General features: G+C 38.3%; 71 protein-coding genes, 1 tRNA gene and 1 riboswitch (2 of these 73 cut by a window edge). Of the genes, 56 read left to right on the forward strand and 16 right to left on the reverse strand.

Annotated features, from left to right (window positions below):
• The 7 genes from BK139_RS03210 to spoVIF form a co-directional block, all read left to right on the forward strand.
• Positions 1-267 carry the 3' portion of a DUF1360 domain-containing protein gene (locus BK139_RS03210; protein ID WP_076256722.1) on the forward strand. 87 nt of this gene lie to the left of the window's left edge, so the window shows 267 of its 354 coding nt (coding positions 88-354); its start codon lies off the left edge, out of view; the stop codon is at positions 265-267.
• Between the two features lie 343 nt (positions 268-610).
• Complete coding sequence (locus BK139_RS03215; RefSeq protein WP_076256724.1) at positions 611-1,084, forward strand: YhcN/YlaJ family sporulation lipoprotein; 474 nt, start codon at positions 611-613, stop codon at positions 1,082-1,084.
• 15 nt (positions 1,085-1,099) lie between these two features.
• A complete protein-coding gene (gene spoVAC / locus BK139_RS03220) occupies positions 1,100-1,573 on the forward strand; it encodes a stage V sporulation protein AC (RefSeq protein WP_076256726.1) in 474 nt (157 codons plus the stop codon).
• Entirely contained in the window at positions 1,573-2,589 is a 1,017-nt protein-coding gene (spoVAD, locus tag BK139_RS03225; protein ID WP_076256727.1) for a stage V sporulation protein AD, read from the forward strand. The genes spoVAC and spoVAD overlap by 1 nt, the downstream gene beginning before the upstream one ends.
• Positions 2,590-2,602: 13 nt before the next feature.
• Entirely contained in the window at positions 2,603-2,959 is a 357-nt protein-coding gene (spoVAE, locus tag BK139_RS03230; protein ID WP_035327302.1) for a stage V sporulation protein AE, read from the forward strand.
• Between the two features lie 161 nt (positions 2,960-3,120).
• Complete coding sequence (locus BK139_RS03235; RefSeq protein ID WP_019381501.1) at positions 3,121-3,234, forward strand: YjcZ family sporulation protein; 114 nt, start codon at positions 3,121-3,123, stop codon at positions 3,232-3,234.
• 152 nt (positions 3,235-3,386) lie between these two features.
• Positions 3,387-3,641, forward strand: a complete 255-nt coding sequence (gene spoVIF / locus BK139_RS03240) for a sporulation-specific transcription regulator SpoVIF (protein ID WP_076256981.1) — start codon at positions 3,387-3,389, stop codon at positions 3,639-3,641.
• Between the two features lie 38 nt (positions 3,642-3,679).
• Here spoVIF and BK139_RS03245 read toward each other — a convergent pair whose 3' ends face one another.
• Positions 3,680-5,998, reverse strand: coding sequence for a UvrD-helicase domain-containing protein (locus tag BK139_RS03245; protein WP_076256729.1), 2,319 nt, complete (start codon positions 5,996-5,998; stop codon positions 3,680-3,682).
• A gap of 203 nt (positions 5,999-6,201) precedes the next feature.
• Between BK139_RS03245 and BK139_RS03250 the strand changes: the two genes are divergently transcribed.
• Positions 6,202-6,486, forward strand: coding sequence for a hypothetical protein (locus BK139_RS03250; protein ID WP_076256731.1), 285 nt, complete (start codon positions 6,202-6,204; stop codon positions 6,484-6,486).
• A gap of 31 nt (positions 6,487-6,517) precedes the next feature.
• Here BK139_RS03250 and BK139_RS03255 read toward each other — a convergent pair whose 3' ends face one another.
• The 4 genes from BK139_RS03255 to BK139_RS03270 all read right to left on the reverse strand — a co-directional run bounded on the left by BK139_RS03255 (position 6,518) and on the right by BK139_RS03270 (position 9,199).
• Entirely contained in the window at positions 6,518-7,192 is a 675-nt protein-coding gene (locus BK139_RS03255; RefSeq protein ID WP_076256732.1) for a DUF421 domain-containing protein, read from the reverse strand.
• Between the two features lie 149 nt (positions 7,193-7,341).
• Entirely contained in the window at positions 7,342-7,764 is a 423-nt protein-coding gene (locus BK139_RS03260) for a GNAT family N-acetyltransferase (protein ID WP_076256734.1), read from the reverse strand.
• Positions 7,765-7,768: 4 nt separating this feature from the next.
• Complete coding sequence (locus BK139_RS03265) at positions 7,769-8,287, reverse strand: YjcG family protein (protein ID WP_076256736.1); 519 nt, start codon at positions 8,285-8,287, stop codon at positions 7,769-7,771.
• Between the two features lie 189 nt (positions 8,288-8,476).
• Complete coding sequence (locus BK139_RS03270) at positions 8,477-9,199, reverse strand: alpha/beta hydrolase (protein ID WP_175609050.1); 723 nt, start codon at positions 9,197-9,199, stop codon at positions 8,477-8,479.
• Between the two features lie 229 nt (positions 9,200-9,428).
• Here BK139_RS03270 and BK139_RS03275 point away from each other — a divergent pair, with 229 nt between their 5' ends.
• From BK139_RS03275 to BK139_RS03285, 3 genes are all read left to right on the forward strand, one after another.
• Entirely contained in the window at positions 9,429-10,421 is a 993-nt protein-coding gene (locus BK139_RS03275; RefSeq protein WP_076256740.1) for a TAXI family TRAP transporter solute-binding subunit, read from the forward strand.
• 137 nt (positions 10,422-10,558) lie between these two features.
• Positions 10,559-11,089, forward strand: coding sequence for a DUF1850 domain-containing protein (locus tag BK139_RS03280; RefSeq protein WP_076256742.1), 531 nt, complete (start codon positions 10,559-10,561; stop codon positions 11,087-11,089).
• Positions 11,079-13,037 carry a TRAP transporter permease gene (locus BK139_RS03285; protein WP_076256743.1) on the forward strand — a complete coding sequence of 653 codons (1,959 nt, stop codon included), beginning with the start codon at positions 11,079-11,081 and terminating at the stop codon, positions 13,035-13,037. Before BK139_RS03280 ends, BK139_RS03285 begins: the two co-directional genes overlap by 11 nt.
• A gap of 122 nt (positions 13,038-13,159) precedes the next feature.
• Here the strand turns inward: BK139_RS03285 and BK139_RS03290 are convergent, their stop codons facing one another.
• From BK139_RS03290 to BK139_RS03305, 4 genes are all read right to left on the reverse strand, one after another.
• Positions 13,160-13,750, reverse strand: coding sequence for a hypothetical protein (locus BK139_RS03290; protein WP_076256745.1), 591 nt, complete (start codon positions 13,748-13,750; stop codon positions 13,160-13,162).
• A 157-nt stretch (positions 13,751-13,907) separates the two neighbouring features.
• Positions 13,908-14,126 carry a hypothetical protein gene (locus BK139_RS03295; protein WP_048009084.1) on the reverse strand — a complete coding sequence of 73 codons (219 nt, stop codon included), beginning with the start codon at positions 14,124-14,126 and terminating at the stop codon, positions 13,908-13,910.
• Positions 14,127-14,235: 109 nt separating this feature from the next.
• Complete coding sequence (locus tag BK139_RS03300) at positions 14,236-14,850, reverse strand: YczE/YyaS/YitT family protein (protein WP_076256747.1); 615 nt, start codon at positions 14,848-14,850, stop codon at positions 14,236-14,238.
• Between the two features lie 127 nt (positions 14,851-14,977).
• Positions 14,978-15,742, reverse strand: coding sequence for a SurA N-terminal domain-containing protein (locus tag BK139_RS03305; protein WP_076256749.1), 765 nt, complete (start codon positions 15,740-15,742; stop codon positions 14,978-14,980).
• Between the two features lie 247 nt (positions 15,743-15,989).
• Between BK139_RS03305 and BK139_RS03310 the strand changes: the two genes are divergently transcribed.
• Positions 15,990-16,062 (forward strand) — tRNA-Val (locus BK139_RS03310).
• A gap of 98 nt (positions 16,063-16,160) precedes the next feature.
• On the opposite strand, the gene BK139_RS03315 is transcribed toward BK139_RS03310, so the two are convergent.
• The gene (locus BK139_RS03315; RefSeq protein WP_076256751.1) at positions 16,161-17,360 is read right to left on the reverse strand and encodes a tyrosine-type recombinase/integrase; all 1,200 of its coding nucleotides are present in this window, start codon (positions 17,358-17,360) and stop codon (positions 16,161-16,163) included.
• A gap of 183 nt (positions 17,361-17,543) precedes the next feature.
• On the opposite strand from BK139_RS03315, the gene BK139_RS03320 reads away from it, so the two are divergent.
• Entirely contained in the window at positions 17,544-18,116 is a 573-nt protein-coding gene (locus tag BK139_RS03320; protein WP_076256753.1) for a sce7726 family protein, read from the forward strand.
• Here the strand turns inward: BK139_RS03320 and BK139_RS03325 are convergent.
• The 4 genes from BK139_RS03325 to BK139_RS03340 all read right to left on the reverse strand — a co-directional run bounded on the left by BK139_RS03325 (position 18,085) and on the right by BK139_RS03340 (position 20,798).
• Positions 18,085-19,086, reverse strand: a complete 1,002-nt coding sequence (locus BK139_RS03325) for a beta family protein (RefSeq protein WP_076256755.1) — start codon at positions 19,084-19,086, stop codon at positions 18,085-18,087. The two genes, BK139_RS03320 and BK139_RS03325, sit on opposite strands and share 32 nt — an antisense overlap.
• 168 nt (positions 19,087-19,254) lie before the next feature.
• Complete coding sequence (locus tag BK139_RS03330; protein WP_076256757.1) at positions 19,255-19,791, reverse strand: hypothetical protein; 537 nt, start codon at positions 19,789-19,791, stop codon at positions 19,255-19,257.
• Positions 19,792-19,909: 118 nt separating this feature from the next.
• Positions 19,910-20,350, reverse strand: coding sequence for an ImmA/IrrE family metallo-endopeptidase (locus BK139_RS03335; protein WP_076256759.1), 441 nt, complete (start codon positions 20,348-20,350; stop codon positions 19,910-19,912).
• Between the two features lie 4 nt (positions 20,351-20,354).
• Positions 20,355-20,798, reverse strand: a complete 444-nt coding sequence (locus BK139_RS03340) for a helix-turn-helix domain-containing protein (RefSeq protein WP_076256761.1) — start codon at positions 20,796-20,798, stop codon at positions 20,355-20,357.
• Between the two features lie 171 nt (positions 20,799-20,969).
• On the opposite strand from BK139_RS03340, the gene BK139_RS03345 reads away from it, so the two are divergent.
• The 14 genes from BK139_RS03345 to BK139_RS03410 all read left to right on the forward strand — a co-directional run bounded on the left by BK139_RS03345 (position 20,970) and on the right by BK139_RS03410 (position 31,012).
• Positions 20,970-21,227, forward strand: coding sequence for a helix-turn-helix domain-containing protein (locus BK139_RS03345; protein ID WP_083675288.1), 258 nt, complete (start codon positions 20,970-20,972; stop codon positions 21,225-21,227).
• An 80-nt stretch (positions 21,228-21,307) separates the two neighbouring features.
• Entirely contained in the window at positions 21,308-21,496 is a 189-nt protein-coding gene (locus tag BK139_RS03350; RefSeq protein ID WP_026041684.1) for a helix-turn-helix domain-containing protein, read from the forward strand.
• Positions 21,497-22,198, forward strand: coding sequence for an ORF6N domain-containing protein (locus tag BK139_RS03355; RefSeq protein ID WP_076256763.1), 702 nt, complete (start codon positions 21,497-21,499; stop codon positions 22,196-22,198). It abuts the gene before it with no gap.
• 143 nt (positions 22,199-22,341) lie between these two features.
• A complete protein-coding gene (locus BK139_RS03360; protein WP_009330644.1) occupies positions 22,342-22,605 on the forward strand; it encodes a helix-turn-helix domain-containing protein in 264 nt (87 codons plus the stop codon).
• A 390-nt stretch (positions 22,606-22,995) separates the two neighbouring features.
• Complete coding sequence (locus BK139_RS03365) at positions 22,996-23,199, forward strand: YqaI family protein (RefSeq protein WP_076256765.1); 204 nt, start codon at positions 22,996-22,998, stop codon at positions 23,197-23,199.
• Between the two features lie 133 nt (positions 23,200-23,332).
• Positions 23,333-24,244 carry a YqaJ viral recombinase family nuclease gene (locus BK139_RS03370; protein WP_175609053.1) on the forward strand — a complete coding sequence of 304 codons (912 nt, stop codon included), beginning with the start codon at positions 23,333-23,335 and terminating at the stop codon, positions 24,242-24,244.
• Positions 24,244-25,173 (forward strand): recombinase RecT, encoded by a 930-nt coding sequence (locus BK139_RS03375; protein ID WP_076256769.1) that lies wholly within the window; start codon positions 24,244-24,246, stop codon positions 25,171-25,173. Before BK139_RS03370 ends, BK139_RS03375 begins: the two co-directional genes overlap by 1 nt.
• Positions 25,174-25,329: 156 nt before the next feature.
• On the forward strand, positions 25,330-25,818 hold the full coding sequence (locus BK139_RS03380; protein WP_076256771.1) for an HNH endonuclease: 489 nt from the start codon (positions 25,330-25,332) through the stop codon (positions 25,816-25,818).
• 8 nt (positions 25,819-25,826) lie between these two features.
• Positions 25,827-26,786 carry an HTH domain-containing protein gene (locus tag BK139_RS03385; RefSeq protein ID WP_076256773.1) on the forward strand — a complete coding sequence of 320 codons (960 nt, stop codon included), beginning with the start codon at positions 25,827-25,829 and terminating at the stop codon, positions 26,784-26,786.
• A gap of 4 nt (positions 26,787-26,790) precedes the next feature.
• Positions 26,791-26,985 (forward strand): hypothetical protein, encoded by a 195-nt coding sequence (locus BK139_RS03390; protein ID WP_076256775.1) that lies wholly within the window; start codon positions 26,791-26,793, stop codon positions 26,983-26,985.
• 530 nt (positions 26,986-27,515) lie between these two features.
• Positions 27,516-27,603: riboswitch (cyclic di-GMP riboswitch) on the reverse strand.
• 111 nt (positions 27,604-27,714) lie between these two features.
• Positions 27,715-27,951: a hypothetical protein gene (locus BK139_RS03395; protein WP_076256985.1), complete on the forward strand. Its 237-nt coding sequence runs from the start codon at positions 27,715-27,717 to the stop codon at positions 27,949-27,951.
• Positions 27,952-28,054: 103 nt separating this feature from the next.
• Positions 28,055-29,542: a phospholipase D-like domain-containing protein gene (locus tag BK139_RS03400; protein WP_076256777.1), complete on the forward strand. Its 1,488-nt coding sequence runs from the start codon at positions 28,055-28,057 to the stop codon at positions 29,540-29,542.
• Between the two features lie 224 nt (positions 29,543-29,766).
• Positions 29,767-30,150 (forward strand): CBO0543 family protein, encoded by a 384-nt coding sequence (locus BK139_RS03405; protein ID WP_286147815.1) that lies wholly within the window; start codon positions 29,767-29,769, stop codon positions 30,148-30,150.
• A 178-nt stretch (positions 30,151-30,328) separates the two neighbouring features.
• Positions 30,329-31,012, forward strand: a complete 684-nt coding sequence (locus BK139_RS03410; protein ID WP_019381529.1) for a DUF421 domain-containing protein — start codon at positions 30,329-30,331, stop codon at positions 31,010-31,012.
• A 123-nt stretch (positions 31,013-31,135) separates the two neighbouring features.
• On the opposite strand, the gene BK139_RS03415 is transcribed toward BK139_RS03410, so the two are convergent.
• Complete coding sequence (locus tag BK139_RS03415; protein WP_019381530.1) at positions 31,136-31,294, reverse strand: aspartyl-phosphate phosphatase Spo0E family protein; 159 nt, start codon at positions 31,292-31,294, stop codon at positions 31,136-31,138.
• A gap of 172 nt (positions 31,295-31,466) precedes the next feature.
• On the opposite strand from BK139_RS03415, the gene BK139_RS03420 reads away from it, so the two are divergent.
• The 26 genes from BK139_RS03420 (at position 31,467) to BK139_RS03545 (ending at position 52,118) form a co-directional block, all read left to right on the forward strand.
• Complete coding sequence (locus BK139_RS03420; protein WP_019381531.1) at positions 31,467-31,649, forward strand: DUF3954 domain-containing protein; 183 nt, start codon at positions 31,467-31,469, stop codon at positions 31,647-31,649.
• 344 nt (positions 31,650-31,993) lie between these two features.
• The gene (locus tag BK139_RS03425) at positions 31,994-32,461 is read left to right on the forward strand and encodes a helix-turn-helix transcriptional regulator (RefSeq protein WP_076256778.1); all 468 of its coding nucleotides are present in this window, start codon (positions 31,994-31,996) and stop codon (positions 32,459-32,461) included.
• Positions 32,462-32,593: 132 nt separating this feature from the next.
• Positions 32,594-32,806, forward strand: coding sequence for a hypothetical protein (locus tag BK139_RS03430; RefSeq protein WP_076256780.1), 213 nt, complete (start codon positions 32,594-32,596; stop codon positions 32,804-32,806).
• Positions 32,807-32,891: 85 nt separating this feature from the next.
• On the forward strand, positions 32,892-33,626 hold the full coding sequence (terS, locus tag BK139_RS03435; RefSeq protein WP_076256781.1) for a phage terminase small subunit: 735 nt from the start codon (positions 32,892-32,894) through the stop codon (positions 33,624-33,626).
• Positions 33,607-34,908 (forward strand): PBSX family phage terminase large subunit, encoded by a 1,302-nt coding sequence (locus BK139_RS03440; protein WP_076256783.1) that lies wholly within the window; start codon positions 33,607-33,609, stop codon positions 34,906-34,908. Before terS ends, BK139_RS03440 begins: the two co-directional genes overlap by 20 nt.
• A 14-nt stretch (positions 34,909-34,922) precedes the next feature.
• Positions 34,923-36,425, forward strand: a complete 1,503-nt coding sequence (locus tag BK139_RS03445; protein WP_076256784.1) for a phage portal protein — start codon at positions 34,923-34,925, stop codon at positions 36,423-36,425.
• Positions 36,425-37,525 carry a phage minor capsid protein gene (locus tag BK139_RS03450; protein WP_076256786.1) on the forward strand — a complete coding sequence of 367 codons (1,101 nt, stop codon included), beginning with the start codon at positions 36,425-36,427 and terminating at the stop codon, positions 37,523-37,525. Before BK139_RS03445 ends, BK139_RS03450 begins: the two co-directional genes overlap by 1 nt.
• Before the next feature lie 99 nt (positions 37,526-37,624).
• Complete coding sequence (locus tag BK139_RS03455) at positions 37,625-38,203, forward strand: phage scaffolding protein (protein ID WP_076256788.1); 579 nt, start codon at positions 37,625-37,627, stop codon at positions 38,201-38,203.
• A 19-nt stretch (positions 38,204-38,222) separates the two neighbouring features.
• Positions 38,223-39,203 (forward strand): major capsid protein, encoded by a 981-nt coding sequence (locus BK139_RS03460; protein ID WP_076256789.1) that lies wholly within the window; start codon positions 38,223-38,225, stop codon positions 39,201-39,203.
• A 17-nt stretch (positions 39,204-39,220) separates the two neighbouring features.
• Entirely contained in the window at positions 39,221-39,421 is a 201-nt protein-coding gene (locus tag BK139_RS03465; RefSeq protein WP_076256791.1) for a hypothetical protein, read from the forward strand.
• A 2-nt stretch (positions 39,422-39,423) separates the two neighbouring features.
• Positions 39,424-39,798, forward strand: coding sequence for a head-tail connector protein (locus BK139_RS03470; protein WP_076256793.1), 375 nt, complete (start codon positions 39,424-39,426; stop codon positions 39,796-39,798).
• A complete protein-coding gene (locus BK139_RS03475; protein ID WP_076256794.1) occupies positions 39,792-40,130 on the forward strand; it encodes a putative minor capsid protein in 339 nt (112 codons plus the stop codon). Before BK139_RS03470 ends, BK139_RS03475 begins: the two co-directional genes overlap by 7 nt.
• Complete coding sequence (locus BK139_RS03480) at positions 40,127-40,477, forward strand: minor capsid protein (RefSeq protein WP_076256796.1); 351 nt, start codon at positions 40,127-40,129, stop codon at positions 40,475-40,477. The genes BK139_RS03475 and BK139_RS03480 overlap by 4 nt, the downstream gene beginning before the upstream one ends.
• A 20-nt stretch (positions 40,478-40,497) precedes the next feature.
• Positions 40,498-40,896: a phage tail terminator protein gene (locus BK139_RS03485; protein ID WP_076256797.1), complete on the forward strand. Its 399-nt coding sequence runs from the start codon at positions 40,498-40,500 to the stop codon at positions 40,894-40,896.
• A 13-nt stretch (positions 40,897-40,909) separates the two neighbouring features.
• A complete protein-coding gene (locus BK139_RS03490) occupies positions 40,910-41,362 on the forward strand; it encodes a phage tail tube protein (protein WP_076256799.1) in 453 nt (150 codons plus the stop codon).
• A 35-nt stretch (positions 41,363-41,397) separates the two neighbouring features.
• A complete protein-coding gene (locus tag BK139_RS03495) occupies positions 41,398-41,781 on the forward strand; it encodes a hypothetical protein (protein WP_076256800.1) in 384 nt (127 codons plus the stop codon).
• 5 nt (positions 41,782-41,786) lie between these two features.
• The gene (locus BK139_RS03500; RefSeq protein WP_076256802.1) at positions 41,787-42,389 is read left to right on the forward strand and encodes a Gp15 family bacteriophage protein; all 603 of its coding nucleotides are present in this window, start codon (positions 41,787-41,789) and stop codon (positions 42,387-42,389) included.
• Between the two features lie 4 nt (positions 42,390-42,393).
• Positions 42,394-44,733 (forward strand): phage tail tape measure protein, encoded by a 2,340-nt coding sequence (locus BK139_RS03505; RefSeq protein ID WP_076256804.1) that lies wholly within the window; start codon positions 42,394-42,396, stop codon positions 44,731-44,733.
• Complete coding sequence (locus BK139_RS03510; RefSeq protein ID WP_076256806.1) at positions 44,730-45,476, forward strand: distal tail protein Dit; 747 nt, start codon at positions 44,730-44,732, stop codon at positions 45,474-45,476. The genes BK139_RS03505 and BK139_RS03510 overlap by 4 nt, the downstream gene beginning before the upstream one ends.
• Complete coding sequence (locus BK139_RS03515) at positions 45,477-49,019, forward strand: phage tail spike protein (protein WP_076256807.1); 3,543 nt, start codon at positions 45,477-45,479, stop codon at positions 49,017-49,019.
• Positions 49,016-49,219 (forward strand): hypothetical protein, encoded by a 204-nt coding sequence (locus BK139_RS03520; RefSeq protein WP_076256810.1) that lies wholly within the window; start codon positions 49,016-49,018, stop codon positions 49,217-49,219. The genes BK139_RS03515 and BK139_RS03520 overlap by 4 nt, the downstream gene beginning before the upstream one ends.
• Before the next feature lie 36 nt (positions 49,220-49,255).
• Complete coding sequence (locus BK139_RS03525) at positions 49,256-49,519, forward strand: hemolysin XhlA family protein (RefSeq protein WP_284522137.1); 264 nt, start codon at positions 49,256-49,258, stop codon at positions 49,517-49,519.
• Positions 49,520-49,703: 184 nt separating this feature from the next.
• Positions 49,704-49,979 carry a hemolysin XhlA family protein gene (locus BK139_RS03530; RefSeq protein ID WP_076256812.1) on the forward strand — a complete coding sequence of 92 codons (276 nt, stop codon included), beginning with the start codon at positions 49,704-49,706 and terminating at the stop codon, positions 49,977-49,979.
• Between the two features lies 1 nt (position 49,980).
• Complete coding sequence (locus tag BK139_RS03535) at positions 49,981-50,247, forward strand: phage holin (protein WP_076256814.1); 267 nt, start codon at positions 49,981-49,983, stop codon at positions 50,245-50,247.
• Positions 50,248-50,370: 123 nt separating this feature from the next.
• Positions 50,371-51,060 carry an N-acetylmuramoyl-L-alanine amidase family protein gene (locus BK139_RS03540; protein ID WP_076256817.1) on the forward strand — a complete coding sequence of 230 codons (690 nt, stop codon included), beginning with the start codon at positions 50,371-50,373 and terminating at the stop codon, positions 51,058-51,060.
• A 329-nt stretch (positions 51,061-51,389) separates the two neighbouring features.
• A complete protein-coding gene (locus BK139_RS03545) occupies positions 51,390-52,118 on the forward strand; it encodes a hypothetical protein (RefSeq protein WP_076256819.1) in 729 nt (242 codons plus the stop codon).
• Positions 52,119-52,682: 564 nt separating this feature from the next.
• Here BK139_RS03545 and BK139_RS03550 read toward each other — a convergent pair.
• Positions 52,683-52,916 carry a hypothetical protein gene (locus BK139_RS03550; RefSeq protein ID WP_076256821.1) on the reverse strand — a complete coding sequence of 78 codons (234 nt, stop codon included), beginning with the start codon at positions 52,914-52,916 and terminating at the stop codon, positions 52,683-52,685.
• A gap of 168 nt (positions 52,917-53,084) precedes the next feature.
• On the opposite strand from BK139_RS03550, the gene BK139_RS03555 reads away from it, so the two are divergent.
• The 3 genes in view from BK139_RS03555 to BK139_RS03565 are tightly spaced (at most 37 nt apart) and all read left to right on the forward strand, a layout consistent with a single transcriptional unit that may run on beyond the window.
• Entirely contained in the window at positions 53,085-54,527 is a 1,443-nt protein-coding gene (locus BK139_RS03555; RefSeq protein ID WP_076256823.1) for a spore germination protein, read from the forward strand.
• A gap of 37 nt (positions 54,528-54,564) precedes the next feature.
• The gene (locus BK139_RS03560) at positions 54,565-55,647 is read left to right on the forward strand and encodes a GerAB/ArcD/ProY family transporter (RefSeq protein WP_019381565.1); all 1,083 of its coding nucleotides are present in this window, start codon (positions 54,565-54,567) and stop codon (positions 55,645-55,647) included.
• 14 nt (positions 55,648-55,661) lie between these two features.
• Positions 55,662-55,757, forward strand: partial view of a Ger(x)C family spore germination protein gene (locus BK139_RS03565; protein ID WP_076256824.1) — the beginning only. The gene runs 1,035 nt beyond the window's last position; only the first 96 of its 1,131 coding nucleotides appear in the window; its start codon is at positions 55,662-55,664; its stop codon lies beyond the right edge, outside the window.

Here is a 55,757-nt window from a genome sequence, read left to right on the forward strand (position 1 = left end):
TTTTTGCGCAAGCCTTTTCTGGAAGAAGTGGAAGAAAAAGATGAAAACGGCGAAATAGAAGTTTTTTGGGTAGTGAAAGAAGGAAGAGTTCGGAGCTTTTTCGGGGAGCTTTTAAGCTGTTATTGGTGTACTGGTGTGTGGAGTGCCATACTTTTATATGCTTCCTATTACTTGTATGCATCTTTTGCAGCTCCGGTGCTGCTTATTTTAGCAGTTGCGGGACTGGCAGCTATTATAGAAGTCATTGTGCAAAAACTGATTGATTAGCATAGGTCTATTTATATTTTATTTGGGCGTTTGTTTTACACAAGCTCCTGAGGCTCCGCATAAATTATTTAGTGGAAAATTATTGTTAATGGAGGGCCTCATCGATGATTAATCAGGATAAAGATCAGCAAACGGAAAAATCTCAGCCGGTCATTAAGAAAAAGAAAAAGAAAAAGAAAAAGGGATGCGGCTGCGGAAAAAAACAATAAAAAAATAGGAGCCGGTGTTTCCGGCTATTTTTTTTGGTTTTTTTCTGGTAAAAATAGGCTGGATATTAATGTTCATAAATCCAATACATTTCGAGGACAATATAATTAAAGATTTTACATAGGAAGGGACTAATATGAAAAAGAGACTGTTATTGATTATTGCATTTTCACTGAACTTATTATCAGGATGCAGCGATGATGGAAAGGTAACGGACAGCGACCTTGCACTCCTCAAAACGACCCATCCGCCTGCAGTATTAATTGATAAAAATACGAAGGAAAATTTGGATTTAGTCAAAAACATTGAGCATGACGTTGAAAAAATGAAAGAACTTTATGATGTAGCTGTGGTCAAAAGCAATGGGGATACACTTGTAGCCTATAAGGTGAAGCACCTGCAGCGATTCCACATGAAAAAAATTGAAAAGAGAATGACAAAAATGCTTGAGGAGAAATATCCTGATGAGAACTTCATTGTTTCAAGTGATTATAAAATCTTTATTGAGGCAGTAGAACTCCAGGAAAAAATGAAAGATCCCGAATTTACAGACAAAGAGGCTAAAAAGAAGCTTGATAAAATCATTAAACTTAAAAATGAAATGACATAGGAGGGAGCGGGAATCATGAGCAAAAAAAGTAATAAAACCCCTGAACAGCAGCAATATGAGAAGCTTGAGCAAAAGCATGAACTTAAACGCCCGGTCCTGAAAAATTGTATTCGTGCTTTCTGGGTAGGAGGTCTTATCTGTACTGTTGGACAGGCAATAACGTATTTTTATATCTATTTCTTTAATTTCACCGAACAGACAGCGGGAAATCCAACTGTTGCTACCATGATTTTTATTTCCATGCTGCTGACAGGCTTTGGGGTATATGACCGTTTGGGACAGTTCGCAGGAGCAGGCAGCGCCGTTCCTGTAACAGGCTTTGGGAATGCTGTCATTTCAGCTGCTATTGAGCATCGAACGGAAGGTTTTGTGCTGGGTGTAGGCGGGAACATGTTCAAGCTCGCTGGATCAGTTATACTTTTTGGTGTATTTTCTGCTTTTGTAGTAGCCCTGATAAAAACGTTATTAACTATTTGGGGGGTTATTTAATGCTGAAGGGAAAACAATCCTGGGTTTTTCAGAATCTCCCGGTCATTGCAGCAGCCGGTGTTTCAGGCGGGCCTTTTGAGGCAAATGGCAATCTGTCAGAGGATTTTGATGTTCTTCATGATGATTTATGGATGGGTGAAGACTCTTATGAGAAAGCGCACCGGATCCTTTTGGAAGAGGCGGGGCAAACGGCCTTAAATAAAGCAAATCTCCAAAAGGAGGATGTTCAGTTTTATATAGCAGGGGATTTAATTAATCAGATAACACCTTCAAGTTTAAGTGCAAGAGCCAATAAAATCCCTTATTTCGGGATCTTTGGAGCTTGTTCAACTTCAATGGAAGGACTTGCTCTGGCATCCTTCATTGTCAATTACCGGGGTGCTGATTACGTTTTGACAGGAGCTTCCAGTCATAATGCCGCTGTTGAAAAGCAATTTAGATATCCTACAGAATACGGAGGCCAGAAACCTCCAACAGCCCAATGGACAGTAACTGGTGCAGGTGCGGCTCTGGTATCCGCTAAAGCAGCTGGAGGACCTAATATGCCGGTTACCACTTCAGCCACCATCGGCAAAGTAATTGACATGGGTTTGACAGATCCTTTTAATATGGGAGGGGCAATGGCGCCTGCAGCAGCAGATACCATTACGGCACATTTTAAGGACATGCAGCTCGATCCATCCCATTACGATTTGATTGTCACAGGGGACCTTGGCAGAATTGGCCAGGAAACGGCTTATGAACTGCTCACAAATAATGGGTTGAAAATAGACAGAGAGAAATTTAAAGATTGCGGATTAATGATTTATAAAGATGATCAGCCAGTCCAGGCCGGAGGGAGCGGTGCAGGGTGCTCGGCTACTGTTTTGTACGGTCATCTCTTAAATCAAATGAAGCAAGGGGCTTATAGAAGAATTCTTGTGGTCGCAACGGGTGCGCTATTATCGCCTTTGACATTCCAGCAGAGTGAAAGTATTCCCTGTATTGCCCATGCTGTTTCTATCGAAATGAATTAGAGGAGGAAATTGAATGCTGCCTATGTTTTTCTGGGCTTTTGTAATTGGAGGCCTGTTTTGTGTATTCGGCCAAATAATGTTTGATGTTTTTAAACTGACACCAGGCCATACATTGAGTCTTTTAGTTGTAATAGGAGCTGTTTTGGATGGTGTCGGACTATATGAACCACTTGCGGATTTTGCCGGAGCCGGTGCGACAATCCCGATAACCAGCTTTGGCAATTCCCTTGTCCATGGAGCCCTTCAGGAAGCTGATCAACACGGGCTGGTCGGCGTGTTGACAGGAATGTTCGAAGTGACCAGCTCCGGTATTTCAGCAGCCATTATTTTCGGTTTTATCGGTGCATTAATTTTTAAGCCGAAAGGTTAAAGGACAAAAGGAAAATACAGAGGAATGCTCCTTTAAGTTATATAGTACAGGCCCCTTATTCCATCTGAAAGAATAATCCAAGCCCGTCTTGGGAGCTTGCCCATACATCCTGCTTATTAATCACATATTGTGTAGGGAGAAATCCAAGTGAGGTGAGAGGCATGGGCTATGGCTATGGAGGCTGCGGATATGGCGGGGGCTATGGAAATACGTTTGTTTTAATCGTCGTCCTATTCATTTTACTCATTATCGTCGGAGCAAGTTTCTACAACTAGATTGTAAAGAGCTGACTCAGAACCGGCAGCAGGTTTTGTGTCGGCTTTTTTGTATATAATGTACATAAATGATTAATGATTAATACATTTCACGTTTTCCGCCCACCTTCATAAGATATAAAAGAGTAAATGAAGGAGCGTGATTGAGCAGCATGGATAACAACTTTTTTAAAAACCTTGAAAAGAAAACAGGCGTAAATATGAAGGATGTATTTGAACTGGCCGGCTCTTTGCAGAGTGCAAATTTTAAAGATGAGAAAACAGTGCGAAATGTAATCAAAAGGGTTTCTCAGATTGCAAACAAACCCGTCTCAAAGGATATGGAAGATAAGATTGTCAAATCGATCGTTGCTGATGGTAAGCAGCTTGACTTTAATACCATTTCCCAGATGATGAATAAAAAATAACAGAAGGGCCTGGCCGGGTTAGCAGCCAGGTCTTCTGTTTATTTTTCGTCTTTGTTTCTGCCGCTTCTTGTGATGGGGGCAAGGAACCTTGATGGATATGCCTTTCGTCCACGCCTTTTTTCCGGCACAGATATATATAAATCCTTCCTGGCCCTTGTTACAGCAACATACATTAATCTTCGCTCTTCCTCTAATGGGGCAGACTCACCTGAACGGTAAGTTTCCAGAGCATGATCATGCGGGAGGTTTCCTTCAACTGCACCGGCAACATATACCACATTATATTCAAGCCCTTTCGCACGGTGGATAGTGCTTAATGTAACGGCATTATCATTATTTCTGCTTAGGCGCTTAATTTCTTTGTTCATGGCTTTCATATGTTCAGTATGCTCCAGAAACTCTTGAAGAGACTGGAAATTACGCGCAGCGACCTTCAAATCTTTTATATCATCAGAGCCTTTATCCATTTTATTGCCTTCATTGCCTCGTTTTTTTATAAAGTCCTGAAATCCCAATTCTTTTTCAACCGTTTCAATTGCGGCGGTGGGAGTAAGCCCTGAGATTGATCTTGTAACAGGGATCACTTTTTTTAATTTGCTTTCCTGAAAAGCAAAGCCTGTTTTTATAAACTTCAGGCTCTCCAGCAATGAGCAATCCTGTAAGATGCTTTCTGCCTTAATATCCTGAAGGACGGATTGTTTAACAAACAAAGAAGGCAGCATATCCTTTAAAGCATTTTGGTCATCCTCATTTACCGATAGCTTTAGAAAAGCAAGCATGCTTCGAACAATAAATCGTTCATAAAATGATTCGGCATCCTGATCCAATTTAAAGGGAAGGCTGGAATTAGCCAGCCGCTCAAAAATGGCTCTGCTCCCGGTATGGGTACGGAATAATACTGCAAAATCCCCCGGTTCATATCCTTCTTCAATTTTTTCCCGGATATCAGTCAGGATCATCGTAGCTTCTTCTTCCTCATCATAAGGAAAAAAGAGGAAGGGGTGCTGTCCACCGGAAAATTGAGCACTCATGCTTTTGGGACGTCTAAATTTATTCAGAGAAATGATTTTGTTTGCAGCTGATACAATCTCATGAGCAGAGCGGTAATTCTGGTTCAATGTTATTACCTTGGCACCAGGGAAATCTTTCTCGAAATCCAAAAGGTATTGGGGATCGCTTCCTCTGAAGGCATATATAGATTGATCATCGTCTCCCACGGCACAGACATTTTTAGTTTTATCAGACAGCATTTTCATTAGCTCATATTGAACATTATTAATATCCTGGAACTCATCAATCAGGAAATAATGAAAGCGATTTTGATATTGTTCAAGAATCTCTGGCTCTTCCAGAAAAAGGGCATGGCAGCCTGTAAGCATATCATCAAAATCAAATAATTCTTTTTTTGTTTTTGTTTGTTCATACCTTTGATAAAGAATAGCAGTTTGTTTCTCCCAATCATTCTTTGGGTTTACCTTGCCAGGTATGATAAGAGAATTTTTCCAATAGCTGATTTGCTGGAGGGCAAGATCAAAGGCGAATTCCTTTTCATCGAGTTTTAAGTCTTTGCTGGATTCTTTAATAATCTGTTCCCGTTGCCATTCTTTATTAAGAAGCTTTCCTGAAGCCCATTTATCCGGATTGTGGAAAGATAGGATCCGATAAAATAAGCTGTGAAAAGTGCCTGAAACAATTTGCCTGACCTTTCGGGCATCCATTCCGGGGTATTGGATAAGGCGCTCCTTCATTTCAGCAGCAGCCTTAGCTGTAAATGTAACAAGCATTATGGATTTAGGGTCGATATTTTTCTCGCGAAGCATAAAAGCAGTTCGTGTTGTTAAAACACGGGTTTTGCCGCTGCCTGCACCTGCAAGAACGAGCAGCGGGCCATCTAAATGAGACACAGCCGCTGCCTGCTGTTTATCTAAGAATACACCTGCCTGTGAAAGGGACTTTAGGTATTCATCAGGGAAACTGGGACTCGCAGTACCTTCATTAATATAGGGTGGGATATTTTTTACCGGCTGAGCTTTTTTAAAGGCTGATTCGGTTTCCTTTATTGCCGCTGAAGCAATTGACCTCGAAACAGGAATTTTAAACCCATTTCTTTCTATATATTCTTCAGTCTCAGTCTGGACTGGTTCGGTGTTAAGAATTATATCTTTGCACGTTCTGCTGCTCTGATGAATATGATAAAAATGAGGTTCCTCAATAATTCCCAAATACAAACGGACAGAAGCTCCGCAATCAGGACAGCACAGCTTTCCTTTTTTGCCTTCTTCATAAATATGCTGAAAACTTTCTCTGTTCAATTGTTCCAGATCCACAGTCTTATTATGTAACTTTGCTGTTTTCATAAAAATACCCCATTATATATAAATTGCCGAGTTTAACAATATTATTTCTTTATAACAACAAGACAAATTTAATCATAACAAACCGGTAAAGGATTCTAAAGTGCTTTTCTGTTTAAAATTTCATGGAAACGGGTACATAAAATTAAATATAGTTACGTATTCTTTTATAATCAGATAAATACATAATTGAAAGGGGAGTCTTCATGGGCTATATTCTGCCTGTAACTTCATATCAATATAATCAGTATGCAGAAAGAGAGATTGGCACAAAGTATGATCCTTTCCGCTTCGTGCCAGTTTCCAGGATATCAGCACAATCCAATGAAAAAGCTTTCCGCCACGAACTCCCCCTTGATTTTCAAAGAAGGTCAACTAAATCAATTACTAAAGAGCGGGAAGACACCCAAACACGCAACACAAGGAAAAAAGCAGAAGAAACATATGGAGAGCTGACAGGAAAAGGGCGTTTTATTAGTGAATGTATTTAAGAAAGAGGCATCAGGCAGAAAAAGGAGAGGCTTAGTACGTTTGCACGTGCAATGCCTCTCCTTTTTTCCATTCAGCATACAAAACATCTTTGACACCGTTCGCTCCCCATTTTTTTATTTCTTTCTTTAGTATCTTTTCGTCCCAATTAATGCTCTTAAGATTATCCCAAACCACCTCTCCGTCTAAAATTAATGTTACAGGCAGTTCTGCATTATTTATTGGGAGATTTAAATCCTGAATAGTTGGTGCCGCGAAAAGCGGCTTTTTTAATGCGCTGACCGTTCCATCTGTTTCCAGAATGGCATATTCACATTCCCTGATTGAAAAAACATCTTTTGATCGGAGGAGGTGCTGAAGCTGATTGATATCAAGATGATTTTTCTTCAGTTCTTCGTAAATAATTTTCCCTTTTTTTATAACTATTGAGGGTTCACCTTCAAGAAGCCTGCGTGCCCGTTTATATTTCTGAGTAAGGATTTCCGTCGCGTAAATTAAAGTTCCCCATACTGTAACAGCAAAGAAAATTTCGGGTATTCCAGTCTCCTGGTCGTATAAAGCATTGCCAACCAGCTCGCCTAGCACGATGGCAGAGATAAAATCAAAAGGAGTAATTTGTGTAATTTGTGTTTTTCCCAGGAGTTTCGCCATAATAAACAAGAAAAAATATCCTACCACAAGTACACTTAAGATATGTAAATATTCCATTCAAACCACTCCTTAGAATGCTGTATCCCAAATAGTGTTTGCAGACAGCCCGAAAATTATTGCATATAAGTTTCAAAGCAGCTTCTAACGCGTGTTGTCTGGGATGAGGCATCAAAAAAGCTCCCGCCATCATGGCAGGAGCTTGTCCGTTATATCGTTTTCTTCATTGTACGGTGCGGGATTCCTGCATCCATAAATTCTTCAGAGATCACCTTATAGCCCAGTTTTTCATAAAAAGGTATGGCCTGAGTCTGGGCATTTAATTTTAAGGCAGACAATCCTTGTTTCAAAGCATGTTCCTCAATTTTATCCATTATTGCTTTTCCGGATCCGCTCTTGCGGTGTTCCTTCAATACGCAAATTCTTTCCACTTTGCCATTGCCGTCAACGGTACGAAACCTTCCGGCACCTGCTGGCATGCCATTATTATAAAGCACAAAATGGACTGCTTCGTCCTCGAACTGATCGATTTCCTCTTCTTCAGGAACATTTTGCTCGCTGACAAAAACGTGTTTCCTTACTGAGAAAGCATCTAGCAGTTCTTGCTCAGATGATACAACTTTTACTTCCATTTCACTATTCCTTTCCTAGCCTGAATGTTTCATATACGGTCCAAGAACCATTTTCCAGCTGATACAGAAGGTGAAAACGATCTATAACCTCTTCATGATTCACGGGCTGCATCCTTAAGCTTCCATAAACATCTGAATGCTCATCATTGGAGAGTTTTTGCCCGATGGTAATATGTGGGACAAAATTATATTCGGGTGTTTCTCCGCTAATATGATCATTTAGTTCAATATGTAACTCTTCGAGCTGTGCTGAAGGCTCAATTTTGAAATAAATCACATTGTTGACAGGCTGGAAAGAGCTGATTTTTGATGCATTTATTTGAAATGGGTCGTGTTTCTTAGCTATTTGATAAAGCGTTTCTGTCAGCTGCTTTATTTCTTCTTCAGATGCTTCAAAGCGCGATCTTAAAGTTATATGCGGAGAAATTAGAGCATAATGCGGGTCATACCGCTTTCTATAAGAATTGGCCAAATCCTGCAGCTTTTTTGACGGGAAAATAACGATGCCGTAATTAGTCTCCATACAACAACCTCCATGTTTATTAATAATTTTTATAATTTGCAGGTTAACTTAAATGAAAAACACTATGTTGAACTATTATAGCAAATTTTCTAAATTCACTATATAATTATACCTTTTTTCACAATAAAAAGCAGTGAGCTTAGGTAATCTTTTTATAGCGGAGTATAGTTCTTTTTACTCAATTTCCAGTTAAAACATAAACTTTAATGCCCTTTTTAAATCAGGCTGCCAGTATGTCCATGTATGATCTCCATCGAATTCATCATAGAAGTAAGGAAATTTCCTTTGCTTAAACAAATTGGAAAGATCCCGGTTTGGAGTAAGAAAATCTTTCTCTTCCCCTCCTGTGGTTTTTACAGATGTCTCGCCTTTCCCGATAACATGATAAATATTAAGAAGGTGAGGATGGGTAAATTCCTTTACTGCTTCTGAAACGGAGTTATCAACATAAGGTGATTGAAGAATTAACCTCCCGAAAGTATTAGGGTATTGAAGGGCCGCCATTAAGGAAACAGTTGCAGCAAGGGAATCTCCCATAAGTGCTCGTCCCATTCCCATTTGATAGGTAGGGAATTCCCGGTCAAGATATGGAACCAGTTCATGTGCAAGAAAACGGATATATGCATTATGCTGTCCGCCGTCCGGATGATATTTCTCCCATCTGTCCTTGACGTTTTTATAAGGGACACCAACAATAATGATGTTTTCGATTTCTTTTCCATCTAATAATTCATCTGCGATGCGCCCGACTCTTCCCAGCTGGAAGTAATCTTTCCCGTCCTGAGCTATAACAACAGTGTATTTATATAAAGGTGAGAAGGAGGCGGGTAAATAAATGAGCAGTTCAACTTCTTCACCCAGTTCTTTGCTTTGAATGCTGATATCCTGTATTGATCCTCTAGGGTAATCCATAATGTCTGTTCCTCCGTTTAGTCTTTATGTAAGAGTTTACATGATGATTTTATCATATATATATAGGAATTGCTTTTTACTTGCATTCTCATTCATAGACCGGAATGCAATTTTATTGGAGTAAGTAAGTTTCCATATCATAATACAGCTAGGAATCATTTGACAATTCTAATAAGGTTTATGTTAGTATATAATTGATAAAATCTAATCTTTAAAAGGGGGAAATAGGATGAAAAAGAGAAGTATATTCCTAGCCACAGCTCTTCTGTTAGCGCTTTCTATGGTTCTTGCAGCCTGCGGCGGCGGAAAAGATGAAGGCGGCGGAGATGGAGAAGGCGGCGCAGACAAGCCTAAGTTCATGAGCATCGTGACTGGTGGAACAGGCGGTACATACTATCCGCTGGGCGGATCATTCGCTGAGATTATTTCTGATGCAACAGGCATTGATACAAATGCTGAAGTTTCAGGTGCATCTGCAGAAAACATGAACACACTGAAAGATGGCAACGCAGAGATTGCTTTCTCTCAAACTGACATTGCTTCATATGCGCAAGAAGGTAAATTAATGTTTGAAGGTGCAGCGGTTGACAATGTAAGTGCGATCGGCACACTTTATCCGGAAACGATCCAGATCGTTACTACTGCAAAATCTGGCATTAAATCTGTTGAAGACTTAAAAGGCAAAAAAGTTTCAATCGGAGCGCCTGGTTCAGGAACTGCTGCAAACGCAGAACAGATTCTTGAAGTGCATGGAATCAAATTGGATGACATCCAAAAACAGGACCTTTCTTTTGATGAGTCAACTGCCGGAATCCAGGATGGCAATATTGATGCTGCATTCGTTACAGCCGGAACACCTACAGGTGCTGTAGAAGGACTTTCTGCAACTGAAGATGTTGTGATTGTTCCGATTGAGCAGGATAAAATTGATGCATTAATTGAGAAATATCCTTACTATGTGCAGGATGAAGTGCCATCTGGAACATATAAGCTTGCAGAAGCTGTACCGACAGTAGCAGTACAGGCAATGCTTGTTGTTTCAAATGACCTTTCAGATGATGTAGTTTATGATATTACGAAAGCAATCTTTGAAAACCTTGATAAAGTTACACATGCCAAAGGAAAAATGATTAAGGCTGAAAATGCTGTTAAAGGTACTGGTATTGAACTGCACCCTGGTGCTAAAAAATACTTTGACGAAAAAGGCTTTAAAGCTGAATAATCTTTCACTAACATAATCGAATGATGAAATCTGGCCGGCTGTAAAACCTGATAAGGTTATTGCGCCGGTCAATTAATTTTTAAAATGAAGTGGCAATCTATTGTAAAAGCTGACAAATTTTTTTAGGTGGAGGTTTCATGAACTTTAATAAGCCAGGGTATAAAAAGGCGTTCCTGGCACTCCTCGTAATCATAACCATTGCAATCATGTTCTTCATACCCATTAAGCAGGCAGTTGTTTTTGAGTATCAAAACAAAGGAAAGGTGATTGCTTATTTCCCTATTAAAGAGGACAGAACATTTAAGATAAAGTATACACATTCCATCCACCTTACTGATGTTGTAGAAAGCTATACCATAACCGGAGATGGAAGTATTAAATTGTTCGAACTCATGTATGAGGATTTTGCCATTGGCATGCCTGAAAATGCTTCAGATGGAGAAACATTTGAACAAAAGAACGGCAAATATTATATTAAGAATATGAAAAGGGTTTTTCCTTCATTTGACTTAAGGCTGGGTAAGGTCAGAGCCAATCACAGATTGATTTTGCAAGGCCGGGAATATGTCCTTACAGATTATATCGAACCTGGTACATGGGTACGAATAAAGGCGAAAAAGATAAACTTAATCGAGGTGTTGAAAGGAGTGAATATCCTTGGAAAATAAAGGAGAAACATTATCTCTTGAGGAACAGCAGAAATTGCTGGAGAAATACGATCCAGAGGCTGGTACAAGGAAATTAGGAGGAGTATTAGGCTGGATCGTCTTTTTTGGGCTTTTGGCATTTTCGCTTTTCCATTTATATACAGGGGTTTTCGGGATGCTTACAGCCCAGCTGCAGCGTTCGATTCATTTAGGTTTTGCATTAGCCCTAATCTTTCTATTATTCCCTGCAAGGAAGAAAGACAGGGGACGAAAGCATAAGGTTGCCTGGTACGATATCATTTTAGCTATACTGGGTATTGCTGTAGGAGCTTATTGGCCACTTTTTATTGATGAAATTGTCATGAGGGCAGGCCGTCTGACCGAGATTGATTTTTATGTAGGTCTAATTGCAGTTCTTCTGGTTCTGGAAGCGACCAGGCGTGCGGTTGGTCTTCCCATCACCATTATTGCCGTCATTTTTCTTGCCTATGCGATGTTCGGGCCATATATGCCGGCATTTTTGGCGCACCGGGGTCTTGATTTAGAAAGATTGGTGCAGACCATGTTCTTTACGACCGAGGGAATTCTGGGTACCCCTTTAGGCGTATCTGCTACGTTTATTTTCCTATTCTTGTTATTTGGTTCGTTCCTGGTAAAAACGGGGGTTGGCCAGTATTTTAATGATTTGGCGGTATCCATCGCTGGAAAGAGAACAGGCGGACCGGCGAAGGTTGCCATATTCTCAAGTGCACTGCAGGGAACAATTAGCGGAAGTTCTGTAGCTAACGTAGTAACTTCAGGCTCATTTACCATCCCTATGATGAAAAAGCTTGGCTACAAAAAAGAATTCGCTGGCGCAGTTGAAGCGACTGCTTCAACCGGCGGCCAGATTATGCCTCCAATCATGGGTGCTGCTGCCTTCTTAATGGTTGAGTTTATTGGCGGCGGAATTACATATTGGGATATTGCAAAGGCAGCAGCAATTCCTGCGCTTCTATATTTTGCAGGAGTCTGGATCATGACTCACTTCGAAGCGAAACGTGTAGGTCTTAGGGGCCTTAAAGACGAAGAGATGCCTAACCGCAAAGAAGTTATGAAGAAGATTTATTTGCTGCTGCCGATTTTAGCAGTTATCATCCTGCTGATGAGCGGAATGAGCGTAATACGTGCTGCTCTTTGGTCAATTGTCATTACGGTTGCAGTAAGTATGATCAGCAAGGAAACACGTATTGGATTCAGAGATGCAATCGATGCTTTAGTTGATGGTGCACGCACAGCTTTGGGCGTTGCTGCAGCAACAGCTGCGGCAGGTATTATTGTTGGGGTAGTTGTAAAGACAGGTCTTGGATTAAAGATGGCGAATGGCCTTCTTGATCTTTCCGGCGGGCTGTTGATTCCTACTTTGATGCTGACAATGGTTGCAGCAATTATCCTGGGAATGGGATCACCAACAACGGCAAACTATGTTATTACATCAACAATAGCCGCCCCGGCAATCATTCTCCTGGGTGTACCTGATTTATCTGCTCACTTATTTGTATTCTACTTCGGTATTGTGGCAGATGTCACACCTCCAGTTGCTCTTGCAGCATTTGCCGCAGCTGGAGTATCTGGCGGAGATCCGATAAAGACAGGCGTAACAGCATCCAAGCTTGCCATCGGGGCTTTTATTATCCCATACATGTTTGTCCTGTCACCGGAGTTATTGATGATCGATACCACCTGGTATTACTTAATCTGGGTAGTATTCACCGCTTTAGCAGGTATGATGGCAATTGGCGCGGGTGTAATTGGCTACTGGCTGCGTAAGTTGAATATTTTTGAAAGACTGCTTGGAATTGCAGGAGGCCTGCTGCTTATTTACCCTGAAGGGGTTACTGATATTATAGGATTAGGTATCTTTATCCTGTTAATTGCATTGCAGGTTTTCATAAAAAAAGACGATCAGGCCAAGCCGCAAACAGCTTAATCTGTTAAAAAAAGTTTACGCGCTTGATTCAGAAATTTCCCGAAGTATAAAAATAAATTTAAAGCAAAAAGGAAGGATGCTCATATGAGATCCTTCCTTTTTGCTTCTGTTTGCCGGGGATGTCAAGCTCCTTGGTCGCTATGGCCGATAGAAAGTGTGGCACTGACATAATCTTCTTCACTGCTGGTTAATAGAACAGTGAATGTACCGGGTTCATCGCCTTCATATACTTCTTCACTGAGGGTGTCTTTTAATAGTTTGCTTTTATACTCAATGATTTCACGCTGGTTATTATCTTCTTTAACTCTGTTAACTTCCTCAGCATCTTTCGGAATCCTTTTTTCGATAAATGCAAGAACCTCTTCATTACTCATCTCTTTTTCCATATCCTCAAATTGCAGCTCAATATTAACTGCGCGATGGGTTTTAAACTCTACCAGCATACTGTCTCCATTAAAGCGGGCTATCTCCTCGTTGTTTTTATTTTCACCATAAGCCTCTGTGAAAAGGTCTCGAGTGTCTCCCAAGCCAACTTCTTCAGTTATTCTTTTGTTTTCTTCGGGTGTTTCTTCCGTTTCTGCCCGCTGTTCTTCCGTAGAAGGGTTGTTTTTGTCTTCCTCCTCTACAATTTGCTCTTCAGTCTGATTACAGCCTGCCAGTATAAGGCTGCCTGCAAACAATGCAGTAATGAAAGATAATGAGCTAGATTTCATAAAATCCTTCCTTTCCTAATCATGTGGAATTTAAGGGTCCATTCCCAGTTAGGGAATATATACCCCAAAGGGAGCAGAATAATCGGGAAGGAATCATAATAAAAAGCCGTATTTCTTCTGTGAAATACAGCCTTGATGGATGAAGTGAATTTGTCCTTTAGCTGATCTGGCGAGCTTTCTTTTCGGGCAAAATGGACATAATATGATTCAAATTAAAGATACGCATTTGTTTTCTATATAAACAATAGGCTAAAATCGTACTGCCTCGAAGTTCTTTGATTAATATTTTTCTTTGTGAAAATGAATTGCGTTTGGAGAGATAAATGATTTCCACAGGCTTTCTCTCTTCCATAGCACGATAAAGAATTCCTTTCATAGAGAAATCCCTCCTTACGTTTATTTACATTATAAACGAACATGCGTTCCTAATCAAGTGAAATACGAAAATTTGTTCGCATAAAAAAAGACCTCAAAAATGAAGTCTTTTAAATAATCTTTAAACCCTTATCTTTTAAGTGATTGAGAAGGACAGTTCCATATTGTATGGCATAGCCTAAAAAGATGGCTACTAACAAAGTACCCAATCCGACCGGACCGCCTAAGAGAAGGCCAATGGCCAATGCTAAAAATTCATTAATAATACGTGCAGTCTTCATACTGATATTGAGCCTTTTGGCAGTTGCGATCATTAATCCATCAATGGGGCCGCTGAATAATTGCGGGCGGATATAGATAGATACTCCGAAGCCCAGAAGGATAATACCAGTAAAGAAGGCAAGTATCTGATAGGGATAGTGTGTAACGGTGAAGCCGCTAAAAACAAGCTCCATCCAAAAATCGATCCCCAGACTCGCTAAAATGGTTCCAATAAATGATTTAAACTGCGGTTTTTCCCAGGAGAGTATGGCATTGAAAAATATAAGGGAAGCCGTAACCAGGAATGACCATGTTCCAATGGTAAGACCGAACTTATTGAAAAGCCCAACATAAACAGTGTCCCAGGCACCTGCACCTAGATTGGATAAGATGATTAGTGAAACACCGAGAGTGAGAATTAAATAGCCTGCAATTATTTGAATGAATGTAGTGTATTTAGTCATGTAGAATCCTCCCCAATACATATTACAGCATTTAAATAATTACTCAAGGGGAAGAAGATGTCCAATAGATTCCATGTGGAAAAATATAGAAAAACAGCTCCCGTAAACGGGAGCTGGTCAATGATAATTATACCTTAATATCAATTTTTGCGTTTTTCTTCAATTCTTCTACATGCTTAACGAGCATTTCCTGCTGTTTTTGCTGTTCGAGCTGCTGTTTGATCTGCGGTTTTACTTCTTCCAATTTAGGGGGCTCCTGTCCTTCAGCACCACCCTGGCTTGCATATTCCTCATAGAATTTTTGAATTTCAGCATCTGTAACATTCTCAGGTTTAATCTCGCCTTCGATGTATTTCGTATATTTAATATTGTTGGCAATTTCCGTCTCTAATGAATCGGGATTAAGGCCAGCCTGTTTCATTGCTGTTTCAAATTCCTTATCATTCTTGAATTGTCCTTTTGTTTCTTCGAGCTGCTTTTTGACTTCTTCATCAGAAGCTTTATAGCCTTTTTTATCAGCCTCCTGGAGAAGAAGCGTCTGGCCCACTAGACTGTCAAGTGTCTGCTTCTTAATTTTCTCTGCAGCATCTTTTGTAGTAGGGTCTTGTCCCATTTGCTGATACATCATTTGTGAAGAAGTAAGCACACTGTTATACTCACGTCCAAGAATTTCCTGGTCATTCACAATTGCAACTGTCTTTTTTTCATCAAGCTTTTGCTTATCCATTTTCTTTTGCATTTCTTCCATTTGCTTTTGCTGGTCCTGCTGATCGGTTTCAGCTGTTTTCGGTTCTTCTTTTTTATCTGCACTCTTGCTTTTATCGTCAGCTCCACAAGCAGCTAAAACGGCAGATATTAATACTAGTAAAAAGGGATACATTAGTTTCTTCATTGATATTTCTCCTTCCGTAACCCTGTATAGTTTGATTCAACTAACAAATGAATCATATAGAGGGCATTATAAAGCATATAATCATAAAAAGATACCTTTAAGGTACAAAAGCCGAATTTGTAAAGGGAATGTAATCTGGTTATAAAGCTCTTAACCTGATAGTTTCTGGATGAAATATAGGTATTGACTTTTATGTAGTAGTGAAGTATATTTTATATTGTCCCCAATAGAGGGAAATATTCATAACGATTCCGTAGCTCAGCTGGGAGAGCGCTACCTTGACAGGGTAGAGGTCGCTGGTTCGAACCCAGTCGGAATCATCTGTTAAAAGCCTAGAGCCTCAACGGTTCTAGGCTTTTTCTTTATTCTTAAAAATATAGAGTAAACCCCAATTGTTGACGAATTGTTGACGAAATTTTTAAATGCTATTTTTTTGCCGTGTAAATATTGAGTCTAATTTGTTAGCTGCTTCTTGATCTGCAGTTTGTAAAGCATGACCATATGTATCCATGGTTATACGGATATTGGAATGACCAAGTCTCTCTGAAATAATTTTTGCGTGAACACCCTGATTTATTAATAGGGTTGCTGAAGTGTGTCTCAGATCATGTAACCTGATAAATCGGACCCCAGCCCTGTTGGTAAATCGTCTCCACCAGGTAGTAGGCGTAGTGGGATAATAGTGTTTTCCGTTTTCATTGCAAAAGACAAATTCATGCTCATGTTCAATCCACAAATCTCTCATACGCATTTTTTCTTTTTTCCAGTGTATATAGTATTTTTTAAGCTCTTCGACCATCATAGGTGGCAAAGAAATAACACGTTTTGAATTCCTGGATTTTGGACCTTTTAAAATCGGCCTTCCACCAGTACCTCGACTAATAATCTGTTTGATTTGAATAATACCCTTCTCCAAGTCTATATGAGACCATTCCAGCCCTAATAATTCACCCCTTCTTAATCCAGCAGCAAGTGCAAGAGAAGTAAATACACGCCAGTGTATTGGTTCATCCTGGACTGCATCAAACAATACTGCTACCTCATTCTCATTATAAACGTTGATTTCTTTCTCTAGAATACCTCGCTGGCTAGGTTTGCTGACATCTGCTGCAGGGTTATATTTAATAATCTTCCAATCTGCAGCTCGCTGTAGAATGTTTCTAAGGACACGATATACATATTGAGCAGTGGAGACAGCCATAGGACTGCCATCTACTTTTTTTAATTGAGATAAAAAGTTAACGATATGAATCGGCTTTATCTGATCTAGTCGCATATGGCCAAGAGTGGGGAGGATGTGGTTTTTAAAGTGGGTGAGGTACACATCCAATGTTTGTTCACTTAGCCCACCTTTTTCGGCGTATTTTTTTTGCCAGTCTTTTACGAACTCTGCAAGAGTCATTTTTTCAGGAGAAATGTACTCGCCTGACTCAATTTCCATTTGGAACTTCACTAACTCTGACTGTAAGTAGTCATTTAATTTCTTTTTTGTTTTTAATAAAGATTGATCCTTTATTCGTATGGTTTTGGTTTTCTTCTTTCTTTTGCCTTTTGAATCATAACCGACCTCTACAACAAGCATAAAAGAGTTTGTTCCTCGTTTTTGAACGCTTGCCATTATTTTATCCTCCTTATTAATTTTATCAAGATTTTTGATGAGGGAATATATGTTCTGTTTGGTGTTATAATAAAAATGCCTAGCTCAACAGGCAACTTTTTAGGTGGATATTCAATTCTCTGTTCTAAAAAATAATTCCTAATGGTAATATTTAATTGAACGAATAATATGGAGTGAAGTAGTATGCTTACTGATTTTGATATCAGGGCGAAATTAATTGAAAAAATTCATAAAGAAAACCGTGGCAAACACTACAGGGTAATTGAAGAACTAGTTATTTGCGACGGATTGGCCCGTGCTGATGTTGCATTAGCAAACGGAATTTTTCATGGTTTTGAAATAAAGAGTGATCATGATAGCCTGGAGAGATTAGCAAATCAAATAGAATGCTATGATAAAACGTTTGATAAAAATACAATTGTTGTGGGTCAAAAATTCGAAGATCGAATTGCTGACTATATCCCTTCACATTGGGGTATACAAGTAGCATATGTAAATAGGTATGGTACTATTTCAATTAAGAAAATTCGATCAACCAAAATGAATAAAAAGATCTCTTTACACAATCTCTTAGACCTGCTCTGGAATGTTGAGTTAAGGTCTTACCTTAAAGAAAATAAGGTAAGAGGTTATTCAAAAAAAGACAGAACAGGTCTCAAAGAGATGGCAATTGAAAACATTACATTTAAACTATTAAAGGATTATACGAGAGAGACCCTAAAAACTAGGACCGGTTGGAGAGAAGATCTACCATGAGAGTAATATGGTGATTCTCATCTATTGATACCCAGCTTTGAAGATTACCTGGTCCAGTTGTTTCCCCTGAGAATCTATCATAAATCTCAGTGTCTCCCCATGAGAAGTCTGGACCCTTAAAGTGTCCGGACTTTTCAATTATTGCTTTACATCCTTCTAGCACTTTATCAATTTTCAACCCCCCTTTTTTTAGAGTCAGGCCTTTATAGATGAAATATTCATTTTCCGCTGCATAGCGGATCTTGAAGGACATCTGCATTCCGGGAATAAATTCGAAGTAGGAATAATGTGAAATTGTATAATCAGAAAAAATCGGTGCAATGTCTTTTTGCATTAAAGCTTTTCGGATGTTTTCGAATAATATCTTTTCAAACCTTTGAATGGATACTAGTTCCTCTTTAGGTACATTAAGAGTTTCAGGGATCGATCCACTGGCAATGATAATTCGCCTGAATGAGGCAAGTTTAGGAATAGTAGAAAGAGTACTTTTTAACACAAAAATCTGTGTATTCAATGTGTCATTATTAATATACTGTGCGTCAAGTATAAGATCACAATTTGAAAGTTCAATCTCTCTCAATATGTCAGAGAAAGAAAAATCAAAGTCTGGATCGGAAAGCTCATTTGTTGTAACTCTAATCGCTATTCCGTTAGCAGAAATTTCTTTAACCTTTGCAACTTTTTCAGAATCGTCAGAAACATGTACCACTGGAATCATATCGGTCAATACATCATCCATAATGCATTTATCAATGAGCTCGAAATATTTTTCATTATCGATTTCTAGGGCAGCATGCAAGTCAAAGTAGAACTTCCTACTTTTCCAAGCCCTTGTTATATCTGAGAACTTAGAAACAGTATCTGGTGCAACTTCAAATAAAGGAACAATTTTGTCTTTTACATCATCCTTTAATTGAGTTAGTGCATCCTTTTCTCCTGCTTTACACCTTAAAATTGGTACATACAACATTGAAAATCCCCCATTTTGTTAATATTTTTATATTAACAGGAGTAATTAGGTTAAATATAAATGCTGTTCATGCAGTCCCTAACTTCCTGGAATTTTGTTTAATTTCCAATAGAATTCCATGAAATATATGTTCGTTTAAAGTTGAAAAGAAAAGCCCAAAAGGGCCAATCATTGAATCTCTGAGCTATAAATTTTCCAATGGTAATTCAAATCGAAGTCCCCACGTGATTCTAAGGTGCCTTTGATTGTAACACTATCACCTGGTTTTAGATCGGTGAGGAGATTACTCGTAAAATCTGCAACAAAAACATTATAAGCTTCGTTACCTGATGTACTAACATCATCCCACGTTTGACCGGTGTACTCTCCTGCACCTAATACCCAAATTTGTGAAGAACCTATTTCCATTATAGTGCCTGACCAAGTTACTTCTTGACCGTATAGGTAATTATCCCATGTAGGCTTTTTTTCTTCACCGAGTTCTTTATAATTATTTATGAACTCTGGGAAGTTATTGAGAGAGTCAATAGTTTTCTGTTGTTGCTCGGATATTTGTTTTTCGGTGTCACTCGGTTCTTCTGCTTTTTCATTAACTTCATCAGTAGGCTTGTTTACCGGCTCTTTAGTTTCCTCTGTACCTGAACATGCCCCTAAGATAAAGCTTAGAGATAGAACAGAGATAACTAGTAAAAACTTGTACTTCATCTTATCCAATCTCCTTTTTAATAAATTTATGTATTTATGGATTAATTACCCATCAATACTCAATATAAAAACACGCAAATCTACGTGTCACATGGTTTGGTTTTATGGAAAAAACTATCTATTGTTTAAATTTTTTTAAGTGAGCAAGTTCTCTTGGCACACCATATATTTCAGCAATTTCATAGATTGAAAGATGTGAATCTTCATATTCACTTAGACTTTCGTCTGGAAGTAACAACTCTACAGCGAATTGACTTGCTTGCCTTTCGTATTTGCTTTCTGGAAAGAAAGTATTCTTTTTTAGGAATGAAGCATTATGTTTGGGGTGAAGAACCGAGTGACCTAATTCATGTCCCATGACAAAATTACGGACTTTGCCCAAATTGTTATTTATGAAAATAAATTTATTTTTTCTTTCATATTTGTACATTCCCTGGACTTCATCCGTAAAATCCCATGGTACGACATGGACACCAAGTTTCTCAGCGATTAGAAAAGGATCTCTTGTCTTGAATTTCTTAATTAATCGTTGAACTTCAGCAACAATTAAATCCTTCATCTAATCAGTCCTGATTATCACGATATTTCTTTGGAATATACTTTTTGTTAATCCTGGTGGCTTGTCTAATTGCATATTCCATGGCATCCATGATTGATTCCTTTGCTTCCTCGCTAATTGGTTCCCCCATTAACATATAGCCATCGTCTTCAGAAAGGTCTTGACGAATTTTCTCCATTCTTTTTGCGATGTCTTTTTCGTCTTTTGTGGAAGATGTGCTTTTTGTTGATGTTTCTTCCAAGTAACCTGCTACTTTCATTAATTGATCGTAATCCGTCTTTAGAGCTTCTGCAATTTTCTTTATTGTCGTTGGCTTTGGTACTCCTCTTTTTCCTGTCTCTATTCTCGATAATTGAGCAGCGCTGATTTCAGAATAAAGAGCAACCTGATTTAAGGTTAGGTTTTTTGATTCTCTAATTTTCTTTATATATGTTCCGAATTCAGTCATAAGAAATCATCCATTCAACATTAATTTCCATCGATAACTTTATATTAGAGTGTAGCATTACCAAAAGGCAATAAACTTAAAAAAAATATGATAAAAAGTATTGTCTTTTGGTAAAATTGGTGATATTTTATTACCATAAGGTAATGACTTAAAGGGAAAAGAGGTGATAACTTGACTAATTCAACAGATATCATTGTGAGAGCAGAATTCTTAAAAAAGTATTTACTTGAAAAAAATATGTCCGAAAGCAAATTTGCAGAAACTATTGGTGTAGCTCATAGTACAGTTAATCGTGTTTTAAATGGTAAAAGAAATCCTGGTAGTAAGTTTATTGCTGGTGTATTAAAGAACTTTCAGGATTTAAGCTTTGAAGAAGTTTTTTCTTATAAACATGAATTACCAAAAGGTAATAACAGGTACACAGCCTAATGAAGGCAAGCCAGACAATTTTAATTATTGAGGTGCAAAAAATGGATCTCAAAAAGCTAATAGCTCAGGATCATTTCAAAGTGCAGCGAAAAACACTCACAGCTCAGGAAGTGGCTGATTATATTGGTGTCCATCCTGACACGATTTATACGATGGTCCGAGAAAAGCAAATCCCCCATTTCCGGGTTAGGCGAAGAATTTTCTTTTCTCTGGAAACGATCAATGCCTGGATGCGTGACCAAGAACAAAAAAGTCTGGAGGCGATGTAAATGAATCAACTGCAGCCTATTTGCCAGAGAGGTAAGCGAGTATTAACTACCACTCAGCTTGCAGAAGCTTTTGGAACAGAAGCAAAAATTATTAACCGTAACTTTCAAAGAAATGCAGATCGGTATGTTCAAGGCAAGCATTATTTTGCCTTATCCGGAGAAGAATTACGAGAATTCAAAGGGTCACGTCAATTTGACGACAGCCTTAAATTTACTTCTATTCTCTATCTTTGGACCGAAAAAGGAGCTTGGCTTCACGCTAAATCACTTAATACTGAGCAGGCATGGGATGCTTACGAAAGGCTGGTCGATGAATACTACACCATTAAAGAAGACATTGTTCCTCTTTCAAAAGATCAGGCTCTTGTCACGGTGTTGAGAACAACTGCAGATCTTATGGAGGATACTCAAATCATTAAAGCTGAACAACACAAAATCAGAAAGCTTGTCTATGAAATTGATCATAAAGTTGAAGAGCATATCACTCTTAGCAGTGGCGAACAACGCCGTGTGCAGAAAGGAATTGCTCAAAAGGTATATGAGCTAGAAAGTAATCCAGATTTCCGATCAAAGCTCTTCAGGGAACTACATCGGGAAATAAAGGATCGTTTTGGTGTAGCAAGCTACAAAGACATTAAGAGAAAGGAACTTCAATCAGCTCTCAGCTACATAGAAAACTGGTTTCCTAGAAAAGTTTCATGAGCGAAGGCACCGAACGAAGCTGCCAGGCTCAAAAAAATTCGGTGCACTTCCTTTCATCTATTAATTTTAATAGCAATCTATTAATTTGTCGGTTCCATACTGGAACCTTTCCAAATTGGAACATAGAAGGGAGGGAGAAAGGATTGACTTTCGGCGCAGTATTGAAAGCATGCCGGGAGCGAGCAGGTCTTACCCAGGAGGAAATCGCAGAGAAACTTCATCGTTCACGGAGTTGTATTTCAAAATTTGAAACAGATAAAAAAACATTAGATGTCGCTACTTTAATCAAGTGGGCAGATGTTACCTCAGCTAAAGATGTGGCATGTGCCATTGTGACAGGGGTAGATCCAGTGATGATATTGCAGCAGTTAATGCCGTTGATAGGAGGAATAATCCAATGGTTCTAACCAGAAAAGAGAAGCTGGAACAATTGATTAAGAAATTAAAGAGCCAAGGAGTAAAGATTGATTGGGCAGTTAGAATACGTACTTCAAAGGAGGGTTCTTAAGTGGACTTGGGCTATGTCCTAGCTATGATTTTTGGAACCTACTTTATTTTTATCATGGGAATTTTAATTGGAGATTTTACTTCAAATCAAAAAGAAAAGCAGTAAGCTCACCACAGCTCACTGCCACTAAATATCGATATGCTTATTCTACCACCACTAGAATAGGGCGGCAAGAATCTTTGTTCCTGCCGCGATAAGTCGGAACAAATATCTACCATTCCCCCATCATCTACGTTTCGGCTTATCGCGGTGTGAATAAAGCACCTAATACATAGAGAGGAGGATAAAAATGAATCATCCTATGATTGACCAAATAGAGCGGTCCGGATATCCGAATATGGTAACACAGCCTGAACATGTAGGATTCGATTATTTTGGTGACGAAATCCTTGATGGTGACGACATAGTGGAATATGACGGTGAAATCATCTTGAAGGACAACTTGGATCGGTTCTTAACAGAAGTGATGGAATTTGAATTTAGAACAGCATAAAAAATGACTCCTGTTGGCGCAGGAGTCGGTAATGATTGGCTAATTATTTTGTACCGTCATTTTAGCATATAGGCTCTTGACGGTAAAGGGGGGACTAGAATTGGCGCTAAACAATGCAGTTCCTACAAAGGATATGAGCCGGTACGAATGGCTGCAAGAACGGGCTAAAGGAATCGGCGGGAGTGACGCTGGAATCATTCTTGGAGTTAATAAATTTCGTACACCTTTTGAACTTTGGCTTGAAAAAACAGGCCAAGTCGAACCACAGGAAACTGATAATGAAGCAATTTACTGGGGAAATCAAATGGAAAATGTGGTTGCCAAGGAGTTTGAAAAGCGTACAGGTAAAAAGGTACGCCGAACAAATTTCATGTACAGCCATTCCAAGTATCCATTTATTAAAGCAAACGTTGACCGTTTAGTTGTTGGAGAATCAGCGGTTTTGGAATGCAAGACAGCCAGTGCGTATCTCGCTAAAGAGTGGGAAGGCGAAGAAGTTCCGGCAAGCTACCTTGTGCAGCTCCAGCATTATCTAGGAGTGACTGAAAAGGAAAAGGGTTATATCGCTGTTCTTATCGGTGGCAACAAGTTCATCTGGAAGGAAGTAAAGCGAGACCAGGAGCTTATCGATATGATTTTCAATGCTGAAAAGCACTTTTGGGAATTTCACGTACTGAAAGGGCATGCTCCGGTGTTAGATGGATCCAGTGCAGCTGAGAAGTATTTAAAAGAGAAGTACGCTTGTGCTGTGAAGGATAAAGAAATGGTCCTTCCATCTGATTATAAAGACTTGCTGGTTCAATATGAGAAAGTGAAATCTGATGAAAAGCTGATTAAAACAGCAAAAACCGAAATTGAAAACAAATTAAGAGAAGTATTGAAGGATGCTGAAACAGGTATTACTGATCAATTTATTGTCACTTGGAAGAATCAGAGTAGAAAAAGTGTGGATTCGAAAGCACTGAAAGAAAAGTTTCCGGACATTTACAAAAAAGTTTTGAAAGAATCCTCGTTCCGAAAATTTGCTGTAAAGGAGATTAATTGATGGCGACTAATACAGAATTGAAAAATCAATTAGCTAATAGGCAGGAGACAGCAGCAAAGCAGGTATCAGCTCAATCACTTGGACTTAAAAGTTTATTAAATACGCCAACAATGCAAAAGAAATTTGAGCAGGTATTGGCCAATAAAGCTCCTCAATTTATGGCATCCGTTCTTAATTTATATAACGGAGATCCTGGTCTAAGAGAAGCTGAGCCTATGTCCATAGTATCCAGTGCAATGGTTGCTGCATCTCTCGATTTACCAGTTGATAAAAATTTAGGTTACGCCTGGATTGTTGCTTTTTATGATTCTAAAAAGGGGTATAAGACAGCACAGTTCCAGCTGGGATACAAAGGATACATTCAGCTGGCATTAAGAAGTGGCCAGTACAAGGCCATAAATGTAATACCGGTATATGAAGGAGAACTCCTAAAGTGGAATCGTCTAACGGAGGAAATTGACCTTGATTTGGATGCCAGGAAAAGTGATAAGGTCATCGGTTATTGTGGCTACTTTAGGTTGGTCAATGGCTTTGAAAAAACGGTTTATTGGACCCGAGATGAGGTCGAGGCGCACAGGATTAAGCATAACAAGGCAAAAGATAAGAAGTCACTTAATAATGTTTGGCGTACTGATTATGATGCCATGGCAATGAAAACAGTTCTTAGGAACATGTTAGGCAAATGGGGTATCTTGTCCATCGATATGCAAAAAGCATTCTCAGAAGACGAGCAGGAGCGTGAGGTAAAAGATATTACGGATGAGGCTAATGAGTTTGATGAGCCAATTCAGTACGACTCTCCAAGCAAGCAAGAGCATGTATCAGATGAAGAGCCTGAAATTATTGACACGGATCAAAAGAAGAAAAAAACTAGCAAAAATATGTCCGCCCAGGAATCATTGGACATAGATTTTGAAGATGCAGAGTAACAAAACAAATATCCTCCTTCCAGCATGGATCTGGGAGGAGGCTAAAGATAAAGAACACTTGAAAATGCTTGTTTTAGAGTATATGCGGCGGTATCCGGATTACAAAGTAAAAGGGGTTAAAAACGGATTTGCTGTCTGTGAGAGGGAGTGAGTCACATGCTTGTTAAGACCATTCGTATACCAAACGGAGATGTATTTTCAAAGTATTTTATATTCAAATGTGATAGATGCGATGAAACTATCGGGGAATCTGATCCACACATACCAGAGGAGCAAAAACATTATTGTTGGGAATGCAGTTTCATTTTAGGAAAGATAACGGAAGTGGAGTTCCTAAAATGTTCAGGGGTGTCCGTACCAAATTCTCATGCTTCGGTAATTGATGGGGAAATCTTGATATGGATAGGCAGTAAACCACCCTGGGAGCAGACAAATAAGGATATTAGGAGCTCCGGTAAATATAAAGAATGGCGAACTTTGGTTTTGGAAAGAGACAAATACACATGTCAGCATTGTGGGCAAGTTGGGGGAGAGTTAAACGCTCATCATATAAAACCGTTTGCTAAATATGAGAATTTAAGATTCGAAGTTTCAAATGGTCTAACCTTATGCGTGCCATGTCATAAAAATGTCCATAGGAAGTAGGTGATACGGTGCCCGAAAGTTATCCATTTCCGACCTATTCAGGATTATTAGAGCCGAAACATTACAAAAAAATTGGATCAGCATTGTGGCTTTTTCTCTGGTGCGTCAGCTCCACTACAAAAGAAATTGAACGAGATGGAGTAACCTGGGGCATCGTGTTAGGAAATAAGCCATTAAAACGCTCCGAGTTGGCAGAACCTTTTGGAGTGAGCGAAAGAACTGTTCAAAGGTGGCTGGATGATCTGGAAACACATGGTTACATAAAGATCACCCGTGCTCCTTATGGCTACATTTTAACTGTGAAAAACTCCAAAAAATACAATAAAGAGAGAGTGGACAAAAATGTCCAGTCTGATGGAGACCGGACAAAAACGTCCAGCCCAGAGTGGACAGAAATGTCCAGTTATGTGGACAAAAGTGTCCACTCTAATAAAGATATTACAAAGATAAATAATACTACTATTACTATTACTAAAGAAAATGACCCAGTAGATATTATTGCTGAAAGATTCATAGAGTTACGAACGATACAAGAAGGACGTTCTGTTTACCCAACAACAAAAGATTATGAAGCAATCGCCCGGATTGTCGCCCGTGGTATGCCGTTGTCACAAACAATCAAATTGCTTGAACAGTGTTTTGCTGAATATAAAGAACGTCAGCCAAATGGAGCCATTAAAGCCTTCGGTTACTGTGAAAAATACATCATGGATCATTATGATGCCTTAGTAGCAAGAGAACAGGCAAAAGAAGCAGCTAAAAACGTTAAGCCTTTTAAAAGCAATAATTCTTATAAACCTAAGGGTATGCGATCCAAGCCAATACGGACGGAAATGCTGCCAGATTGGTTTTCTGATGGAAACCTACAGGATGAAAAGCCTAAACTTTTAAAGAATGAGCAGCAGGAACTTGCTAAGAAGAAAGCAGATTTGCAGGAAAAACTTAAACTATTAAGATCAGGGAGTTGATACTATGGGGATCCTTTATGAATCCGTTATGCAGCAGAAAAGGAATATCCTCATCAAAAGATTGTCAGAATTGAATATTTCTAAGGCTCAGTCAGGAAAGAGTATTAACGATTGTGATTACGAAGAACTGAAATATGAGCTTGTACTGGCATCCTTTCGGGAGATTGATGCGGAGGCTGCACCAAATAAATGGTTTTGAAGGGAGATATGAAAAATGACTATCACAAATGTTAAGTTAGTTACTCGCTGTCCAAAATGTCTGGCCAAGGGGACTGTGATCGGCCATCGAAATAACCTCTTATTACTTGAGTGCAGGGACTGTAATAAACGTTGGAATACTTACTCCAAGACTTGCAAGATTTGTGGAAAGCCAAATTACTTCTACGTTGAGGGTCCCTGCGTTAAATGTTATTCAGAAAAACATAATGCCGTCTGAAGTTAATAAAATCGGTATGCAGAAGTTTTAGAGTGATGAGCAGATATAATGGCTTTACACTTAGGGCAGGTGACATTATCTACTTTTTTAAATTGAATCTTCTTAAAATCACTTCTTGTAAATGTAGAAAAGACATGGTATTTAACGCCACATAAGCAATAGTTTTGATCCTTAATTATATGTCTTAGACCAGGCTCTTTACTGTATACTGTCGGGAAAATCATGAATTTCAACACCCTTTCTTTAGTTAAAAAAATAGGCAAACTAGAAAGGTAATGTATTGGTAATATATTGTGTGCAACTCGGCTGCCATGACAAATAAGCTGTTTTAGGCCCGTGGCTTTGCGTCTTTTACTTTCGTAAAATTTGCCCAGAGGAAATACTAGCATAATTTAGGTATAATGTCATATTTTGTAGGTTTTTGTAACAAAAATGTAATGATGTTTACGAATGGGAAAAATAGCATTATTAGGGGGACTAGGCGGTGAGGGAATGAAGCAATTAGATTTATTTTCCTTCGCCCTTGAGGATCAAATCGCTGAACTAAAACAAGGCGAAGAGTTGGAGTTTTACAGAGGGATGGAACGGCTGCTGATCCGTCATCATGAAAAATACAAGGGCGTTTGTCATTATCAGGGACCTGATTTCTCTGGTGTAGCATTTCATCTTGATGAAAGGGAAGGATTAGATTTGTTTGTTGCCAAGATAAATAGGTGGCTGGAAGAGTAAGACAAGGAAGCAAAAGAGTAAACTAGGTATTCTTTCGAATTCTAAAAGTATACTCCCTGCATTTTTTGTAAATGTTAAGAGAAAAACAAGGGAGGATTTTTAGTTGGAATGGATTTTTTATCTATACCTGATAAATACGTTTTTTATCTTAATCATAGCAATTCGGGATGTGCGTAGGCCTGCCAAGGCTTTGAATTGGATAATAATCGTCCTTCTTTTTCCTATCATTGGTTTCTTGCTTTATCTTAGCATATCAAATCCTAAGTTTATTCATCGGAAAAGATTGACCTCTTCTAAAAGTGAATCTAATAAATTACCTGATACATTTGGTGATTCAGCATCGGTAATCGCCGATGCTTTACGGCACTTCACTGTGAATGGGCTACGAACGGGCCAAGTCCAAGTATTTGACAATGGAATAGCAAAATATGAACAGCTCATTGAATCCCTCCAAAAAGCCCAAAAAACGATTGATCTGGAATATTTCATATTTAGGAATGACCAAATTGGTAGTAGCATCACGGAACTACTAATCGAAAAAGCAGTAAACGGAGTGCGGGTTCGTTTTATGAGAGATGGTTTGGGGAGTTATAAATTTCCGCGTGAAAAAATCCGACAGATGGTCGAAGCAGGGATAGAATGCAGGACAATATTTCCTTTACGATTTCCTTGGATCTTTTCTTATTGGAATTATCGGGATCATTGTAGAATTGTCACAATTGACGAAAAAGTAGCTTTTACTGGATGCATGAACGTAGGATATGAATATACAGGATTGAAGCCTGACGTTGGCTTCTGGCGGGATACCCACTTGCAAATCATAGGAGATGCATTGGTCGATTTACAGACTGTCTTTGATGTTCATTGGAATATGGCAGTGCCGGAAAAAATAAAATCAAAAACTAACCCGAAAACAAAGTCTGATGTAATCAATCCAATCGGAAGAGAAGATCATGTCGGATGGTCAGCCGAATTGGGATCGGAGTTGAGCACCCTAGATTATAATGAGATAGACATATCGCCAAAAACAAGGACATTGCAAAAAGCGTATATCCATACGTTGGAAGGAAACCCTGGAATTCCTACCCCATTTATTCGTCAAACTTACTTTATATGTATAACACAGGCGACTAAGACTATTGATATAACAACACCCTATTTTGTACCGGAAACAGATATTATCATGGCATTAAAGACAGCAGTAGCTCGAGGTGTGAGCGTAAGATTGCTGGTTCCTCGCCACAATAATCAAAAAATCGTGGAATTTGCAAGCCGTACTTATTATGGGGAACTTATAGAAGCTGGTGTACAAATCTACCAGTACGACAAAGGAATGATTCATACCAAGGTGTTGACTATAGATGAGGAGATTGCTGCCGTAGGCTCAGCAAACTATGATATGAGAAGTTTTCGCCTGAATTATGAGGTATGTCAAGTCTTGTACAGTACTGATGTGGCGAGGGAACTCACAGATCAGTTCGAACGTGATCTAATGGACTCTATTCCATTAAATATTGAAGACTTGCTGGAACGCCCCCTGACCGAGCGCATTGTTGAACAGAGTGCCCGCCTGCTTTCTTCATTATTATAAGTTGATGTATTCTGTTTTTATTGTTCTATCTTAAATCTAGATTTAAAAAATTTCATTGTTTTTATCATTTGAAAAAAGTCGAAAACCCGTGTTAGAAGAACTTTCAACATGGGTTTTTTTCTTATTTACGATGGAATTCATTACTAAAAAACGGTAATACTAAAAAGGCAGTTCAAAGAGTTTGAATTCAAAAATATCTGTTACCTTTTAATTTAAATATAGGGGTGATATCAATAGATAATATATTTGAAAATCTTAATGAAATACGTTTATTAGAAGATAAGCTGTATCATTTAGAATTAAATGGTTGGCTAAAAAATGAGTTTTTAACTTGGGAATGGTGGATACTAGTCGTTTTTTTAGTTGTGCCTTGGGTTATATGGGCTAAACTTGTTAAACGAGACAATATTTTAGAAATTTTGTTATTTGGTACCATAATTATCTTGACAACAACCTTATTAGATGTAGTTGGTGCACAATATAGTTTTTGGGATTACCCCATTGCATTCCTACCTTTTATTCCTCGGGCCTTTCCTTTTGATTTTTCAATGGTACCTGTAGCTTACATGTTGTTATATCAATATTTTAGAACATGGATGCCTATATAGGTGAACCCTTTTGCGAGTGGGTCAAACTTGTTAATTATTTAGAGTGGAGATACAGATATTCATTCATATATTACATCATTGTTGGAATTGTAACTCGAGCTTTAATACTAAAACTAGCCTCTTTATCTAAACCTCAAGATCTTACAACTAAGTAAAATTTAAATTGGAGGAAAAAACTTTGGAAGAAGTTAATATTGGTTTACTGACGATCAAAGTCATCGTTGGTTTTGCAACTTTATTTTTTATCATTATCATAACAGGCAGAACATCCATCTATCAGTTAACCCCGTTTCACTTAGTTTTTGTGTTAGTACTTGGAGATTTTTTAGGAAATACCATTTATGAAAATAAGGTAGGGATTTTTCACTTTTTATATGCCATCGGATTGTGGACGCTTCTCATGTTGGGGATAGAGTTCTTGACTCTAAAAAATAAATCGACACGTTCTCTCTTATTGGGCGATCCTAACATCATTATTCGGGATGGTGTAATGGATAGAAAGTTACTTAAAAAGAACAAATTGGATGTAAATCAAGTATTAAGTATACTTCGACAAAATCAGGTTTTTTCTGTTCGCGAAGTCAAATACGGTATATTGGAAGCTAATGGGCAAATAAGTATATTATTACAATCGAAGTATCAAAAACCAGACAAGCAAGATCTCAGTCTTCTAGAAAGTTCAGTATACCTCCCAACAGCGTTAATTATAGATGGGGAAGTATTAAGGGATAATTTACATGAACTCGGATTTGATCAACAGTGGTTAGATAATCAATTAACTACCAATGGCTATGATAATGTTAAACGTATACTCTACGCAGATTGGCGAGAGAATGAAGGAATTCATATTAGTCCATTTTAAAATTCTATTAGGATATTAGCATATGTTTGTGAATGGCCATTTGGATTTTAAATATTAATTAGTGTTTTTATAAAAAATGAAACAGAGAATTTGTATCTCGACTCTTATTTGAAATTTAAAATGTTATCTGCATTTTGATTGATACTTGAAAATTAATTTATCAAGAGATTGACTGTTTCTTATAGTTTCAGGGTCATCTAACCCTTTTCTTAATCCGGTTTCCAAAAGCACTTTTCTATAAAATTTAATCTTTTTTCTAAGCTCTCGGCAGAAACGACACATTATTTTGCTCCTTTAAATAATAAAAGTCCAGGAACCATTATTACAGATAAAGGAAAAACATTAAATGATTTCGACAAAACTTGTCAAAAAACGACAAAAATTAGTAATAAGAAAAAGCCAGGATTTCTCCCGGCCGACCTAATATAATTTTAACACATGGGAGGGGTTCCTGGTGAAAACCAATATAGAAAAAATGACAGCTGAAATCGATTTAATGAAAAATGCAGTGTATATCGTAAAAGACGGCCATCTAGTATTAGCCGATACCCCGCCAAAAGGGTATGGTAAACAAGTGATTTCCTGGCAATCAGGGAAGCCTTCTCATTATGAATTGAATTATTCGATCAAGTTATAGGTACAATTTATTTACCCCATAACTTTCTAAGATTAATTGGCACAATTTCAGTACCGTTTATTTGTTTATGTATTATTGGGTTTGCAAAGGGATCGTGTGTGAAAGTATTATCTAGTTCATTGCTGGAACGGGGGCGTACATCAACACCAAGGACACTTCGAATCATTTTGTGGTATGTCATAGCTGTTCATCTCCTTTGTATTTATTAGATTTATTATTTTTAATTGCTCAATAAAAAATTCATAAAAAAACAAAATAAGTCTACTGGAACAACCAGGGGCACTGAATGGCGTATTAAGCGTTGTTTGGTGTCCATTTTTATTTTATCCAAAGGAGTGTTTTTAATGAAAGAAGCTGCCAGCAAACAAATAGAATCCATTCTTAAGGACTATCATTGGATGATAAACTCAATTAAGATACTCAGGGACTCAATGAAAGGTGCAGGAGAAGGGCTCACTGCTCAATATGGAGATGCAGCTGGGATGCCAAAAGTTCAAGGCACCACAAGCGACCCTGTTTATAGAGAGTGTGTACGCAGGGAGAAGCGATTTTCAGTTATTCATAAGTACGAAGAAAAGATTTCTGTTATTCAGGATCGGATGCATCTTATTACGGATGATAGGGAGATCGAGGTTCTTCATTGGCTGCTTGAGGGGAAAAGTTATCGTTGGATTGCTATGCATATGGGGCTGTCACATACCCACATCGGACGTATTAAAGATTCTATTGTTAAGAAAATGAGTGAATGTGTTCCAAATGTTAAAAATGGTACAAATGATACGAAGTTGCTAAAACATAAATCTGCTTGCTAGACTTGAAGGCAGGACGGGGAGGCGGTAATAAGCTGCTTCCTCTATATTTGTTCGATGATACATATTCAAGTGAATTATTTACAGGAAAATATCTCCTTTTGTCGAATAGTGGTGTAAAGGGGGGTGTAATAGATGAAAAAATTCAAAGTAAGATTTAGCTTCGACCATGAGAATTCTAAAACTTTAGAAATAGAAGGGGAATCTGCAGAACAATTGCTTAACAAGTTAACCAGTCATTCTGGTTGGTACATTGATAGTAAAGCAGAGACTGCAATCAACATGAACCTTGTGACAAGAATAAGCTTTGCAAAACCTGCAAGAGCCTCTGCAGTTAGTGGCTTGTAATCGTGGTAAATATAGCATCCTTCGGGGTGCTTTTTTTCTTTATTCAAAACAAACACAAATACCAGGAGGTGGCGGGTGATGTAGCATGGCTGAGAAATATGTTCAAGCTGAAAAAGATTACGTCAAAGGCATGAAGTACAAAGACATTGCTGAGAAATATCAGGTGTCACTGAATACTGTCAAGTCGTGGAAAAAGAGATATGGCTGGAAACGTGAAAGGGGTGCACCAAAAGAAAAAGGTGTGCACACAAAAAAGCGAGGTGCTCCAAAAGGAAATATCAATGCAAAAGGCAACAGAGGAGGAGCTGCACCAAAAGGAAACTCAAATGCAGTTACTCATGGATTGTTTTCTAAGTTCCTTCCAGATGAATCATTAGAAATCATGAACCATTTGCAGGAGCATTCCCCAGCTGATTTAATCTGGGATCAAATACAGATTCAATATGCTGCTATTATTCGTGCACAGAAAATCATGTTTGTTGAAAACAAAGACGATATAACTAAGGTCTTAAAAAAGAAAAAGGACTCAAATTTTGGCGAGGAAAGAGAATGGGAATATCAATTCGCTTGGGATAAGCATGCTAACTTTTTAAATGCTCAGTCCAGGGCTATGGGTGAGCTGCGTTCCCTTATTAAGCAATTTGATGAGATGGCACACATTCATGATGAGCGCAGGATGAAACTTGAACTTATGAGGGCTAATATTGAGAAAACTAAAGCTGAAATCAAACAAGAGGGTGGAGATGCCAGCAAGGTCGTTATTGTTAATGACAAAGAAGCAATGAGGAAGGCGTTAGAAAATGACAGTCAACACAATTAATGTCATGGATCTAATGAACGTCAATTTCTATTCCCTCTGGCTTGCTGAACAGTCTCATATAGTCGCAAAAGGCGGCCGTTCCTCAATGAAATCCTCAGTGATTAGTCTTAAGCTTGTGGTTGATTTTTTGGAAGATGACCAGGGCAATGTCGTTTGTTTAAGGAAAGTAGGAAAATATCTTTCTACCTCTATTTATGAGCAGATTAAATGGGCCATTTACATGCTTGGTGTTGAGGATGAGTTCTATTTCGGAAAGTCTCCCCTCATAATTCGTCATAAGGCCACCAATACAGCCTTTTATTTTTATGGCGTTGACGATCCAATGAAGATTAAGTCGGCCAAAATAGCAAAAGGGTATGTCATGGCCCTCTGGTTTGAGGAAGCTGCTGAATTTGCAGGTGTGGAAGATATTGATATTGTAGAAGATACCTTTATCCGGCAGGAGATTGAAGGCAAAGAGGTTAAGGTATATTTCTCATACAACCCTCCCAGAAATCCTTATAGTTGGATTAATGAGTGGTTAGAAACTAAGGCCAGGGATGATGATTATTTCATTCATCATTCAACGTACCTTGATGATAAAAAAGGGTTTTTATCCGAGCAGATGATCCGGAAGATTGAGAAGTACAAAGAGAATGATGAGGATTACTGGCGTTGGATGTATGCCGGTGAGGTTATTGGTCTTGGTGACATGGTGTACAATATGGCTCATTTTAAAGAGATCGATGAGCTGCCGAAAGATGACGATATTGTTCTTATCGATATTGCCATTGATACAGGGCACCAAGTTTCTGCGACCACATTCTTGGCCTTCGGATTTACGAAAAAACGGAATGTAATTCTACTTGATACCTTTTACTATAGCCCGGAAAATAAAGTCGTAAAAAAGGCTCCGAGCGAGCTGTCAAAGGATTTAAGAGAATGGATGGATAAAATCCAGCAAACCTATCATCGGCACTTTGATCAGCAAACCATCGATTCTGCAGAGGGAGCTTTGCGGAACCAATTCTTTAAAGATTATGGAATACGTCTTCATCCGGTAGTTAAGAAAAAGAAAATAGATATGATCGACAACGTCCAGGACTTATTAGCTCAGGGGCGTTTTTTTGTGCTTAAAACAGCAGCCAATGAGATTTTCCTGACTGAACATAAAAAATACCAATGGGATGCTGATACCTTACAGAGCGATGATCCGAAGGTTATAAAGATTGATGATCATACCTGCGATGCATTCCAATATTATGTTCAGGATAATTTGAGGAAGCTTGGATTGAAATATTAAGGCGGTGACAACCGATGTTTAAAAACATGCTGGCCCGCATAAGGCAGGTGATGTACAGAATGGGATTAATTAAAGGTATTCAGAAGCTGGCTGATCACAAGGATATCCAGATTAATGAGGATTTCTACAAAGATATTGGGAATTGGAAAGCTCTCTATAAAGGGTATTTTAGCGAATGGCATGATATCAAATATACAACGATTTCTGGGCAGAAAAAACGCCGTATGGCTTCCTTGAACATGCCAAAGGTGGTTTCACAGGAGCTAGCCACATTAATCTTTAATGAGCGCTGCGAGATAAATATTTCAGACAAGACTTTGTCTGAGAACATTCATGATGTCTTTAAGAATAATAATTTCGTTAAGAAATTTCAGGATTACTTAGAATACCAGTTTGCTATGGGTGGCATGGTGATCAAGCCTTATGTAGAGGATGGAAAATTAAAGCTCTCCTATGTAACAGCTGATTGTTTTATCCCGATTAGCTGGGACCATAACACCATTCGAGAGGCTGTTTTCATAAATGAATTCTCTAAGAAAGGAAAGAAATACACTCACCTGGAATGGCACCTGTGGGATGGGGAGACCTATCTAATCCGGAATGAAGTCTATGAAAATAATCCAGGTGAGGAATTAGGGGTTAAGGTTCCACTGAAGCAATTTTTCCCGAATCTTGAAGAGGAGATTAGGATATCCAATTACAAGCGACCGGGTTTTGTCTACTTTAAGCCAAACATAGCCAATAACTTGGATACTACAAGTCCATTAGGTATTTCGATTTTCGCTAATGCACTTGATACGCTGCACTCCTTGGATATCGCTTTTGACTCCTATCAACGGGAATTCAAGCTTGGGAAAAAGAGGATCTTAGTACCGGATACAGCTATTCAAACCGTTATTGACCCACTAACTGGTCAGATGCACCGTTATTTTGATGCCGAAGATGAAGTTTACCAGGCAATGGCTCTTGGCGATATGGATGCCAATAAAATAGCAGACATTTCAGCAACACTTCGAGTAGAGGAACATATTTCAGCTATCAATTCCTTGCTCAATGTCTTGGCAATGCAAATAGGCTTCTCTTCAGGTGCATTCACTTTTGATGGCCAGGGAGTTAAGACAGCAACAGAGGTTGTTTCGGAAAACTCTAAGACTTTCCGTACGAAGCAAAGTCATGAAAACCTCATTGAAGCAGGCATTCAGGAACTAGTCGAATGTATCATTCAGGTCGCTGAGTTATATCAGTTATTTTCTCGGCCAGAAGGAGAATATGAAGTCACAGTTGCTTTTGATGATTCTATAGCAGAAGACCAAAACGCAGAGATTGCAAAGCAGGTTCAGCTGGTTACCAATCAACTGACTTCTAAGAAAAAGGCGATTATGAAGATCCATGGTTTTTCAGAAGAAGAAGCTGAGCAATTACTGAAGGAAATTGCAGAAGAAAATGAAACAGCAACGGCTGAAGCAATTGATTTCTTTGGTCTTAACAAAGATAGACAAGACCAGGGAGGGACCTAATGGAACCACTAAGGCAGCAGCAATTAACAATGCCTGTTATCGAAGTCTTTCTATCTATTGAGGAAGAAATCCTTTTAAACATAGCCAAGATCCTGAAACAAGGAAAAAGCCTGCTGGAAGAAGATGTAGAAAGGTGGCAAACCGAGAAGCTTGGACAATTAGGAAAATTAACACAGCAAAATATTATAACCATAGCAAAATACGCGGAACTTTCGGTAGAAACTGTAACAGCTATGCTTGAGGAAGCTGGATATGAGGCTGTCACTGATTCAGAAATGGAACTGATAGAAGCTGTTGCTCAAGGAATCTTGCTGCAACCTCCTTTACCTAAAGAAAGCCCTGTTCTTGAAGCGGTATTAGTGTCTTTTCAAAGGCAAGCAAGGGAATCTTTCAACCTGATCAATACAACTATGTTAAATCAGTCTCAGCAAATATATTTAAATATCTTGAATGAAACAACAGGAAAGGTCTTGGCCGGCACAAAAACACCAAGACAAGCGCTGGCAGAGACAGCTGCAAGATGGGCAGAACACGGAGTTCCTGCTCTTATTCGAAAAGATGGGGCCAAAATGTCAACGGAAGCCTATGTATCTATGGTTACAAGGTCAATGTCAAACAGTGTTGCCAATGAAATGCAATTTGCTCGAATGGAAGAATACGGCGCAGATTTGGTTGAAGTCAGTTCCCATATAGGAGCAAGGCCAAAATGTGCAAAGTACCAGGGGAAAATCTTTTCAAGATCAGGGAGCAGTAATAAATACCCTCCTCTTTCATCTACTAGCTATGGCGAACCCGATGGACTTAGGGGGATTAATTGCCGGCATGTTTTTTATCCCTTTATTGAAGGTTTTTCAAAGCGTGTCTATAGGCCTTACCCAGCTGCAGAAAACAGGAAGGCCTACGAGGAAAGCCAGAAACAGAGGCACTTAGAAAGGGAAATCAGGAAAGCTAAAAGACAATTAGCCGTTGCTGAAGCCCTGGGTGAATCTGAAGCCATTGATGCTGCTAAAAAGAAAGTACGGCAGCGACAAGCTAACATGAGAGATTTTATTGACGATACTGGCCGAACAAGGCGGTATGAGCGAGAAAAGGCTTATTAATAGTAGTGCGTCTTTTTAAAGGTTAGACGCCATAAAGAAACGGAACCTTTTGCGTGAGGTGTGACACGTTAAAAAACATTAAAAAGGAGATTAATATAGATGGATTTAAAAGAATTACTTGGTGAAGAACTTTATAAGCAAGTCATGGAAAAAGTGGGAGATAATAAGATTGCGATTGTTTCTGATGGAAATTGGATCCCGAAAAGCAAGTTTGATGATGCCCTTGATAACGCAAAGGATCTTAAAAAACAGCTAAAAGATCGCGACTCTCAGCTTGAAGATCTTAAAGCCAAAGCTACAGGCAATGAGGAATTAACAGCCAAGATTCAAGAACTTACCGACTTAAATAAAAAGACTGTTCAAGACTATGAAGCCAAGATCCAAGATCAGGCTTTTAATTTTGCCCTTAAAACGGCATTAACGGGTGCAAAGGCCAAGAACCCTAAAGCAGTTGAAGCTCTTTTAAATAAGGATTCTATCAAGCTTGATGGAGATAAGCTCCTTGGCTTGGAAGATCAGTTGAAAGCATTGCAGAAAAGCGATGCTTATTTATTTGAAACAGAGCAGCAGGTAAGTAAGCCAACATTCTCTCAAGGACAACACCAAACCACTTCAGGTGGTGAGCCTAGCACTCTTTTAGATGCACTAAATCAAAGGTTTTCAACAACCAATAATTAAGATTAGGAGATGATTGCTCATGCCAATTACTTTAGAGCAAGCAAAGGTTGGAATGGCAGACCATATTGACCAGCAGGTTATCGATGAATTTCGTCGTGCTTCCTTCCTATTAGATCAGCTAACATTCGATAATGCTGTTTCACCTGGTACAGGTGGATCAACTTTAACATACGGTTACACCCGTTTAAAAACTCCTTCAACTGCTGGTTTCCGTGAAATTAATAGCGAATACACAGCAAATGAAGCAGACCGCGAAAACCAATATGTGAATCTTAAAATATTTGGTGGAGCGTTTAAAATTGACCGTGTAATTCAAGATACTAGTGGTCAAATCAACGAAATGAATTTTCAAATGCAGCAAAAGATTAAAGGTGCTGCCAATCTGTTTCATTACACTGTAATTAATGGAGATTCAGCTGTCGATTCCAAAGCGTTTGATGGGTTAGACAAGGCGCTTACTGGTTCTAATACAGAATTAAACACTGATTCTGTAATTGATATCTCAGATGAAGCAGGATTAGAAAGTAAGAAGTTTGCTTTGTTGGATGAAATCGATAATTTCTTAGCGGAACTAGATGGCCGGCCAACGATGCTGATGGGGAACAGTAAATTAATCACCAAAATCAAATCGGTTGCCCGCCGGGCTGGTTATGCTACAAAATCTGAGGATGGCTTTGGACGCACAGTAACAGGGTATGATGGAATCCCACTGGTTGATCTTGAGTATTTCTATGACGGTACTTCAACAATTCCAGTTGTTCCAATCATTAATCGTACGGTTGGTACCGAGCAAACAGGATTAACAGATCTTTATGCTGTTTCCCTTGGAATGGATGGATTTCATGGTGTATCACCTACCGGTAATAAAGTAATTCGTACTTTCTTGCCTGATTTCAACTCTCCAGGAGCGGTTAAGACAGGCGAGGTTGAAATGGTGGCTGCTGTAGCCCTTAAAGCTACCCGAAAAGCCGGTGTTCTCCGAAATATTAAAGTTCAATAAAGAAGGGAGCTTTTTATATGGTTAAAATTAAAAGCCCTAACCCTAATTACAATGGGAATAGCGCATCCCTTCAATTTGTTAATGGAGAGGCTGAAACCGATAATAAATGGTTGGTCGAGTGGTTTAAGAATAAAGGTTATACAGTTGAGGAATCTAAAGAGCCTAAAAAGAAGAACCAAGGTCAAGCTAAAAAGCCTGAAGGTAAGAAGGATGAGTAGTCATGCCTTATATTGATCAGGCTTTTTATAATGATGTGTACAAAGGTACTCCCATGGATGCTGAAACCTTCACAATGCTTGAAGAAAGGGCTTCAGATGTCGTTGATATGATAACAAATTATCGGTTAGTCAGAGTAGACCTTTCACATAAGCCAGAACTAATTAGAAACAATGTTAAAAAGGCGGTTGCAGCCCAAATTGAATTTATGTATTCAGAAGGTGGGGAATTGTCAGTTCATGGCGGTTCCCCTTCTTCAGTTAGTGTAGGGGGCTTTATTTATACCAAAGGATCCGGTGTGAAAGTAGTTTCTGAAATGGCCCGCAGTTTTTTAAGGCCAACGGGATTGCTGTACATGGGAGTTGAGGTTAGATGCTAAGAATAAGGCCGATTCCCCGGAATCTATTAATCCATGAAGCTACTTATGAACAGTTTGAAGAGAATGGGCGGTATGGTGAAACTTATTTGCCTGCCGTCACCCTAAAAAACATCAGGATCAACTTTGAAAAAAGCTTTAGCCGGGCAGGAGATACAGAAAGCAAAAGTGTAAAAGCCCTATTATTCTTTGACCAAAATAATTCAAGTTCCTCTGGCATATTTGAATTCAAGGAAAAATCAAAGGTGACATTCCAGGGCGTACCGATGCAAGTTCAGCGGGTTAATCCTCTGTATACCGACACCCTTCATCATTATGAGGTGGAGTTAATATGATCAGTTTCAGCGTGAATTTGGAATTGGGGAATATCCAACAACGGGTTGAAGAAGCGGTAGATGCTGGACAGACACAGCTGGATCAGGAAGTTTTGAAGGGTTCAAACTATTTCATTCCCAAAGATACCGGGGAACTTGAACGTTCAGGGATTCGGGCTTCACAAATCGGAAATGGAAAGATTATTTGGGATCAACCATATGCCAGAAAGCTTTATTACAACCCGCAATATAACTTCTCCAAAGATGCAAACCCAAATGCACAAGGGCTATGGTTTGAAGCTGCAAAAGCCAGGTTCCTTAGTGATTGGGTGCGCATGACACAACAGGCCATTAATCGGCACTTGTAAGAAAGGGATGATTTTTCCCAATGCCTTCAGATTTTATTGATGACATGGCAAATCACTTGGAAGAAAACTTTTCTTTATTTGACTCTCTGTCAGTTGATGTTCTGCCAGAGGATTTAAATGCTATCACAATCAGAAGAACGCCAGCTGCACCTTTGGAGCGATATTTGGACGATTCAAGGGATTGGATCATAGCCTTTCAAATCCTTGTTAAACATCAAAATCAAGGCCAAGCCATCGATACTATGAATCAATTAACCATTTACCTTGATGAATTGGGACCGAATGCGGTTACTTCTGCTGAAGGATCCTATCAATTTATTAAGTCAGAGATTTATACAATGCCTATTTTGGTTGAGAAAGACAGCCGGGGCAGTTATATCTATTCAGCATTATTTAATGCCACTATAACTAAAAATTAGGGGGGGATTATGAATGGCGGGTTTTGAACTCAATTCAGCACACAAATTTGAAATTGATACAGCACAGGATATAAGCGGAACTGCTTCAACTTATGAGCGGGTTGCAGCTGGTATCAACACATTCGATCCACAATGGAATGAGGAAATTGATCAAACTCCTTATTTTGATGGTGATGGGTTCGGTTCTTCTGATGTAACAAGTGCACAATTAGTAATTGCCTTTGAGGGCCACAGAAAATATGGTGATGCTGCTCAAGATTTTATTGCTGGCCTTCAAATTGAAATGGGGGAAGCACGAAAAACTAATTTCCGTTGGACTGAACCTGACGGGGGATCATTTGAAGGTTGGGCAACTATTGCAAATATAGTTGCAGGTTCAGGAGCTGCTAATGAAAAAAGTACATTCAGCTTTGAGGTGCATTTCAATGGAAAACCAACTTACACGCCACCAACAACAGGTGCTTAATTAATCAAACCTACCTGACAAAGGGGAGCAAAACAATGGCAATCAAAATTGATGTTCAAAAAACTTATGAAGAAGTTAAGATTGCAGACAAGATTTATAGAATGTATCTCAATGATGCGAAATTGAGGGAATATGACAAGGTCTTTAGAAAGTTCCGTAAAGAATCCGTGAAAATGAGCGAAAGGGATTATTCCAAAATGACGGATAAAGAACAAAAGTCAGCGGAAAAAGAGAATTACGAAATTATGTTTAGCGTTGTGGAACTTCTTTTGGGTGAAGGATCCTTTGAAAAGGTCTATAAAGATACTGGGAATTCATTGCTTGTTATGGCTGATATTATCATGCAGCTGATGGAAGTAGTCGGAAAGAGAATGCAGGCCTTTAAAAAGAGAGAAAAAGCCTATTACACAGGGAAATAAAGCTTATGAAACTTACGGAAAGATTTATAGATGAAACAGAATTTCAAGGCCAAATAATTAAGCTAAATCTTGCCTTTGATAATGTTCTACGGGTTTCTGAACTCCTATCTGATGAAACGTTTGATGAAATAGAAAAGCTTGATATTCTATTTGAAATGCTTGTGAAAAATGCCTATGAATTGGAACTCTCTATTTTCGAGATAAGCCAATTGATAGGCTTTCTTTTTGACGAAATCCTATTTCCTAAGAAACCTGAAAACGGTGGAAAAAGCTATTTTGATTTTGAACAAGATACTGCCTTTATTTATGCTTCGTTCCTCCAAGATTACAAGATTGACCTTTTTGAAATGCAAGGCAAACTGCATTGGCAGAAGTTTTTGGCATTATTAGATAGCTTATCTGATAATACGAAATTTAAAGAGGTTGTGGCAATTAGAGCGCAGAAAATCCCTGCACCTACTAAATACAACCAGCAAGAACGGAACAGGATTATTGAATTGAAGCGGATTTATAGGCTCAAAAATGAATGGCCTTCCCTTGAAGAAGCTGATGCAACTTTAACAGCGATAGGTAACGCGTTAAAGAAATCCTACAAAAAGGGTAGGTGAAAACATGGCTTCGAGTGATGGGCGCATTGTCATCAATACAGAAATAAACACAAATAACGTGGAGTCAGGGCTTCAGCAGATTGAAAACCGGGTACAAGATGTAGCTGACAGAATGGGATCCATTGGGGAAACCATGTCCAAGGCCGTAACGGTTCCTCTTACTGCAATGGGAGCTGCTGGGATTGCTGCTGCAACTTCCGTTAGTGATGCACAAGCGAAAATAAGAAATAGTTTGGGACTTACCAAAGGAGAGGCTGAAAGACTAACCAAAACAGCCAAAAACATTTATACAGCGGGATTCGGTGAAAGCCTTGAAGATGTTTCAAACGCCTTGATTCAAACCCGGCAAAATATCAAGGGATTGGATCAAGAAGAACTTGAAACCGTAACAAAATCAGCCATGAACTTGGCCCAAACCTTTGATGCAGATGTAAATGAGGTTACAAGGGCTGGAGGAAACCTTATAAAAGGGTTTGGAATTTCTGCAGAAGAGGCATTTGATCTCATGGCACATGGGGCGCAGAACGGACTGAACTTCTCTAATGAAATGTTTGATAATCTCAGCGAATATGCGCCTTTGTTTGCTGAAATGGGTTTTTCTGCTTCTGAATACTTTCAGCTGTTAGAACAAGGCAGTAAAGCCGGAGTGTATAACCTCGATTACATCAATGATGCAATGAAGGAATTTCAAATCAAAATTAAAGACGGATCCAAATCAACTTCTGATGCTATGGGTCAAATGTCCAAAAGTACAAAGAAGGTATGGAAAGATTTCTTAGCAGGTAAGGGTACGGTTAAAGATGTTCACAATGCGGTCATAGCGGAATTAAAAGGAATGGATGATCAGGTTAAAGCTAATGAAATCGGTGTTGGTCTATACGGGACCAAGTGGGAAGATCTTGAAGCTGATGCCATGTATGCCCTTGGAAATATTGATGGAGGGGTCAAAGGAGTCAAAGGTTCCATGGATGAAATGAACCGGGTAACTGAAGAATCCTTTGGAACCAAGTGGAAGCAATTCACAAGGGAAGCTTTGATTGCCCTGGAGCCTTTAGGGAAAGTTCTTTTAGACTTTGCCATGGCAGTTCTCCCGTATGTCTCCCAAGCAATCCAATTTGTTTCTGATGCCTTTGCAAAAATGGATCCTGTTATGCAGGCAATAACTGTTGGAATTGGACTAATAGCGGCTGCAATAGGGCCGTTTCTAACCGTATTAGGGGCAATGATTGGTCCACTAACAACAGCGTGGCAATGGTTATCTAAAGTAAAGGCGATATTCCCATTAATCAGAACTGCAATGCTTGCACTCACAGGCCCTGTTGGTATCATTTCGGGAATTGTTGTAGCTTTAGCACTCTTAATCTATGAAAATTGGGATTCCATAAGCAAATGGACGACTGAAAAATGGGGCCAGGTAAAAAACTTCCTTTCTAACATGTGGAGTTTAACCAAGATTTTATTTGAGCAATCCCTAAAGTTCATATCTGATTTCATAGATAAAACTTGGAAAGCTGCCAAAACAGTAACAGAAAATACATGGAATGGTATAAAAACATTTTTCTCCAATACTTGGCAGGGCATGAAAAACACTGCAAGCAATGCAGCTGAGAATATACGAAGCTATGTTTCTGGAAAATGGCAATCCCTGAAGGAAAAAACCAATGAAATTTACAATTTCATAAAAACTAAAGTGCAAAATTCATTCAACGAAGCGAAAAATGCTGTCCAAAACACAGCTGAAGTCATTCGCAGAACTGCCGTTGATAAGTTTGTTGCTTTAAGGCAAGGGATTCAAGAAAAGCTTTATGAAGTCAAACAGAAGATCATTGACATATGGAATCAAGCGCAAAAATGGCTTCAAGGTGTCAATCTTGAATCGGTAGGGCGAAACATCATAAGCGGGCTTATTCGTGGATTGTGGGGCAAATTCGGGGATCTTATGGACACTGCCAGAAGCATTGCGAAAAGTATTGCAAGCAAGATCCAGAGCGCTTTAGATATTCATAGCCCTTCAAGGGTAGCAATTGAATTGGGTTCATTCTTTACGGAAGGTTTAGAAGATGGACTTTTAGCAAGGGCTAAACAACTGATGAAAGCAGCTACCCAAGTAGGGGAAACTGTTGCAATCGGCACAAGGAAACCTTTGCAAGATGCCAGGTTAGACATTTCCAAGCAGAAAGTTCATTCTGCACAAACTGCTTCAAGTGCTGCAGCAGGAGTGGTCAATAAAACCATTCAGCTAATTATGCCTAATGTCCGAACTGAAAATGATGCAAGGTGCATTTCTCAAAAACTGGCAAGCTTAGAAAGCAGGTCTTTACGTGTAGGGGGTGTTAGCCCATGAGTTGGGGATTTTCCTTTAATGGGATTCATTCAACATCAAAAGGGATAAGAATCTCGAATATACAAGGTCGTGATACACTCCCGGAGATTGAAAGCCGAACGGCACAAGCGCCATCAAAAAATGGGGTTCATTACTTTGGTTTTCGGTTTATGGAGCGGAGAATAACGGTTGAAATTAACCTTTTCGGTGCTTCTCTTTTTAATTTCAGAACAAAAATAAGGGATTTGGCTTCGTGGCTGAATCCCAAAAATGGACCACAAGAACTGATTTTTGATGATGAAACTGATAAGAAATATTATGCGGTTGTAATCGAAAATACAGATTTTGAAGGGATCTTTGCAAAGCGGGTGGCAGAAATTGAATTCCTTTGCCCGGATCCATTTGCTTATTCCATAACAGAAAGTTCTGCAACGATTTCAAACGATTCTGCAACAATAAATAATACAGGAACGGCAGAAGCATTTCCTATAATCACTGTCGATTTTTCAGCTTCAGCTACTGAATTAAAGATTGAAAAGAATTCTAATGAATTTCTACGGATTGTGCGTAATTTTGTGGCTGGCGATGAAGTTGTGATTGATTGTCAAGTTGGCACAATTACTTATAACGGCAAAACAAACTTAATTACTGCACTTGATATTAATTCAGATTTTTTCTCTTTGGATCCAGGAGATACAACATTAACTGTTACGCCTGCTGGGGTTAGTACAGTAAGCCTTGTTTATGTAAGAAGGTGGCTATAAATGAACAAACTTTTTATATTGGATGGACAATCTGAAGGGCTTCTTGCTGTGTTACAAAATGACAACAGCAAGAAATGCCCTTTTTTTGATGCCATTCACACAGAGCAATTAAATAAAGATCATACTTTTGAGTTTTCAGTTCCCGCAGATCATGAAGCGGCTGCACACGTGAAAGAAAACAATCTTGTCACATTCAAAGACGAAGATGGAGATTTTCAGTTATTCCAGATTTACAAAATCGAAGAAGAACACAACGGAATTGAAATTGTCACAAAAGCTTATGCTGAACATGCTTTCTTTGAAATGAATGATGATATTATCGAGGACTTGCGAACCGTTGACGGAACAGCAGACAGCGCTATGACTGATGCCCTATCAAAAAGCCGGTTCAAAAAAGGAACTGTTGCGGATCTCGGCCTAAGAACAACAAATTTTTACTATGAATCTGCCATTTCTTCAATTCAGAAGATCATCAGTACATGGGGCGGGGAACTAAAGAAACGCATAAACTTTGACGGTTCAGCCATTATAGGGCGTTTTGTGGATCTTCTTGCAAGGCGGGGAGCTGATACCGGGAAGCGGTTTGAATTCACAAAAGATCTGGTTTCCATTAAAAGAACTGTTGATACTTCTAACCTGAAAACGGCCTTATATGGGCGTGGGAATGGCGAACAGACAGAAACGGGAGGATATACAAGGCGTTTAACTTTTGCAGATGTTGTTTGGAACGGTTCCGGACTTGATCCTGTTGATAAACCTTTAGGCCAACAATGGGTTGGGGATCCGGTGGCCCTTGAACAATTTGGGCGAATAGATCCAGACACAGGAAAGAAAATTCACAGATTCGGAGTCTTTGAGGATGGGGAAGAAACAGATCCTGAAGCTTTATTGGACAAAACATGGAATGCCCTGCAAAGCACAAACACACCAAGAATCACTTATGAAATGAATGTTTTAGACTTGGAGCAAATCACAGGACTTTCACATGAAAAAGTTCGCTTGGGTGATACTGTTTTTGCCATTGATAAAGAATTTACACCTGAATTGAGAGTTGAAGCCAGAGTAATCGAAATCAAAAGGGATTTAGTAAATCCTGAAAACACAGAAATAATTCTTGGGAATTTCCTTCCCTTGTTTACTGATCTTGCATCAAGGCTGAAAAATATTGAAAGCAAGGTTGATGGAAGAACCGGGGTCTGGGATAATCCCGGAGAAATTGGCCCTATTGATGATACCGATTTTGCTGATATTACACCCCAAAAACCAAATGTAACTGCTTCAGGAGCCTTTTCAAAGGTCATTATTGAATGGGATGCAGATTTAAGTAGCTATGTGAAAGAGTATGAAGTTTACGTTTCAACAGTTCCTAACTTTACACCTGACATATCAAATCTAGTAGCCAGGGCGACGACAAGCGTATTTGTTTATGAAGGTGAGCCAAATCAGCAATATTACATTAGGGTTAGAGGGATGAACAGGACGGGAACTGCCGGGCCGTTTTCTGATCAAAAAACAGCCACAACAGCAAGAATTGTTGCAGGAGATATAACTCCCCAAGTGATAACAAATGATCTCATTGCGTTAAATGCCAATATTGACGGGGCGAAAATGGCTGATGCTTCAATAGGCAGGGCCAAGATCGGAAGTGTTAATGCTGACGTTATCGACACAGGGGTTTTAAACGCTGCAAGAATTGACGTTAGGGCACAGCTTGGGGCCAACATTTCAACAGCTGAAGAATTACTTTATGGATATATGGGTCATGGTTTCCTTGATATTGGGGACGGTGAAAATTGGTATCAATGGCTGCCGTATAAAAGTTATATATATCTTATGGAAGATACAACAGCTGACAAATACAACAGGCCAGCGCCTGAAGAAGGGGATGAAATAGCTTTTGATTTCCTTCTTTATGCGAAAAACACTTCAGGGGCAGCGCCAACATTAACTGCCACAATAACGGTTTATTTTGAAGGCGGGGGAAGTTGGACGGATCCATTTCAGATACACACATTTCAGCCTGTTCCCGCCAATACCCCTACAAGGGTACAGTTTTCAAGGAAGGTTCCTGAAGGTGCTTATTCAGGTAAAAAACCAAGCCATTTTGAAATGTCTTTCTATACAACGACTTCAGGAACGGAACTTTATGTAAGAGATACAGACGTAAGAATCAGGCTGAGAGGGAACTTAATCGTTCAAGGTGATATTGAAGTTAAGAACCTTAAAGCTTGGGAAGGTTTAAACGTCAATGATCAATTCATTGTTGATGAAAACGGAAATGTTAAATTTGCAGGAACACTTGAAGCGGGCGTTTCCATCAATTCACCTACCATTAACGCAGGGGAATTCTTTGGAGGAAGGATATACATGTATGGGGAACAAGCCATTTATTATACAGTGGATGATCCCGACAACCAAACCGAAAGAACAATTATTTCTAACGGTTCGATAAGCCAAGATAAATATGAAACTGCAGGAGATTACACTCGTGTTAGGTCTACTTTTCTTAGATCAGGGAGACTGGATTATTCAAATGGTGTAAACATCAGAGAAAGATTAAGAGAAGATTACATTACCTATAGTGTTAAAGGAAGTCTTTTGCCTTATGAATACAAGTATGAATTTGGCGATATGATCATAGATAATGGCTTGATTGCTGCTGATATTGTGGGAGTTAAAGATTCACTTGATGGAACTTCAACTGGTTGGCCTTTGTACCTTCATGTAGACAGGCTGGGAATCGGAAAATCTAAAGTGAATGAAACAGATCCTGAATATACAGGATTGCTTCTTGATATAAGAAAAGATAGGAATCTCGGCAATAGAACTTTGCTTTCAACTCCTGATGGAATCACATTCAAAAGCATAAACAGCGGAGAATTCGTTTTCAAGGATAAAGTTTGGATTGATGCTGATGCAGATTTACTTCAACTTTATGGATCTACCCATTGTTATATAGAGTTTTTCAAAACAGGTGGTGCAAGAAGCGGATGGTTTGGATATGGAAGCCTGAACAATGACAATCTCAACATTTCCAACTCAATCGGAAGGGTTTTAATAAACACATCTGATGGCGGTGTAGCTGAGTTCATGGGCCTTAGTGGGCATGATGGATTAAGAATGGCGAACAGGGCCATTATAAAATGGCTTTCTTCTTCTGACACCATACAAATAAGAAATTCTTCGGATGGGGCATATGGAACTTTACAGGCTATTATATCCAATGCTTCCGACAGACGACTAAAGAGGAATATCCTCCCCTATGAAGAATCGGCGTTGGAAAAAGTGCTTGCAACTCCAATATACACTTACAACATGGTTAATTATGATGATTCTAAAATTTTCATGGGGATGATTGCCGATGAAGCGCCTGAAAACATTGTCATTAAAGGGGACACGGCAGAAATGCCTGATGGTATTGATATATATCAAATGTCTTCTATGATATGGAAGGCTGTTCAGGAAATGGACGAAAAACTATCAAATGCTCTTGCTGAATTTGAAGAACTAAAAATGAAGCTTGAAAGGAACGGTATTCAATGAGCGAAGAAAAACAAACAATTTCTATAGACTCTTATTTTCAGAGTGAACTTGGAAAACTAAAATACGAAAATATTATCTTGAAGGCACAACATGATAATTTGGTTTCTCAAAATAAAGGATTGCAGCAGAAAGTCCAGGAACTTGAAAACAAACTAATTGAATCAAAGGAAGCAAATGGTACAAAAGAACCTAAGATTTAAGGGTTTTTTTTATTACCTTCAAAGGAGGTATTGTAAGTGACAAATGAGGCGGAAACAATGGATTTATGGAAGACATCTGTAAATAAAGACATTGAAGAAATGAAAGGTGATATTCGCCGGCTACAGGATAAAACACTCTTACAAGACCAAATAATCCAGAACATCCAAGGTGACCTAAAGGAAATTAAAGAAGATACTAAATGGCTAAAAAGAACAATTACAAATGCCATTATTATGTCCGTTTTCACTGCTATAATTGGCGGCGGTATTGCAATTATCTTTACAGTGTTTAAAGGTTAGTGAAATAAATTACTTTGTAAAAGAACTATTAATGCAAAGTGGAGATAGTTGCCGTTACTTGATGCAGAAGGTTTTCATTTACTACCTTATAGAGTGCTCAATGTGGAAAAGAATATAAATTTTAGCCACTTAAGTCCATGTAGCTGGACAAGCACAAGATATCCTTATAAGGAGGGTGGTTATCTTGAAGGAGCCGGTTAATGAAAATATATACGACAAAGAAATTGCAGAAATAAAAGGTGATCTTAGAAATATTGAGAATCGAGTGAATAACCTTGAAAAAATTACAACTAGACAGGATCAACAAATTTTTTCAATAAATGAAAAGCTAAATAAAATTGACGAAAATACAACCTGGATTAAAAGAACTATTACAGGAGCCATTATTACTGCGACTTGCACCGGTATTATCGGGGGAGCAATCGCTATTATCTATAATGTTTTAAGAGGGGGGCAATAAATTGATAAATTGGAAAGTACGCTTTAAAAATCCAATATTCCTAGCACAACTATTTTTAGCATTTTTTGCACCTATACTTGGTTATTATGGATTAACCGCACAGGACCTCACTACGTGGGGTTCTGTTTTTAATTTGCTAGTAGGAGCATTTTCTAATCCGTATATTTTGCTGCTAATAATGGTGAGTGTGTGGAATGCCTTAAATGATCCTACAACAAGGGGAATAGAGGATAGCCAACAAGCTAAACGCTATCAATGGCCAAAATAAGCTGCCCTTTGGGGTGGCTTTTTTTATTCATTGAAAGGGGTGTTAATCATGTGAGAAGGAAGGACAGCAGTGTAAGCAGTTAAATTTAAATGGGAATAAAAATAATATTAGAGGTGATTAAATATGGTAAAAGTATTTATTGATCCAGGACACGGCGGAACAGACCCAGGTGCAGTTGGAAACGGACTACAGGAAAAGAATTTAACACTTCAAATTGCTACACGAGTTAAAGACATTTTGACTCTTGAATATGATAATGTTTCAATCCGCATGAGTCGGACTGGAGATCAAACTGTTTCCTTGTCAGAGCGCACAAATGCTGCCAATGCATGGGGAGCTGATTTATTATTGTCAGTTCATATTAACGCAGGCGGCGGCACAGGATATGAAGATTATGTATACCCAGGAGTAGGGGTACCAACTACAACTTTTCAAAACAATATCCATTCAGAGGTATTGAAGCTAGTTGATTTTAATGATCGTGGCAAAAAGCAGGCAAACTTCCATGTGCTCCGTGAAACACGGATGCCGGCATTGCTAACTGAAAATGGTTTTATTGATAATGCCAATGATGCAGCAAAGCTAAAATCAAGCAGCTTTATTGAGAATTTGGCACGTGGCCATGTTAACGGTATTGTGAAAAGCTTCAACCTTCCACGGAAAAGTTCAGCTGTTTATCATACTGTTGTGTCTGGTGATACTGTTTATTCACTGAGCAGAACTTACGGAAGCACTGTACAGCAAATTAAGGATTGGAACAACCTTGATGAAAATTATACGATTTATGTAGGGCAAGTGCTTCGTGTAAAATAAATTGAATTAGCCCTTCTCATACAAGAGGGGCTTAAGTAATTCTATTAAGCTAATACGACGTAAAAATGAAAAATGAGCGCTAATTCTTATTCAAGAATAGCGCCCTTTTCCGTTGATTTCAGTAGAATTGGTTCAAAATACATACCTGTCACCTCATTATATGGTAAAACAAAATTCACTTAATCTAATTAGGAGCTAACAGGATATAGCATAGAATAAGCAAAATGTTAAAAACGTTACATATAAATATTTTACTATATTTTACTTTTTTTGAAAAATATAGTATTATTAAAATTGTCAGAATAATACCAAGAAAGGTAGTGAAGTAAATGAAAAAGTTTGTATCCTTATTTATGACCCTTTTGCTTGTTCTCAGTTCCTTTGGGACAATGGCCTCTGCTGCAAGTCAATCGTTCAAAGAGAAAGAAAAAATGGTAGAAGAAAGCTTTAATTATTCAATTAAGTCTGCTAAAGGTGATGAAAAGGAAAAGCTTAAAACTGACTTAGCAAAATTCAAAAAACTATCAAAAGAAGATAAAAAGAAGTTTATTAGTTACATGTTTGATCCAGAGGTAACAAGCACCATTGCAGAATCAATATCTGAAGTTGAACCAGGCGAAACAAAGGCACTAAAAAATGGTGACATTGTATTATCGGCTACATATGAAGAGTCTGACGTTGAGGCACCAGCCTTAGAAGAAGGGAACATTCAACCCTTAGCCACTACCTATTATAAAAAAGCTTGGTACAAAAGGGGGGTAAGCTTTTTAGGACTTACAGTCCTTGAAGTATACGCTCAAGTAAATTATACTCATAATGGAAGTAAGGTTCTATCTACATATGGATGTGATGCCTATACTTCCCGCAATCTAAACCCGACTGTAGATTATGAGTGGGGAAGATGTATCAGAAATCATAGTAGCTCCCAAGCTTGGGCAACTGCCTCGGTAAAATGGAGTGCAATTTATAGTGGATTAGGAATTGTTTATGCAAACCATGAGGTTAGAGTGTGGGGTAACTACAAAAACCAATCGGGAGGAAGTGTAACTAAACTATGAGTAGTGAAGGGGCAAACAGAATGTTTAAATCTAAGAGACTAAGAAATATTATAGTTGGAATCTTAATCGCCCTACTAATAGCAGTTATACTAGGAGCATTAACAGTTAACTCTTTATAGATATAAATAAAGTTGTTCCATGGCCAGCAGCTAATTACTGCTGGTTTTTTAATTAAGCTTATAAGTCACACTCTTTAATTCATTTTGATCTAATAATAATAATGAAAGTGTCATATCAAGGAACAATAACTAGAAGTGTCCAAGCAATTAGTACAAGTACGAAACTTCCTTGATTAAGTAAAACAACTATGTTTAATTTCCCTTTTTGCATTTTTTTCTTCATATTTGTTCAGCAATTCTGCTTTGTTTATTTAAAAATCATCATCTTAATTTAAGCATAAATGACAAACCAAGATGTTCCACTGGCCCGTTTGCTGAACAAGAATTTCTACATCTCGTACAGGATCTTTGATTATACTTTTCAAAGCCATAAAAGGACTACTTCTTAATTAATAGTTCAAAAATAAATTATAAAGCCCTTCTCAATTGAGAGGGGCTTTATAATTTATAAATGGTCCGATGGAGCGTTTTTATTTTCAATAAACCACCCGGCACCTATTTTGGTGATTTTACATCCGGGATACTGCTTTTCTAATCTTTTTCTTTCCTTCTTTTCCTTGATCTCCTTTTCAACCTCTGCGCGTTTTACATTTTCCATGGTTTCTTCCATTGATGCACCTGCTTTAACAAATCCTAACCTTGGCACGTAAACAGCTGAAAATTTGTCGCCAACCTTCATTTATACACTCCCTTTCACCTAAATATCAGGCAAATAGGCTGAAAGTCCTTGTGACTAATTTGTGAAAAATTTCAAATAATATCAATGTTTTAACCCAAGTTTCAATGTTGCGTATAAATTCTTCCCAGAAACAAAAACTAAAAGAAATGAGTAAAGGGTAGGTCACAAATGAAAAGCAAAAATGACTTCCTAGATTATCAGGAAATAAGAACCGTGCTTAATGACTCGCCAGATTTGATGTGTAGAAAAATGGAATTGGGAAGGCAAACTATTCAAATCGTTTTTATGAAGAATTTAATTAATCAGGAAGTCCTAAATGAATATGTTATTAAATACATGCAAACAATTCCAGAAAAACACTTAAATTACACTTATTTGGTTAATAACATACCAATTGAGGAAATAAAAACTGAAATCGAAAAGAATGAGTTCATCTCATCTCTTTTAAAAGGATTTTCTTATATTTATTTCTTAAATGAGAAAAAAGGTTTTATGGTAAATTGCAATAATACTCTTGAAAGATCAATTGAGAAGGCAGAAACAGAATCATTAGTATATGGACCTAAGATATCCTTTACAGAGTCATTATCATCAAATATCAAGATTATCAGGCAAAACCTTAATGATTATAATTTGTGTACTGATAGCTTAACAATTGGGGAACGTGTTAAGAAGGAAGTAAGAATCGTATATATAAAAGATATAGCAAATGATGAAACACTAAATAACCTTAAAGAAAGATTAGAAAAAATAAAACCAGATAATATTAATGACAGTTCAGTTTTAGCGCAATGCCTAGAAGACGATCACTATACATTTTTTCCGCAGCTTCTATTAACAGAATTACCCGATCGATTTATTTACTCGATTTTGAACGGAAGAATTGGTGTATTTATGGATGGCAGTCCAGTAGCTATTATTGGGCCAGCTAACTTTTTTTCGTTCTTTGAATCAACAGAAGATATCTATTTAAGATGGTCGCTAAGTACATTTATACGATTTACTCGAATTTTTGCTATGATAGTATCTTTATTTTTAACTGCATTCTATGTAGCTACAATGACCTATCATTTTGAACTGATACCTTCTAAATTGTTGATTATAATAGGAGAATCGCGCTCACAAGTTCCTTTTCCACCTTTATTAGAAGCTCTTTTACTTGAATTATTAATTGAATTACTTAGAGAAGCTGGTGCACGACTCCCTTCTAAAGTAGGTCAAACAATGGGGATTGTTGGAGGAATTGTTGTAGGCCAAGCTACAGTTGAGGCAGGATTAACAAGTAATATTTTAATTATTATAGTTGCCTTCAGTGCACTAGGGGCTTTTCTGGCTCCTATTTATGAAATGGGTACTGCGATTCGGATAGCAAGATTTCCATGTATTATTTTGGCTGGTTTATGGGGTTTGAATGGGATTATGATTAGTGTTTGTATACTAATGGTTCATTTGTTAAAGCTTACGTCTTTAAATAAGCCCTATCTTGCGCCATTATATCCGTTCAGAAAGGAGGATTTAAAATACTTTCTATTTCGGCTCCCCCACCATTTTTATACCAAACGCCCTGTAGTCAATCGCCCAAAAGATACAATTCGAATAAGGGAGAGGTAATAAAAAGTTCAAATTCACATGAAATTTGAGGTGGAAAATGAAGTCAAATACCATTGTCAATGCCTTTATGGCCTTTTTTATTATACACACATCTCAATTTGGTATGGGTATCCTTGGAGCTCCAAGAATCGTGTACTTAGAATCTAAGAAAGATGCCTGGATTTCGGTTTTACTGTCTGGTATAGCAATTAGCTTTATAACTTGGATAATGATATCCATACTTAAACAGAATGAAAATCGTACGCTATTTGAAATACATGAAAATTTATTTGGACGTATGTTTGGCAGCATCATTAATGTCGTAATTGTCGTTTACTTTATGGCAGTTCATTATTCAATCACCATAAGTTATGTTGAACTATCACTTACGTGGGGTTATGAAGGTCTCTATGAATGGGTCGGTGTCCTGTCATTAGTTTTGATAACAATTTATGGTGTGTCTGGCGGATTCAGAGTTGTTGCTGGTATTTGTTTTTTATCTTTTATTATTGTCATATGGATGTTATTCGTATTGTATCAACCTCTTCAAAGTTTAAATCTCGATAGAATATTACCCATTTTATCGACTAGGCCGACTGAAATTATGAATGGAGTCTACAAAAGTAGCTATACAATGTTGGGCTTCGAGGCGTTACTTTTTCTTTTTCCATTTTTCAAGGAGAAAAAAAAGGTCCACTTATACAGTCAACTGGCAATATGGTTTACAACATTTCTTGTTTTAATCATTACCATTTTCTCTATATTGTTTTTTAGCTCAAAAGAATTAGAGTTAAATATCTGGCCATTTGTCAGCATTATCAGTACTATGCGTTTTCCGTTTATTGAGCGCTTTGAATTTATAGTAGTTTCAATATGGATAATCGTAATTTTTCCTAACTTGTGTATATCGTTATTTTTATCTTCCAATGGTGTTAAACAGATTTTTCGCATAAAGCAGAAATATGGAATATGGATAATTTCAATTATCATTTTTATCTGCAGTTTTTTTATCACCAAAAGAGTTGATAATGATTATTTTATAGATAAAGTTGCTCAAATTGGATTTTATTTATGGTTTGTATACCCTGTAGTTTTATATGGCATCATTACCATTAAATCAAAAATCGTTGGTCGTTCATAAGGGGAGTTGAAATAATGAAATTAAGATTCTTTATTTTGGTTTGTACCCTTATCTGTACTTCATGTGTCCCTCCAAGCAAAATAATCGAGATGCAGGGTATTTCAACTATT

Source organism: Paenibacillus sp. FSL R5-0490 (genome assembly GCF_001956215.1).
GTDB lineage: Bacteria > Bacillota > Bacilli > Bacillales > Cytobacillaceae > Cytobacillus.

What these genes read in the sequence shown, in the direction of transcription:
- BK139_RS03215 (WP_076256724.1), top strand. Translation starts at nt 611, where the DNA reads ATGAAAAAGAGACTGTTATTGATTATTGCATTTTCACTGAACTTATTA.
- spoVAC (WP_076256726.1), top strand. Translation starts at nt 1,100, where the DNA reads ATGAGCAAAAAAAGTAATAAAACCCCTGAACAGCAGCAATATGAGAAG.
- spoVAD (WP_076256727.1), top strand. Translation starts at nt 1,573, where the DNA reads ATGCTGAAGGGAAAACAATCCTGGGTTTTTCAGAATCTCCCGGTCATT.
- spoVAE (WP_035327302.1), top strand. Translation starts at nt 2,603, where the DNA reads ATGCTGCCTATGTTTTTCTGGGCTTTTGTAATTGGAGGCCTGTTTTGT.
- BK139_RS03235 (WP_019381501.1), top strand. Translation starts at nt 3,121, where the DNA reads ATGGGCTATGGCTATGGAGGCTGCGGATATGGCGGGGGCTATGGAAAT.
- spoVIF (WP_076256981.1), top strand. Translation starts at nt 3,387, where the DNA reads ATGGATAACAACTTTTTTAAAAACCTTGAAAAGAAAACAGGCGTAAAT.
- BK139_RS03245 (WP_076256729.1), bottom strand. Translation starts at nt 5,998, where the DNA reads ATGAAAACAGCAAAGTTACATAATAAGACTGTGGATCTGGAACAATTG.
- BK139_RS03250 (WP_076256731.1), top strand. Translation starts at nt 6,202, where the DNA reads ATGGGCTATATTCTGCCTGTAACTTCATATCAATATAATCAGTATGCA.
- BK139_RS03255 (WP_076256732.1), bottom strand. Translation starts at nt 7,192, where the DNA reads ATGGAATATTTACATATCTTAAGTGTACTTGTGGTAGGATATTTTTTC.
- BK139_RS03260 (WP_076256734.1), bottom strand. Translation starts at nt 7,764, where the DNA reads ATGGAAGTAAAAGTTGTATCATCTGAGCAAGAACTGCTAGATGCTTTC.
- BK139_RS03265 (WP_076256736.1), bottom strand. Translation starts at nt 8,287, where the DNA reads ATGGAGACTAATTACGGCATCGTTATTTTCCCGTCAAAAAAGCTGCAG.
- BK139_RS03270 (WP_175609050.1), bottom strand. Translation starts at nt 9,199, where the DNA reads ATGGATTACCCTAGAGGATCAATACAGGATATCAGCATTCAAAGCAAA.
- BK139_RS03275 (WP_076256740.1), top strand. Translation starts at nt 9,429, where the DNA reads ATGAAAAAGAGAAGTATATTCCTAGCCACAGCTCTTCTGTTAGCGCTT.
- BK139_RS03280 (WP_076256742.1), top strand. Translation starts at nt 10,559, where the DNA reads ATGAACTTTAATAAGCCAGGGTATAAAAAGGCGTTCCTGGCACTCCTC.
- BK139_RS03290 (WP_076256745.1), bottom strand. Translation starts at nt 13,750, where the DNA reads ATGAAATCTAGCTCATTATCTTTCATTACTGCATTGTTTGCAGGCAGC.
- BK139_RS03295 (WP_048009084.1), bottom strand. Translation starts at nt 14,126, where the DNA reads ATGAAAGGAATTCTTTATCGTGCTATGGAAGAGAGAAAGCCTGTGGAA.
- BK139_RS03300 (WP_076256747.1), bottom strand. Translation starts at nt 14,850, where the DNA reads ATGACTAAATACACTACATTCATTCAAATAATTGCAGGCTATTTAATT.
- BK139_RS03305 (WP_076256749.1), bottom strand. Translation starts at nt 15,742, where the DNA reads ATGAAGAAACTAATGTATCCCTTTTTACTAGTATTAATATCTGCCGTT.
- BK139_RS03315 (WP_076256751.1), bottom strand. Translation starts at nt 17,360, where the DNA reads ATGGCAAGCGTTCAAAAACGAGGAACAAACTCTTTTATGCTTGTTGTA.
- BK139_RS03320 (WP_076256753.1), top strand. Translation starts at nt 17,544, where the DNA reads ATGCTTACTGATTTTGATATCAGGGCGAAATTAATTGAAAAAATTCAT.
- BK139_RS03325 (WP_076256755.1), bottom strand. Translation starts at nt 19,086, where the DNA reads ATGTTGTATGTACCAATTTTAAGGTGTAAAGCAGGAGAAAAGGATGCA.
- BK139_RS03330 (WP_076256757.1), bottom strand. Translation starts at nt 19,791, where the DNA reads ATGAAGTACAAGTTTTTACTAGTTATCTCTGTTCTATCTCTAAGCTTT.
- BK139_RS03335 (WP_076256759.1), bottom strand. Translation starts at nt 20,350, where the DNA reads ATGAAGGATTTAATTGTTGCTGAAGTTCAACGATTAATTAAGAAATTC.
- BK139_RS03340 (WP_076256761.1), bottom strand. Translation starts at nt 20,798, where the DNA reads ATGACTGAATTCGGAACATATATAAAGAAAATTAGAGAATCAAAAAAC.
- BK139_RS03355 (WP_076256763.1), top strand. Translation starts at nt 21,497, where the DNA reads ATGAATCAACTGCAGCCTATTTGCCAGAGAGGTAAGCGAGTATTAACT.
- BK139_RS03365 (WP_076256765.1), top strand. Translation starts at nt 22,996, where the DNA reads ATGAATCATCCTATGATTGACCAAATAGAGCGGTCCGGATATCCGAAT.
- BK139_RS03370 (WP_175609053.1), top strand. Translation starts at nt 23,333, where the DNA reads ATGAGCCGGTACGAATGGCTGCAAGAACGGGCTAAAGGAATCGGCGGG.
- BK139_RS03375 (WP_076256769.1), top strand. Translation starts at nt 24,244, where the DNA reads ATGGCGACTAATACAGAATTGAAAAATCAATTAGCTAATAGGCAGGAG.
- BK139_RS03380 (WP_076256771.1), top strand. Translation starts at nt 25,330, where the DNA reads ATGCTTGTTAAGACCATTCGTATACCAAACGGAGATGTATTTTCAAAG.
- BK139_RS03390 (WP_076256775.1), top strand. Translation starts at nt 26,791, where the DNA reads ATGGGGATCCTTTATGAATCCGTTATGCAGCAGAAAAGGAATATCCTC.
- BK139_RS03395 (WP_076256985.1), top strand. Translation starts at nt 27,715, where the DNA reads ATGAAGCAATTAGATTTATTTTCCTTCGCCCTTGAGGATCAAATCGCT.
- BK139_RS03415 (WP_019381530.1), bottom strand. Translation starts at nt 31,294, where the DNA reads ATGTGTCGTTTCTGCCGAGAGCTTAGAAAAAAGATTAAATTTTATAGA.
- BK139_RS03425 (WP_076256778.1), top strand. Translation starts at nt 31,994, where the DNA reads ATGAAAGAAGCTGCCAGCAAACAAATAGAATCCATTCTTAAGGACTAT.
- BK139_RS03430 (WP_076256780.1), top strand. Translation starts at nt 32,594, where the DNA reads ATGAAAAAATTCAAAGTAAGATTTAGCTTCGACCATGAGAATTCTAAA.
- terS (WP_076256781.1), top strand. Translation starts at nt 32,892, where the DNA reads ATGGCTGAGAAATATGTTCAAGCTGAAAAAGATTACGTCAAAGGCATG.
- BK139_RS03440 (WP_076256783.1), top strand. Translation starts at nt 33,607, where the DNA reads ATGACAGTCAACACAATTAATGTCATGGATCTAATGAACGTCAATTTC.
- BK139_RS03445 (WP_076256784.1), top strand. Translation starts at nt 34,923, where the DNA reads ATGTTTAAAAACATGCTGGCCCGCATAAGGCAGGTGATGTACAGAATG.
- BK139_RS03450 (WP_076256786.1), top strand. Translation starts at nt 36,425, where the DNA reads ATGGAACCACTAAGGCAGCAGCAATTAACAATGCCTGTTATCGAAGTC.
- BK139_RS03455 (WP_076256788.1), top strand. Translation starts at nt 37,625, where the DNA reads ATGGATTTAAAAGAATTACTTGGTGAAGAACTTTATAAGCAAGTCATG.
- BK139_RS03460 (WP_076256789.1), top strand. Translation starts at nt 38,223, where the DNA reads ATGCCAATTACTTTAGAGCAAGCAAAGGTTGGAATGGCAGACCATATT.
- BK139_RS03465 (WP_076256791.1), top strand. Translation starts at nt 39,221, where the DNA reads ATGGTTAAAATTAAAAGCCCTAACCCTAATTACAATGGGAATAGCGCA.
- BK139_RS03470 (WP_076256793.1), top strand. Translation starts at nt 39,424, where the DNA reads ATGCCTTATATTGATCAGGCTTTTTATAATGATGTGTACAAAGGTACT.
- BK139_RS03475 (WP_076256794.1), top strand. Translation starts at nt 39,792, where the DNA reads ATGCTAAGAATAAGGCCGATTCCCCGGAATCTATTAATCCATGAAGCT.
- BK139_RS03480 (WP_076256796.1), top strand. Translation starts at nt 40,127, where the DNA reads ATGATCAGTTTCAGCGTGAATTTGGAATTGGGGAATATCCAACAACGG.
- BK139_RS03485 (WP_076256797.1), top strand. Translation starts at nt 40,498, where the DNA reads ATGCCTTCAGATTTTATTGATGACATGGCAAATCACTTGGAAGAAAAC.
- BK139_RS03490 (WP_076256799.1), top strand. Translation starts at nt 40,910, where the DNA reads ATGGCGGGTTTTGAACTCAATTCAGCACACAAATTTGAAATTGATACA.
- BK139_RS03495 (WP_076256800.1), top strand. Translation starts at nt 41,398, where the DNA reads ATGGCAATCAAAATTGATGTTCAAAAAACTTATGAAGAAGTTAAGATT.
- BK139_RS03500 (WP_076256802.1), top strand. Translation starts at nt 41,787, where the DNA reads ATGAAACTTACGGAAAGATTTATAGATGAAACAGAATTTCAAGGCCAA.
- BK139_RS03505 (WP_076256804.1), top strand. Translation starts at nt 42,394, where the DNA reads ATGGCTTCGAGTGATGGGCGCATTGTCATCAATACAGAAATAAACACA.
- BK139_RS03510 (WP_076256806.1), top strand. Translation starts at nt 44,730, where the DNA reads ATGAGTTGGGGATTTTCCTTTAATGGGATTCATTCAACATCAAAAGGG.
- BK139_RS03515 (WP_076256807.1), top strand. Translation starts at nt 45,477, where the DNA reads ATGAACAAACTTTTTATATTGGATGGACAATCTGAAGGGCTTCTTGCT.
- BK139_RS03520 (WP_076256810.1), top strand. Translation starts at nt 49,016, where the DNA reads ATGAGCGAAGAAAAACAAACAATTTCTATAGACTCTTATTTTCAGAGT.
- BK139_RS03540 (WP_076256817.1), top strand. Translation starts at nt 50,371, where the DNA reads ATGGTAAAAGTATTTATTGATCCAGGACACGGCGGAACAGACCCAGGT.
- BK139_RS03545 (WP_076256819.1), top strand. Translation starts at nt 51,390, where the DNA reads ATGAAAAAGTTTGTATCCTTATTTATGACCCTTTTGCTTGTTCTCAGT.
- BK139_RS03550 (WP_076256821.1), bottom strand. Translation starts at nt 52,916, where the DNA reads ATGAAGGTTGGCGACAAATTTTCAGCTGTTTACGTGCCAAGGTTAGGA.
- BK139_RS03555 (WP_076256823.1), top strand. Translation starts at nt 53,085, where the DNA reads ATGAAAAGCAAAAATGACTTCCTAGATTATCAGGAAATAAGAACCGTG.
- BK139_RS03560 (WP_019381565.1), top strand. Translation starts at nt 54,565, where the DNA reads ATGAAGTCAAATACCATTGTCAATGCCTTTATGGCCTTTTTTATTATA.